Annotated in this window: 42 protein-coding genes (2 of these 42 cut by a window edge); 26 read left to right on the forward strand and 16 right to left on the reverse strand. The window is 64.9% G+C overall.

What is annotated here, in order from left to right:
- Nucleotides 1-483, reverse strand: partial view of a glutamate synthase large subunit gene (gene gltB, locus BMY31_RS04665; protein WP_091008790.1) — the 5' end (the start) only. 4,134 nt of this gene lie to the left of the window's left edge; the window shows 483 of its 4,617 coding nt (coding positions 1-483); the start codon lies at nt 481-483; its stop codon lies off the left edge, out of view.
- A 410-nt stretch (nt 484-893) separates the two neighbouring features.
- Between gltB and BMY31_RS04670 the strand changes: the two genes are divergently transcribed.
- The gene (locus tag BMY31_RS04670; protein ID WP_091008794.1) at nt 894-2,984 is read left to right on the forward strand and encodes a glutamine synthetase III family protein; all 2,091 of its coding nucleotides are present in this window, start codon (nt 894-896) and stop codon (nt 2,982-2,984) included.
- Between the two features lie 155 nt (nt 2,985-3,139).
- On the forward strand, nt 3,140-4,171 hold the full coding sequence (locus BMY31_RS04675) for a dipeptidase (RefSeq protein ID WP_091008797.1): 1,032 nt from the start codon (nt 3,140-3,142) through the stop codon (nt 4,169-4,171).
- A 9-nt stretch (nt 4,172-4,180) separates the two neighbouring features.
- Here the strand turns inward: BMY31_RS04675 and BMY31_RS04680 are convergent, their stop codons facing one another.
- Nucleotides 4,181-4,717: an HdeD family acid-resistance protein gene (locus BMY31_RS04680; protein ID WP_159444016.1), complete on the reverse strand. Its 537-nt coding sequence runs from the start codon at nt 4,715-4,717 to the stop codon at nt 4,181-4,183.
- A 218-nt stretch (nt 4,718-4,935) separates the two neighbouring features.
- Between BMY31_RS04680 and BMY31_RS04685 the strand changes: the two genes are divergently transcribed.
- The 5 genes from BMY31_RS04685 to BMY31_RS04705 all read left to right on the forward strand — a co-directional run bounded on the left by BMY31_RS04685 (nt 4,936) and on the right by BMY31_RS04705 (nt 8,003).
- A complete protein-coding gene (locus tag BMY31_RS04685; protein WP_257612374.1) occupies nt 4,936-6,315 on the forward strand; it encodes an MATE family efflux transporter in 1,380 nt (459 codons plus the stop codon).
- Between the two features lie 26 nt (nt 6,316-6,341).
- Entirely contained in the window at nt 6,342-6,605 is a 264-nt protein-coding gene (locus BMY31_RS08865) for a DUF4417 domain-containing protein (protein WP_180371360.1), read from the forward strand.
- Nucleotides 6,606-6,664: 59 nt separating this feature from the next.
- A complete protein-coding gene (locus BMY31_RS04695; RefSeq protein WP_143802936.1) occupies nt 6,665-7,123 on the forward strand; it encodes a hypothetical protein in 459 nt (152 codons plus the stop codon).
- A gap of 223 nt (nt 7,124-7,346) precedes the next feature.
- Nucleotides 7,347-7,550 carry a hypothetical protein gene (locus BMY31_RS04700; RefSeq protein WP_091008808.1) on the forward strand — a complete coding sequence of 68 codons (204 nt, stop codon included), beginning with the start codon at nt 7,347-7,349 and terminating at the stop codon, nt 7,548-7,550.
- A 69-nt stretch (nt 7,551-7,619) separates the two neighbouring features.
- Nucleotides 7,620-8,003: a P27 family phage terminase small subunit gene (locus BMY31_RS04705; protein ID WP_091008810.1), complete on the forward strand. Its 384-nt coding sequence runs from the start codon at nt 7,620-7,622 to the stop codon at nt 8,001-8,003.
- 93 nt (nt 8,004-8,096) lie between these two features.
- On the opposite strand, the gene BMY31_RS04710 is transcribed toward BMY31_RS04705, so the two are convergent.
- Complete coding sequence (locus BMY31_RS04710) at nt 8,097-8,660, reverse strand: manganese efflux pump MntP (protein ID WP_091008812.1); 564 nt, start codon at nt 8,658-8,660, stop codon at nt 8,097-8,099.
- A gap of 204 nt (nt 8,661-8,864) precedes the next feature.
- Between BMY31_RS04710 and BMY31_RS04715 the strand changes: the two genes are divergently transcribed.
- Nucleotides 8,865-9,794, forward strand: a complete 930-nt coding sequence (locus BMY31_RS04715; protein WP_091008815.1) for a zinc dependent phospholipase C family protein — start codon at nt 8,865-8,867, stop codon at nt 9,792-9,794.
- Here BMY31_RS04715 and BMY31_RS04720 read toward each other — a convergent pair.
- A complete protein-coding gene (locus BMY31_RS04720) occupies nt 9,791-11,305 on the reverse strand; it encodes a cation:proton antiporter (RefSeq protein WP_091008818.1) in 1,515 nt (504 codons plus the stop codon). The two genes, BMY31_RS04715 and BMY31_RS04720, sit on opposite strands and share 4 nt — an antisense overlap.
- A gap of 128 nt (nt 11,306-11,433) precedes the next feature.
- Between BMY31_RS04720 and BMY31_RS04725 the strand changes: the two genes are divergently transcribed.
- Both BMY31_RS04725 and BMY31_RS04730 read left to right on the forward strand, forming a co-directional pair.
- Nucleotides 11,434-11,979 (forward strand): ribonuclease domain-containing protein, encoded by a 546-nt coding sequence (locus BMY31_RS04725; protein WP_219334856.1) that lies wholly within the window; start codon nt 11,434-11,436, stop codon nt 11,977-11,979.
- A gap of 9 nt (nt 11,980-11,988) precedes the next feature.
- Nucleotides 11,989-12,261 carry a barstar family protein gene (locus BMY31_RS04730; protein ID WP_078687565.1) on the forward strand — a complete coding sequence of 91 codons (273 nt, stop codon included), beginning with the start codon at nt 11,989-11,991 and terminating at the stop codon, nt 12,259-12,261.
- A gap of 80 nt (nt 12,262-12,341) precedes the next feature.
- Here the strand turns inward: BMY31_RS04730 and asnS are convergent, their stop codons facing one another.
- Nucleotides 12,342-13,745, reverse strand: coding sequence for an asparagine--tRNA ligase (gene asnS, locus BMY31_RS04735; protein WP_078687564.1), 1,404 nt, complete (start codon nt 13,743-13,745; stop codon nt 12,342-12,344).
- Between the two features lie 275 nt (nt 13,746-14,020).
- On the opposite strand from asnS, the gene BMY31_RS04740 reads away from it, so the two are divergent.
- The gene (locus BMY31_RS04740; protein ID WP_234970750.1) at nt 14,021-14,524 is read left to right on the forward strand and encodes a GAF domain-containing protein; all 504 of its coding nucleotides are present in this window, start codon (nt 14,021-14,023) and stop codon (nt 14,522-14,524) included.
- A gap of 58 nt (nt 14,525-14,582) precedes the next feature.
- Here the strand turns inward: BMY31_RS04740 and BMY31_RS04745 are convergent, their stop codons facing one another.
- Nucleotides 14,583-16,943: a bifunctional diguanylate cyclase/phosphodiesterase gene (locus tag BMY31_RS04745; RefSeq protein WP_078687563.1), complete on the reverse strand. Its 2,361-nt coding sequence runs from the start codon at nt 16,941-16,943 to the stop codon at nt 14,583-14,585.
- A gap of 227 nt (nt 16,944-17,170) precedes the next feature.
- On the reverse strand, nt 17,171-17,893 hold the full coding sequence (locus tag BMY31_RS04750; RefSeq protein ID WP_078687562.1) for a B3/B4 domain-containing protein: 723 nt from the start codon (nt 17,891-17,893) through the stop codon (nt 17,171-17,173).
- A gap of 246 nt (nt 17,894-18,139) precedes the next feature.
- On the opposite strand from BMY31_RS04750, the gene BMY31_RS04755 reads away from it, so the two are divergent.
- The 5 genes from BMY31_RS04755 to BMY31_RS04775 all read left to right on the forward strand — a co-directional run bounded on the left by BMY31_RS04755 (nt 18,140) and on the right by BMY31_RS04775 (nt 23,901).
- The gene (locus BMY31_RS04755) at nt 18,140-19,156 is read left to right on the forward strand and encodes an alpha/beta hydrolase fold domain-containing protein (RefSeq protein WP_078687561.1); all 1,017 of its coding nucleotides are present in this window, start codon (nt 18,140-18,142) and stop codon (nt 19,154-19,156) included.
- 7 nt (nt 19,157-19,163) lie between these two features.
- Nucleotides 19,164-20,549, forward strand: a complete 1,386-nt coding sequence (gene fumC, locus BMY31_RS04760) for a class II fumarate hydratase (protein ID WP_078687560.1) — start codon at nt 19,164-19,166, stop codon at nt 20,547-20,549.
- A gap of 3 nt (nt 20,550-20,552) precedes the next feature.
- Nucleotides 20,553-21,707 (forward strand): NAD(P)-dependent malic enzyme, encoded by a 1,155-nt coding sequence (locus tag BMY31_RS04765; protein WP_091008821.1) that lies wholly within the window; start codon nt 20,553-20,555, stop codon nt 21,705-21,707.
- Nucleotides 21,704-22,993 (forward strand): glycoside hydrolase family 25 protein, encoded by a 1,290-nt coding sequence (locus tag BMY31_RS04770; protein ID WP_091008824.1) that lies wholly within the window; start codon nt 21,704-21,706, stop codon nt 22,991-22,993. Before BMY31_RS04765 ends, BMY31_RS04770 begins: the two co-directional genes overlap by 4 nt.
- Before the next feature lie 272 nt (nt 22,994-23,265).
- Nucleotides 23,266-23,901 (forward strand): TetR/AcrR family transcriptional regulator, encoded by a 636-nt coding sequence (locus tag BMY31_RS04775; RefSeq protein WP_091008827.1) that lies wholly within the window; start codon nt 23,266-23,268, stop codon nt 23,899-23,901.
- Between the two features lie 127 nt (nt 23,902-24,028).
- Here BMY31_RS04775 and BMY31_RS04780 read toward each other — a convergent pair whose 3' ends face one another.
- Entirely contained in the window at nt 24,029-25,645 is a 1,617-nt protein-coding gene (locus tag BMY31_RS04780) for a DUF438 domain-containing protein (protein ID WP_091008831.1), read from the reverse strand.
- Nucleotides 25,646-25,969: 324 nt separating this feature from the next.
- Between BMY31_RS04780 and BMY31_RS04785 the strand changes: the two genes are divergently transcribed.
- Nucleotides 25,970-27,970: a heavy metal translocating P-type ATPase gene (locus tag BMY31_RS04785; RefSeq protein WP_078687555.1), complete on the forward strand. Its 2,001-nt coding sequence runs from the start codon at nt 25,970-25,972 to the stop codon at nt 27,968-27,970.
- A 486-nt stretch (nt 27,971-28,456) separates the two neighbouring features.
- Nucleotides 28,457-30,448 carry an HAD-IC family P-type ATPase gene (locus tag BMY31_RS04790; RefSeq protein WP_091008833.1) on the forward strand — a complete coding sequence of 664 codons (1,992 nt, stop codon included), beginning with the start codon at nt 28,457-28,459 and terminating at the stop codon, nt 30,446-30,448.
- Here the strand turns inward: BMY31_RS04790 and ettA are convergent.
- The gene (gene ettA, locus BMY31_RS04795) at nt 30,445-32,124 is read right to left on the reverse strand and encodes an energy-dependent translational throttle protein EttA (protein ID WP_078687554.1); all 1,680 of its coding nucleotides are present in this window, start codon (nt 32,122-32,124) and stop codon (nt 30,445-30,447) included. The two genes, BMY31_RS04790 and ettA, sit on opposite strands and share 4 nt — an antisense overlap.
- 281 nt (nt 32,125-32,405) lie before the next feature.
- On the opposite strand from ettA, the gene BMY31_RS04800 reads away from it, so the two are divergent.
- The 8 genes from BMY31_RS04800 (at nt 32,406) to BMY31_RS04835 (ending at nt 46,594) form a co-directional block, all read left to right on the forward strand.
- The gene (locus tag BMY31_RS04800; protein WP_091009010.1) at nt 32,406-33,419 is read left to right on the forward strand and encodes an asparaginase; all 1,014 of its coding nucleotides are present in this window, start codon (nt 32,406-32,408) and stop codon (nt 33,417-33,419) included.
- 263 nt (nt 33,420-33,682) lie between these two features.
- A complete protein-coding gene (locus BMY31_RS04805) occupies nt 33,683-35,344 on the forward strand; it encodes a putative manganese-dependent inorganic diphosphatase (protein ID WP_091008835.1) in 1,662 nt (553 codons plus the stop codon).
- A 166-nt stretch (nt 35,345-35,510) separates the two neighbouring features.
- A complete protein-coding gene (locus BMY31_RS04810) occupies nt 35,511-36,608 on the forward strand; it encodes a GGDEF domain-containing protein (protein ID WP_143802938.1) in 1,098 nt (365 codons plus the stop codon).
- A gap of 11 nt (nt 36,609-36,619) precedes the next feature.
- Nucleotides 36,620-41,659: an EAL domain-containing protein gene (locus BMY31_RS04815; RefSeq protein ID WP_091008839.1), complete on the forward strand. Its 5,040-nt coding sequence runs from the start codon at nt 36,620-36,622 to the stop codon at nt 41,657-41,659.
- A gap of 2 nt (nt 41,660-41,661) precedes the next feature.
- On the forward strand, nt 41,662-42,261 hold the full coding sequence (yfbR, locus tag BMY31_RS04820) for a 5'-deoxynucleotidase (RefSeq protein WP_091008842.1): 600 nt from the start codon (nt 41,662-41,664) through the stop codon (nt 42,259-42,261).
- Between the two features lie 157 nt (nt 42,262-42,418).
- Nucleotides 42,419-43,264: a tRNA (guanine(46)-N(7))-methyltransferase TrmB gene (trmB, locus tag BMY31_RS04825; protein ID WP_078687549.1), complete on the forward strand. Its 846-nt coding sequence runs from the start codon at nt 42,419-42,421 to the stop codon at nt 43,262-43,264.
- Between the two features lie 117 nt (nt 43,265-43,381).
- Complete coding sequence (locus tag BMY31_RS04830) at nt 43,382-44,383, forward strand: alpha/beta hydrolase fold domain-containing protein (protein WP_078687548.1); 1,002 nt, start codon at nt 43,382-43,384, stop codon at nt 44,381-44,383.
- A 165-nt stretch (nt 44,384-44,548) separates the two neighbouring features.
- The gene (locus BMY31_RS04835; protein WP_091008844.1) at nt 44,549-46,594 is read left to right on the forward strand and encodes a DUF3825 domain-containing protein; all 2,046 of its coding nucleotides are present in this window, start codon (nt 44,549-44,551) and stop codon (nt 46,592-46,594) included.
- Nucleotides 46,595-46,700: 106 nt separating this feature from the next.
- Here BMY31_RS04835 and deoC read toward each other — a convergent pair whose 3' ends face one another.
- From deoC to BMY31_RS04870, 7 genes are all read right to left on the reverse strand, one after another.
- Complete coding sequence (gene deoC / locus BMY31_RS04840) at nt 46,701-47,339, reverse strand: deoxyribose-phosphate aldolase (protein WP_078687546.1); 639 nt, start codon at nt 47,337-47,339, stop codon at nt 46,701-46,703.
- Nucleotides 47,340-47,447: 108 nt separating this feature from the next.
- Nucleotides 47,448-48,149, reverse strand: coding sequence for a DUF6580 family putative transport protein (locus BMY31_RS04845; RefSeq protein ID WP_091009013.1), 702 nt, complete (start codon nt 48,147-48,149; stop codon nt 47,448-47,450).
- Nucleotides 48,146-49,582, reverse strand: a complete 1,437-nt coding sequence (locus BMY31_RS04850) for an ABC transporter ATP-binding protein (protein ID WP_091008846.1) — start codon at nt 49,580-49,582, stop codon at nt 48,146-48,148. The genes BMY31_RS04845 and BMY31_RS04850 overlap by 4 nt, the downstream gene beginning before the upstream one ends.
- A 32-nt stretch (nt 49,583-49,614) precedes the next feature.
- A complete protein-coding gene (locus BMY31_RS04855; RefSeq protein ID WP_143802939.1) occupies nt 49,615-50,511 on the reverse strand; it encodes an energy-coupling factor transporter transmembrane component T in 897 nt (298 codons plus the stop codon).
- Between the two features lie 13 nt (nt 50,512-50,524).
- A complete protein-coding gene (locus BMY31_RS04860; RefSeq protein ID WP_091008851.1) occupies nt 50,525-51,682 on the reverse strand; it encodes a DUF4430 domain-containing protein in 1,158 nt (385 codons plus the stop codon).
- Between the two features lie 2 nt (nt 51,683-51,684).
- A complete protein-coding gene (locus tag BMY31_RS04865) occupies nt 51,685-56,631 on the reverse strand; it encodes a DUF4430 domain-containing protein (protein ID WP_180371361.1) in 4,947 nt (1,648 codons plus the stop codon).
- Between the two features lie 242 nt (nt 56,632-56,873).
- On the reverse strand, nt 56,874-57,671 hold the 3' portion of the coding sequence (locus BMY31_RS04870; RefSeq protein WP_091008856.1) for a LacI family DNA-binding transcriptional regulator. Its footprint extends 240 nt past the window's final position; only the last 798 of its 1,038 coding nucleotides appear in the window; its start codon lies beyond the right edge, outside the window; its stop codon occupies nt 56,874-56,876.

Consider the following 57,671-nt stretch of genomic DNA (forward strand, 5'->3'; position numbering starts at 1 on the left):
GGGGCGCGCGATGAAGGCCTGAACAATGGTCGGCATGCAGGCACGAGCGGTCTCGCCCAGGTCGTGCGCGTCGGTGGGAACGTCACGCCAGAACAGGAGCTTGAGGCCCTCGGCCATACAGCCGTCCTCGAACACGCGCTTGGCGGCCTGGATGCCGTCCTCGTCGCGCGGCAGGAACAGCATGGCCACGGCGTAGTCGCCCTCGTCGGGCAGGATCTGACCATAGCGCTGCGAGACCTTGCGGAAGAAGCGGTGCGGCAGCTGGAAGAGGATGCCGGCGCCATCGCCGGTGTTGCTCTCGAGGCCCTTGCCACCACGGTGCTCAAGGTTGACCAGGATGGACAGGGCGTCGTCGACCGTCTGGTGCGAGCGAATGCCATGAAGGTGGGCGATGGCTCCGATGCCGCAGGCATCGTGGTCGAACGACGGGTCGTACAGACCGTTGCTCCACCTGCCCAGATTGTCTGTGTTCTCGTGTTCCATAATTATGTGCTTCCCCTTCCCCTCTCGCCCGCGAGCGCGACGGCTTGCGTTTCTCGCTGCCCCATGCCGCGCAATTCTCTTCGCGCGAATGGCTTCCGTGAGTCACGTTGCGTGTAGCGAATCTTTCTAAGAATCGCCTGTGCGCACTCTAATGCAACCGGACGAAATTCAGACGTTGCAGCTAGTTAACAAACTTGTGCGTGTTGTTGGCGTGGTTGTTGAGAAATGCCCAGTTGGATGACGTATCATGGCCCAGGTAATTCATTTCATCGCTATTTTGTGTATCAACAGAATCGCTCAAAATGCGTCACATGCGCGAAACGCTACGCGAGTAGGCTCAGTCGCGTATTGAATTGGACCTGTGCGCCCCACGGCACAGGACATCACCGATCCCCCAAGGAGGGACGTTCATGGCAAGTGATAAGGTCTCAGAGGAGTACGGCAGTCTTGTCTTCACCGACGCTGACATGCGTCAGCGCCTACCCAAGCCGACGTACAAGGAACTCCGACGCGTTATCGACGAGGGCAAGGACATCAACCTCAACATCGCCAACGAGGTTGCCCACGCAATGAAGGAGTGGGCTCTCGAGAAGGGTGCCACGCACTTCACGCACTGGTTCCAGCCCCTCACCGGCATCACCTCGGAGAAGCACGACAGCTTCATAAATCCCAATGGCGACGGCACGGTCCTGATGGCGTTCTCCGGCAAGGAACTCGTCCAGGGCGAGCCGGACGCCTCGTCCTTCCCCAGCGGCGGCCTGCGCGCGACCTTCGAGGCCCGCGGCTACACCGTGTGGGACCCCATGAGCCCCGTCTTCATCAAGGACGAGGTCCTCTGTATCCCCACCGCCTTCATCAGCTACACCGGCGAGGCCCTCGACAAGAAGACCCCGCTCCTTCGCTCCGAGGCGGCTGTCGAGCGCGAGGCCAAGCGCGTCCTCGCCCTCTTCGGCAAGCAGCCCAAGCGCGTCTTCACCACCTGTGGTCCCGAGCAGGAGTACTTCCTGATCCAGGAGGACGACTACAAGGCCCGCCCGGACCTCATCCTCACCGGCCGCACCCTCTTTGGCTGCGAGCCCGCCAAGGGCCAGGAGCTCGAGGAGCACTACTTTGGCGCCATCCGTCCCTCCGTCAACGCCTTCATGAAGGAGGTTGACGACGAGCTCTGGAAGCTGGGCATCCCCGCTCGCACCAAGCACAACGAGGTCGCCCCCTGCCAGCACGAGCTCGCCCCCATCTTCGAGCAGGGCTCCGTTGCCATCGACAACAACCTGCTGACCATGGAGAAGCTCAAGCTCATGGCCACCCACTACGGCCTCGCCTGCCTCGAGCACGAGAAGCCCTTCGAGTACGTGAACGGCTCCGGCAAGCACGACAACTGGTCGCTCTCCGCTGACTCCGAGAACCTCCTCGAGCCTGGCGACAACCCCGAGGACAACCTGCAGTTCCTGGTCTTCCTCGCCTGCCTGGTCGCAGCCGTCGACGAGCACGCCGACCTGCTGCGCGCAGCCGTCGCCTCCGCCGGCAACGATCACCGTCTGGGCGCCAACGAGGCTCCTCCCGCGATTGTCTCCATCTTCCTGGGCGACGCCCTCACCCCAGTCGTCGACGCCCTCATCAAGAAGGAGCACGCCGAGTCCCACGGCCGTGAGCGCGTTGACCTGGGCGTCCCCGCTCTGCCCAACATCCTGCGCGACAATACCGACCGCAACCGCACCAGCCCGTTCGCCTTCACGGGCAACAAGTTCGAGTTCCGCATGTGCGGCAGCCAGCAGAACCTCTCCGACTGCAACGTCGCGCTCAACGCCGCCGTCGCCGAGCAGTGCGAGCGCTTCTGCGACTACATCGCAGCCCACGAGGACCTGGACTTCATGGCCGCGGCCATGCGCTTCGTCCGCCACACCTTCCGTGACCACCAGCGCATCCTGTTCGACGGCAACGGCTACTCCGAGGACTGGGAGAAGGAGGCCGAGAAGCGCGGCCTGCTGAACAACAAGACCACGCCCGACGCCCTCCCCTGCCTGGTCGAGCAGAAGAACATCGAGTTCTTCGAGAAGTTCAACGTCCTCTCCGAGGCCGAGTCTCGCGCCCGCTACGTCGCCGCGGCCGAGCAGTACAGCAAGCTGCTCAACATCGAGGCCAACACCATGGTCACCATGGCCCGCAACCTCTACATGCCCGCAATCTCGCAGTACTCCGGCGACCTGGCCTCCAGCGTCGCGACGAAGGCCGAGATCGGCGTCGCAAGCAAGACCGAGAAGGACCTCGTCGCGACGCTGACCCAGGGCCTCGAGGACATCCGCGTCGCAGCCGACGAGCTCGAGGAGAAGAACGTCGCCGCCCGCTCCGCAGAGGACGTCCAGAAGCAGGACGACGCCTACCGCGACGACGTCGTTCCCGCGATGGCCAAGCTCCGCGCGGCCGTCGACGGCATGGAGAAGATCTGCGCCAAGGACTACTGGCCGGTTCCCTCCTACAATGACATGCTGTTCTACGTCTAAGGACGGGGCACGGAGTCACACATAGGCTCAGGTCAAGGGACCTCCGGCACGCGTCGGAGGTCCCTTTTCGTTCCTATGCGCACCATCCCGCGCCCACGGGCTATCATGTGAGCCAAGAAGGCGTCAGCACGCCTCGCCATCGAACGGGAGGACACATGAGCGAGATCGCGACCAAGCCCCTCAGAATATTCGACCTGCACTGCGACACGCTCGATGCGCTCTGCATGAACGACGCGAGTGCGTTCGTCTCGCTCCCATCGATCCCAGCTGGCTCAGACATGGTCGGCAATCCCCTGCAGCTGGCAGCCGAGCGTATGGCCACCGCGGGACAGTGGTGCCAGTGCTACGCCATCTGGGTCCCCGACGACCTCGCGGGCACGGGACTGACGGCGCACGAGTTCTACGACAGGGTGGCCGCCTACTATCATGGCCAGCTGGCCGCACACCCCTCAGAGCTCCATGGCATCCGCGACGGCCGCACCATCGAAGGGGCGCTCGCACAGGGCGGAGTCGGCTGCATGCTCACCGTCGAGAACGGATCTCCCCTGGAAGACGGCATGGAGGTTCTGGACCAGATGCACGCCGACGGCGTCAAGATGATGACCCTGGTCTGGAACGGTCAAAACCGCATTGCCTCGGGCAACGACACCCAGGACGGCATGTCCGCCTTCGGGCGCTCGGTTGTGCGCCACATGGAGAGGCTCAAGATGGTCGTCGACGTTTCGCACCTGAACGATGCCGGCTTCAAGGACCTCCTGGCCTGCTCCGAGCGTCCCTTCGTGGCAACCCACTCCAACAGCAGGGCCATCTGCGCACACCCGCGCAACCTGACCGACTACCAGTTCAGGGCGATTGCGGACCGCGGTGGCCTGGTGGGGATCAACTACTACCGCGCCTTCGTGAGCGAGCGCTTCGACCTCGACCACAGCGAGCCCGGGCCCGGCCGGCCAGAGGTGAGCTTCGACGACCTGTCATACCACATCGACCATATGCTCGAACTCGACGGTCAGGGCACCATCGCACTGGGCAGCGACTTCGACGGCAGCGAGACGCCCTCGTGGCTCTCGGGCGCACAGGACCTGCCCCGTTTCTACGAGCTGATCGCAGGGCGCTTTGGCGCAGACGTGGCCGACGACATGTTCTTCAACAACGCGGCGCGCTTCTTCGCACGCAACGAGGAGCTGTAGCCCAATAGGCTACGCTTGCTCGTGACCGCGGCCGAAGCCCTCGGATATCTTGGTAATGCCACCAAACACCAGGGCGCCTCCAGCGAGCACTACGGCAAAGTCGGCAACCATGAAGGGCGCCGCCGCGACGATAAGCCCCAACAGAATGACGATGCTGCTGGCGATCACGCGCGGCGTGAAGATGGGCATGCCGGTTCCCGCGCGCAGCAGGGACGCGACCTGAAGCGACGTGATGCCCGAAAGCACGATGCCGAAGCCCAGAATCACAAAGAGCCACACCACAAACATGCCGGGCATGCTGATGAGCAGAAGGCCGAACAGGAACTCAATCACGCCGACGTAGAAGTCCGCCTGCGCGAAGAGCGCGCTAAATCGCCGGAATGAGCTCAGCAACGTCAGGACGCCCATGATCACCACGACCCAGCCGATGACGCCGATTGCGAAAGTCGTGACGCCGGCGGGATTCATGAGCATATAGAGTCCCAGGATAACCGCCGCGAAGCCCTCGATAAGCATGCCGGCCCTGGAGCGCTCGTACGTGTTCATGTTGACCTCCCCACAGAAGCGCCCGGCCTGGCACCCCGGAGCGCGTTGCATTTGTCATCACAAAACCATCATAAAACTACGGCACGCCCCGACAGGTATGAATATCTCTCGAGTGCCTCTTTTTCTGGCCAAACGCGCACCACACGCGCGTAGACTATGCAACTTGCAAAGCCCCGCATCCAATGGAGCAACCCCCGAACCAAGAAGTGGAGAAGAGCGTGGCAAAGGCAGCTTCAAGGTCTCTCGACGTCACCCAGGGTGTCATCTGGAAGCAGCTGCTCAAGCTGTGTCTGCCCGTGTTCTTCTCGTCCTTCTTCCAGCAGGCATACTCGCTGATCAACGTGTTCGTGGTGGGGCACTCCTCCGGCAGCACCACCGCCGTCGCCGCGGTCCAGGCAACCTCGGCTCTCACCGACCTCGTGGTGGGATTCTCGGTGGGAATGGGCGTGGGCTTCAGCATCGTCGTCGCGCAGTACTTCGGTGCCCACGAGCAGCACAAGCTCTCGGTGGGCATGCACACGGCCATGGGCATCGCGCTTGCGTTCGGGGCCCTCTGCTCGGTCGCGGGCGTGCTGCTGTGCGGCAGCATCCTCTCGTGGATGGGGACGCCCCAGGACATCTTTGCCGAAGCCCAGGACTTCGCCCGCGTCTACCTGGGCGCCATGATCTTCTCGGTCACCTTCAACACGGGCTCTGCCCTGCAGCGCGCCGTAGGAGACACCCGCACGCCGGCCATCATCGTCGCCTCGTCGTGCGTGGTGAACGTGCTGATGGACCTGCTGTTCGTCCTCTACCTGGACCTGGGCGCACGCGGATGCGGCATCGCGACCGCCTGCTCGCTGGCCTTTGGCTCCCTGGCGACCCTCTGGCAGCTCACGCACGTCGAAGGCGCCTGGCGCATCCGCCTGCGCGACCTTCGCATCGACCCCAAGATGGCCCGTGTCATGGTCAAGACCGGACTGCCCCTTGCCCTGCAGTCGTCGGCCTACACCGTCTCGAACATCATCGTGCAGTCCGCCATCAACAGCTTCGGAACCAGCCACATCGCGGCTTGGGGCCTCTCCGGCAGGCTCGACTCGCCCGTCTGGACCGTGTCTGAGGCGCTGGGCTCCTCGGTCACCACGTTCTCGGCGCAGAACTTCGGCGCCCGCAACCACGAGCGCATGCGCAAGGGGCTGCATACCTCGCTGCTCATGACCGTCGTCGTCATCGGTGGTCTGGCAAGCACCGTCATGGCGCTCGCGCACCCGCTTTCGATTTTCTTCCTGCAGGACGAGCGGGTCGCCAACCTAACGACGCAAGTCATCATGACCCTGGGGCCGTTCTACCTGTGCTACTCCGTGATGGCGAACTTCGCTGGCACCATCCGCGGCTCGGGCGAGAGCCTGCGTCCCATGCTGCTGACGCTCTTCGGCACCTGCCTGCTGCGCGTCGTCTGGCTGCTGGTGTTCATCCCACGGCACCACGACTTCACACTGGTGCTCATGAGCTACCCCGCAACCTGGATCATCACCGCGGTCCTGTTCGCGCTGTACTACCGCTACGGGCACTGGATGCGCCACGCCGCCGACCACGAGGCCGAGCGCATGGCGCTCTAGGGGAGCAAGAAGTCCAACGTGCTTGTTTGGTCACGCTCACATGGGCGGGGCCTTCGAGCTATTCGTTCTGCTTCGACGGCATCCCGCGGGGAGGCACCGTCGCGACCTCCACGGTTGGCGTGCTGAACGACAAGGACGCCAGCGATTGGTGGCGCGAGGGCATGTTCGAGGCGCTGCAAGAGGTCAGGCCTTCGCGACTGCTTCTCTACGGCGGCGGCATGGAGGATTTCGATTTTGGCGGCTGCGCGGTCGTGAGGTACAAGACACGTAAGTTCGAGAGGGGCAAGTGATGGGCGGACGAGGAACGTGGTCCATGACTTGCGGAGCGCATGAGGGCGAGAAGGTCCGTATGATGGGTAGAAGCTCCGACGTCCACGCGAGGAACGTCGGAGGCGCACCTGACTCGCGCGACGGGGTGGCTACACTGATGAGCCAGGTCGGGTTCACGGGGGTCAACGGCACGGACGCGATCGGCACGCAATCCATGAGCGCCTACGCTCAACAGCTCAACAAGCTAGAGCGAGAGTTTGGCGCCATCAATGCCGTGCCAACAGTACTGGTTGGTGCTGATGGCAGCGGCTTCTATGCTGCTGCTGGTGGTATAGCGAACGGTGCCGTCCTCATGCTGAATCGTCAGTCCGCGGGGAACGCGGCGAGGATGGCGAAAGCCCATGCAGCAGAGGAGCGGAGCGGCTTCAAGATGCCGACCAACGGAAGGCTGACCAGCCAGGCGGGGTACACCGTCACGCACGAGTACGGTCACCTGCTGCAGAACGCACTCTATCAGCGCGCTAAGGCGAACGGGTAGAATGGAACCGAAGAGCAGTTTAGGGCTGGTGCGAAGCGTGCAATTACCCGCAAGGCCGTCAGTACATATGGCGGCAAAGACAGCCAGCTCTCAAGGTACGGACACTACAACACCGCTGAGTTCTTCGCCGAGACATTCGCAAGCTCACGGTTGGGAAGGCCGAACGCCCACGGCAAGGCTCTGAAAGCGTGGATGAAGGAAAAACGGCCTCTAAGGAGGAAACATGTTCACTGAGAGCGGTTTCGCTGAGTACGAGAAGTACCAGAAGTGGATTAGCGACGAGGATTACATGCTCAGCCCGAATTTCGTCCCCACGGACGAGACGCCACAGGCGGCAGTCGATTACTACAAGCGTTTTGAGTCGTATGTGGTCGATTTTGACGCGCCAGACTTCAAGTGGCCTACGGGCGTTGGCATGAACCTCTAAACGACGAAATAAGCACCTTCCAAGCCGTCCTGCGGGGCGGCTTTTTTCATGCCGATAGGAGGCGACGCAATGGCGAAGCTGCGCAAGCCCGCGAGCGTCGCGACGGACCCGTTCCGCTCCGCGAAGTGGGACGAAATCTGCGACGGCCGCGACTTCAAGCCCAGCGACGCCCCGACAATCGCGCTGCTGGTGCAGTGGTACCAGGTCATAGAGCGCTGCATGGACGACATAGCGACCGGAGATGGCGTGCAGGTCGCCTACCAGAACGACGTGGGCGACATCAAGGCGCTCCCGCAGCTTGCGACCATGAAGCAGGCAAGCGCGGAGATTCGCGCGATTAACAAGCAGCTCGGCATCAACGACGAGTCGAGAAAGACGAGCGAGATCACGCAGAAGGCCTCCGTCCTCTCTCTGGTCATAGGGGATCGCCAGAGGAAGGCCGGGCGGGCATAGGAACCGAACGGGGGCGCTCATTGGAGGCAAGGCAGCTGTACGTGCCGAACGAGATTGTACCAACTGGGGAATTGGAACCACGCGAGCAACACCCTACCCCATCAGGGCCTTGATGCCTATACCAATCAGTACGAAGCCACCCACGACCTCTGCCCTGTCGCCCAGAAGATGACCGAGCCTGCGGCCAACAAAAAGCGCCGCTACGCAGCAGGCGGCCGTGGTAAGGCCGATGGCCGTCACCGCGAAGATGAGGTCGACGGACTGCGCGCGAAGGCTCACTCCGACGGCAAACGCGTCGATGGCAGTGGCGACGGCCTGGAAGACCAGAGTCGCAATGGTAAGACGCCCGGTGGAGACCTCCTCGTCGTCCTCGGGGTGAAGCAGGGCGCTGACGCCCTCACGCACCATGTTCCCGCCGATGATGCCCAGGATCACCAGGGTGACGATGCCGGAGTATGCCTCGATCAGCTGGGCCGCAAGTCCACCGAGGAAGTAGCCCAGAAGGGGCATCAGCGCCTGGAACGCGCCAAAGAAGACGGGCATCAGCAAGAGGCGCGATTTCTTCTCGTGAGAATAGACAAACGAGTTGGAAATGGTGACGGCAAACGCGTCGGCAGAAAGGGCGAGGCCCAAAAGCAGGATTTCAAGAGCGCCCATGCGATCCTCCGGTCTTCGGCAATACGAAAATGCTGGCCGAGGCCACCGAAGGTCGGCAGCGGCTGTCGCGACGCAACCGCTTGATTGTATTCCTGCAAGCACAGCCCAGAGTGAAATTAACAAACATCCCAAGTTGAAATGGTCTAACCTAGTGTCTGCACGCTTTCGCGCATCGCGAAAGAACACGAACACACCGGAGCGCACATGCCAGCCGTTATCACGCACCACCTCTTTGGTGAAGAGGCGGTTTCGCTTCTGCCCGAGGGCATCATCCAGAACCAGGAGGAGCTCCTGGCCTTCCTGCTGGGAAACCAGGGTCCTGACCCCCTGTTCAGCCGTGCCCTCACCATTCCCGAAGCCGCACACAACTGCCACGTCCTCGCCCGCAAGATGCACGACGGCAAGGTTCTCGAGGCGTTCATGGCGCTGCACCAGGGCGTGTCGCACCTGCCCGAGCAGGACAAGACCCTCGGCCGCGCCTTCGTCCTGGGCCTGTTGGGACACTATCTGCTGGACAGCCGCGCCCACGCCTTCGTCTACGCGCAGCAGGACGACCTGACCCAGGCCAACCCGGAGCTGGAGGACGCGCAGCACGAGCTTCATGCCATCATCGAGAGCGACATAGACACCTGGATGCTCTGGTCCATGCGCCACCTCACGGTGCTGGAGTCGCCCGCCGCAGACTACCTGGCACGCACCGAGCGCGTTGACCGCGTCGCGGGAGCGCTCGTCTCGGCCATGGCGCAGTCCGTCTTCGGGCTCAGCATCAACCCCGAGGAGTACGGCGGCGCCGTGAGCAACTACGAGACGATCTTCCGCCTGATCGACCCCCTCGAGTCTCTCAAGGTCCAGGCAATCGCAAGGGTCGAGATGCTCCTGCGCAGCCACTCGATGGCACGCGCCCTGGCTCACTCCGCCAAGGGAAGCGACGAGTGCCCGGCCGCCAACCTGGAGCACCGCCGTTGGAAGAACCCCTACACCGACGAGCCCTCCAGCAAGAGCTTTGCCGACCTGTTCTTCGAGGCGCTCGAGATCTGGGAGGAGCTCTCCGAGGCCTACGTCAAGGCAGACGAGAAGACCCTTGCTCCCCTGATGGGCAAGCTCAACTACGACGGGAAGCCCGTCGAGCGCTAGCCACGCGCACTAACGTCGCCAGCAGGACCGCTGCCGGCACCATCGACCGCGCTATCGCCAGAGGGGATGACATCAGCGTCGCCTCCGGCGCTGTCATCGTAGCCGGCATCGTCATAACCCGAGTCATCCAGCATCATGAGGTCAAGCGCACCCTCTGGCATTGCGAGGTAGACCGCCGACGAGAGCTGCTGGCCCTTCTCGCGCGCGGCGTGAAGCCTCTCGTGGTAGGCGGCCTCGCGACGGTGGAAGTTCTCGACGCTCTCGTGCAGGGCCTCTCTCAGGCCGTGCTCGTCGTGAAGGATGCCATGGAACGCCTCGGAGGGGCCAAACTCGTCGACCACGCGCGCAAGCGCGGTGACGACGGGAACCACGACGACGGTGACGGCGGCCGCTATGATCAGCACCGAGGCCTCTGTCGCGCTCATGACCTCGCTCGCAACAGCGATGTTCGAGACTGCAACGACCAGGGGAAGCGCCATCGTGCAGTATGTCGCGCTGACCAGAGACTCCTTCCAGGAAAGCCTGCGGGTCTCGGGGTCGATCCTCAGGGTAACGCCCACCACGACCCCGCGCACGACCGCGAGCGACGCGATGAACGCAAGCAACATCGGCAGGTTCTGGGTAGCGGCGGAAAGGTCGAGGGCTGCTCCCGAGACCACGAAGAAGATGGGCTGGAAGAAGCCGTTCGAGATGACGCCAATCTTGCCCTCGAGCTCGGGATTCCCTTCCGGGAAGAGCGCCCTGAGGATGAAGCCCGCCGCAAACGCGCCCAGAACGCCGTCGAACCTGAAGATTGCCGTGGCAAGAAGCAGAAAGACCAGAAGCAGCGACACGACGCGCATCATGGGCTGGCTGAGCGCATCCGTCGACTCCTGGAGGAAGCGCCAGAACCTCGTACCGGCGCGCTTGGCGGCGCGCGAGAACGCAAGCACCAGGAAGCACACGAGCGCAAATACCAGAAGGGCCGCGACGGTGCGGCCCGTGGCGCGCGTGGAGAGCAAGAACGACATCGCTACGATGGGCAGGAGCTCTCCCAGAGAGCCGTAGATGGTGACGACCCTGCCCACGCTCGTCTGCTGGAGCCCGCGCTCCTCCATGATGGGCGCAAGCGTGCCATAGCCTGTCGTGGTCATGATGATGGCCAGGGCCGGCCACGACGAGGAGTCGCTAAACCCCAGCCCAGCGAATACGGTCATCGTCACCAGAAAGCCCAGCCCGAGCGACACGAGCCACGACGCCGACGCGACGCGTCCCATGTGCCCCACCAAGTCGCGCGGGTCTATCTCGTAGCCAGCCTTGAGAAAGAGAAACCCCATGCCAAGGTCAGATATTGCCTCGACGGGCGCAAGCTGCGGATTGATCAGCCTGAGGCCATGGCTTCCCAAGATGGCGCCGCCAAAGACCAGAAACACGACCTCGGGCACGGCACGGCCGCGCACCAGGCTCGCCATGAACGGCGCCACCAAGGCCATCGCGAGGCAGGTGACGAGCGAAACGTAGACCTGGGTCAAGGAAACTCCTAACGACTCCCAGCGCCATCGGCCCAAGCCGAGAAGGGCTGGCTCCCAAAGTTGACTAGACTTATACCCACCCAGAGGCGCGCTCAAAGCGCGGAGGCAGCGAAACACCGGGAGAGCCCATGCACGTCACGACAAGAGCGCTCACTCGGCGGCAGGATGACGCGGGAGCTCCCCGGCGCCTTCGGCTCCGCGCGTGGACGCAGGCCCTTCTGGCAGTTGCCTCATGCCTGCTGCTCTGCATGGTCTTGGGAGCCTGCGCGGGCAAGAGCGGGCAGGCGGGCACACCAGACCAGACGCCGGCTCAAGCCCAGGGCGCCACGAGCGTCAGCGAGGACGGAACCTACAGCTCAAAGAACGAGGTCGCCCTCTACCTGCACCAGTTTGGGCATCTGCCCTCGAACTACATCTCGAAGACCAAGGCGCGCAAGGCCGGGTGGAAGCCCTCGAAGGGGAACCTCGACGAGGTGTGCCCGGGCAAGAGCATAGGCGGCGGGCCGTTTTACAACGACGACGGAAGGCTGCCCGACGCCCTGGGCCGAAGCTGGAAGGAGTGCGACGTGAACTATGTGGCAGGCTTCAGGGGACCCGAGCGCCTGGTGTACTCGAACGACGGGCTGGTTTACTACACGCCAGACCACTACCAGAGCTTCGAGCGGCTGTACTAGGAGGAGACCATGCGCGAGCTGAGACTCTACGAGACGGACTTTCCCGACGCGCGCTCGGTGCACGACTACCTGGCCGAGCATCTAGGCTTTCCCTCCTACTACGGGGCGAACCTGGCGGCCCTACAGGACTGCCTGGAAGACCTCGAGGACCCGGTTAGCATCGTGGTGGAGCGCGTCGACGACGACCATTGGGACGAGCGTCCCTGGTTCGGAAGGATCTGCGACGTGCTGATACGCGCGGCCCGAGAGGGCGACGTCCTGCACCTGAGCATCAGACGCTAGCGGCAGCAAAAGGCCTCCGACACGCAGGGTGCCGGAGGCCGGTCTTTCGCAATCGGGAAGCCTTGCGCGGCCTAGTCCAATTAGAAGTCGGCGTTGCCCACGGTACGCGGGTGCGGCAGGACGTCGCGGATGTTGTCCATGCCCGTGAGGTACATGACCAGGCGCTCGAAACCCAGGCCGAAGCCGGCGTGGTGGCAGGTGCCGTAACGACGCAAGTCAAGGTAGTACTTGTACTGCTCGGCATCCATGCCCAGGTCCTCGATGCGCTTCTGGAGCACGTCCAGACGCTCTTCTCGCTGGGAGCCACCGATAATCTCGCCGATGCCGGGAACCAGGCAGTCGGCGGCGGCAACGGTCTTGCCGTCGTCGTTCATGCGCATGTAGAACGCCTTGATGGCCGCAGGGTAATCCGTCACGAAGGTCGGCTTCTTGAAGTGCTCCTCGGTCAGGAAGCGCTCGTGCTCGGTCTGCAGGTCTACGCCCCACTCGACGGGGTACTCGAACACGTGGCCGGCAGCCTGGGCGTCCTGCAGGATCTTGATGGCGTCGGTGTAGCTGACGCGCGCAAAGTCGCTCGTGGCGACGTGCTGCAGGCGCTCCCTCAGGCCCTTGTCCACGAAGCTGTTGAACATGTCGATCTCGTCGGGACAGCGCTCCATGACGCGAGAGATGACGAACTTGAGCATGTCCTCAGAGACGTTCATCTCACCCTCGAGGTCGCAGAAGGCCATCTCGGGCTCAACCATCCAGAACTCGGCGGCGTGACGGCGGGTGTTGGAGTCCTCGGCACGGAACGTGGGGCCGAAGGTGTAGATGTCGCCGAAGCTCATGGCGAAGTTCTCGCCCTGGAGCTGGCCCGAGACGGTGAGGTTGGTCGCCTTGCCGAAGAAGTCCTTGCTGTAGTCGACCTTGCCGTCCTCGGTCAGGGGTGGGTTGGCGGGGTCGATGGTGGTGACGCGGAACATCTCGCCGGCGCCCTCGGCGTCAGAGGCAGTGATGATCGGCGTGTTGACGTAGACGTAGCCGCGCTCCTGGAAGAACTGGTGGATGGCGAAGGCCGCCACGGAGCGGACGCGGAAGACCGCGCGGAACAGGTTGGTGCGGCTGCGCAGGTGCTGCTGGGTGCGCAGGAACTCGCGGCTCTGACGCTTCTTCTGCATGGGGTAGTCCGGCTGCGCGGCACCCTCGATCACGATGGTCTCGGCCTGGAGCTCGAAGGGCTGCGGGCGGTCGGGCGTGAGCGCGAGCCTGCCGGTGATGACGAGCGCGGAGCCAACGGTGAGGGCGGCGACGTCCTCGTAGTTATTGAGGGACTCACGATTCATGACGACCTGGAGGTCCTTGAAGCAGCTGCCGTCATTCAGCATGACGAAGCCGAAGTTCTTCATGTCACGAATGGAACGGACCCAGCCGGCGACGGTAACCGTTGCGTCACCATACTGGTCCATCTGCGCATACAGCTGCGCAATCTTGGTGAGGTCCATCTAATGGCTCCTTTTGCCGAGCGCGCGACTTCCGCCAAAGCCCTGCCGCCAGGGAGGGCAGGAAGGCGCACTTCCCTACTACAGTCCTGTAACCATATCTCAAATGGGGCTCTTCCGACCACGTCAGAGCACATGCAAACCCAACGTCCATCTGCGGGAGGAGAACATGGACGCATGATGGCACGCCCTTCTCGCCCACGCGGATGGGAGGAGAGTGGCATATAGTACGAGAATCAAACGAGAAGGGCATGCGCCCACAACACGAGGAGGCAGCCTTGGCCTGCAACGCAACGACGGAGACTCCGGTTCTGGACATGAGCGACTACAAGATCCTTGCGGCCCAGGTCCGCGCACTCGCCGAGGAGGACGCCCACTGGGCACCCGTGCTCTCCAACGCCTCGGCGCTCGTGATGGAGACGCTTCCCCGGCTCAACTGGGCCGGATTCTACCTGGTGCGAGACGGCCAGCTGGTGCTCGGGCCCTTCCAGGGCAAAGTCGCCTGCGTCCATATCGCGCGCGGCCGCGGCGTCTGCGGCACCGCATGGGAGCAGGACCGCGCCCAGCACGTCCACGACGTGCACGAGTTCCCGGGTCACATCGCCTGTGACAGTGCCTCGAACTCCGAGGTCGTCGTCCCCCTGCACGCAAGCGGAGAGGTCGTGGGCGTGCTCGACGTGGACTCTCCCCTCGTCGGCCGCTTCAGCGACGTCGACGCAGAGGGCCTGGCCCTGGTCGCCCAGGCGGTCGAGGAGGTCGCGGACTTCTCGGACCTGCGATAAGGCTCAGGCCCGCAACGGCAAGGAGACTCGCGCGGCTACCGGACGTGCGGCCCGAAGCCTACGCCCTGCGCTCGCTCAGCTCCCTGATGACCTCGTCGGCGGGACGGGGCTCCGAAAAGTAGTAGCCCTGCACCAGGTCGCAGCCGGCCTTGCCCACGAAGTCGAGCTGGCCCATGGTCTCGACGCCCTCGATGAGGGCCGCGGCGCCCAGCTTCTTCGAGAGGTCGGCGATCGACGAGATGATCAGCGCGCTGTCAGGGTTCTTGTCGAGCGTGCGCAGGAAGTTCATGTCGATCTTGATGACGTCGAAGTGCGTGCTCTGCAGCATGTTGAGCGACGAGTACTCGCTGCCGAAGTCGTCCAGCCAGACCCGATACCCCAGCGAGCGCAGGCGCTCGATCTTGCCGATGATCTCGTCGGGCTTGTCGCTCAGGGCGCGCTCCGTAACCTCGATGTCGATGAACGAGCGCGGGGTCTCGCAGCTGGACAGGACCTCCTCGACCTGCGCGACGATGTCGCCCAGCATGAAGTCCACGCGGCTGAGGTTGACCGAGACCGACCTCACGCCAAGCATGCTGAGCATCCCGTAGCTCTCGCAGGCCTTGCGCAGCATGTAGAGGTCGAGCTTGGTGATGAGGCTCATGCCCTCCAGCGCCTCGACGAACTCGCTCGGGTGGAGCATGCCGTAGCGCGGGTCCTCCCAACGCGCGAGCACCTCGAACGAGACGAGCTTGTCCACATGCAGGTCCATGATGGGCTGCAGGTACACCTTGATGCGCTCGTTCTGGAGCGCCTCGTCGATGTGGTTGACGATGTACTGGGCGCGCTTGCCGCGCTCCTCGAAACCGCTGTCGTACAGGCAGAGGTAGCGGTGGTAGTCACCCGTGATGCTGTCGCAGGCCATCTTGGCGCGGTCGCAGGCGACGCCCACGTCGTCACCATCCTGGTAGACGTAGACGCCCGCATTGAGCGCCGTGCCCTTCAAGTGATGGAACGCGTAAACGCGTTCGTAGATGGCGTCCACCTTCTTCTGGGCCTCATCCAGGTATGCCAGAACCACAAAATGGTCCGCGTTGAAGCGCGAGACCAGGCGATCGTCAAACACCTGCGAGAGCTGCTGGGCGACATACTTGATCAGCTTGTCGCCGCGTTCGAATCCGTAGCGCTCGTTGTAGCTCTTGAGGTTGGTTATGTTGAAGTAGATGATGACCGGCTTGCGCGTGCTGTCGACGGTCGACTCGAGCATGTCGTGGGCCTGCGTGCGGAAGAACTGCATGCCGGGAAGCCCCGTCAGGCTGTCAAGCAGACGCGGCTGGAGGTTCATGCCGAGCTCGCACATGATGTCCTCGCTGCGGGCGTCGCTGGAATCGAACTCGCCGCCGCTGATCTGCCCCCTGCCGTTCCGGCGCGCCTCGTAGGTCCGGATGTCCGCGTGCCTGACCATCTCCTGCAGCTCCGCGACGTCGGTAGGCGTGCCGAAGACGTAGCCGCAGCTTGCGGAGGGGCGCAGGTGACGCTCCTTCACCACGATGTCACGCAGGTCGTGCTGGCAGGCGCGGGCAAGCACGAGGTTGGTCTCGAGCTTCGTGTCACGGCAGGCCACCAGGAACTGGTCGCTCTTGTAGCGATAGACGTGGTCCCTCCCGAAGCGGCTCACCAGGATGCGCGAGAACGCCACGATGATGTCGTCGCCCACGCCGTGACCGTACATGTCATTGAAGAACTTGAAGTCGTCGATGTCGAAGAAGAGGAGGAGAAGCTCGTGGCCCACCAGGCCGGGGGCGTCCCCCTTGAGCCCCAGGACGTTCTTGGCGTCAGTCACCACGTCGTGGGTCGAGGCCCACTTGATCTCGCGCAGGTTGTGCATGCTCTCGAAGCGGTCGGCAAGGGCCAGGGCCGTGATGACAAGGCTGGCCACGTAGAACTCGATGCCGTTAAGGAGGTCGACGCGGAAGATCGAGGCGGGCTTGACCATGAAGCTCGTGACCTCGAAGGCAACGGTCCAGAAGGTCGTGTGCAAGAAGACGCGCCAGGGCCGGTCCACGATGAACGGCGGAAGCATTACCAATAGCAGCAGGAAGGTGACGGCAATGTGATTGGGGTCGTTGACGGTGTTGTACAGGAGGGACATCAAAAGTGGCGCCGACTCGCACAGGTAGATGAGGACGGTGCCGTGCTTGCCCTTCGCGGGAATGACCAGCGCAAGAATGAGAATGGTCAGAAGGTGGAGCGAGGTGACCACGACCGAGTCAAGGCCACCGCCCATCACGATGCACTCTCTCACGAAGATGTTGAGCACGCCTATGGGCATGCTTGCGACGATTAGATACTTCAGGGAGTCGTGGTTGCGCTGCGATATCTCATCCGCGACCGACTCATAGTCGTCATATCCAATGGCTTTAATCAGCCTTCTGAACACTGTGCTTCCCGTCTTTGTCGTATTGCGTTTATGGTTCGTTCTAATCTGCGTATGGCGTGGGAACACCCGCTCCTTGCGTCACAAAGAGCGCGCTAAGAATGTAACCCAAACGAGGATGGTTGTGGAACAACGTTACCCATCGTTTCGGACATTTCCTTTTTGATTACGGGAATCGCCGGCACCGCACGGCGTGCGGCGGGGAGGCAGCTGCGGCGGCCACGGCCAAACTAGGCCAGCTCGACCCTAGGATGATCCCTGGCCGCGTAATCCTTATTGGTGACGGTGGCCCCCAGCAGACGCTCGCACGTCTCGGCCAGCTCGTCGATGGCCGCATGGAGGTCGCCCGAGCGCTCGGGCATGACGTTCTCCATGATGAACATGCAGTGCGAGGTCTCGTCGGAGACCTCGGTGCGACGCCCGTCTCGCCAGTTCCAGCACCGGCAGACCGCACCGGCGTCGTCCAGGTAGGCCACCTCTCCGGGAAGCGTGGGGTCGCTCTCGTCCTCGCCGATGGGCAAAAAGACGTCGCCCCCCTCAGTCACCGCAAGGCGGAAGGTACCCTCGATAGCGTCGATGTTCTCGGCGCCAATGGGCAGAGCGTACTTGAGCGAGATCGCGTTGGAGACATCCACCGAGGGGACAATGTGACCCACCGGATTGCTCTTGAGCACACGCTTAAGGAGGTTCTCAACCGAGCAGCGTGCACCCTTCTTGGTCTTGAAGCGCCTATAGGCGTCGCGCCAAACCGCGACGACCTCGTTCTCGCTGATGGTCTCGCTCGTCAGCCACTTTTTGGCGCCGGCGTTGGCCCTGTCGAGAAGTGCCGCGGCCTCGGCCGCCGACTCTTCGCTGATCTGGTCGGTGGGCAGGATGCCCTCAAGGCACAGGACGCCGATCTCGACGTCGGGAAAAAGGTCCCAAAACGAATCCTCAACGACAAACTGCTTCATAGCCGACTCCCCCACGACGCACTTCCCTTTGAGCCTTCGCAGGCAAGGCGCAGCTCGCCCGCCCCCTCATGATATCCAAGAGTCGCACCCGACAAAAACGCGCGTCCACGAGCGGCTTTGCATAAACGGTAGTCTGCCAAGCCCCTGCGTCACGAGGCGGCGACAACCTACTAGAATGAAGGACGTTGTCACAACTTTGCCGTCCATGGCCTGGGTTGTCCCGGGCAGTCGCAAGGGAGTCATCGCATGGCAGACAAGAAGAACCGTATCTTGGACACCACGGCCAAAAAGGCGCTCGCCGCGGCCATAGCCACACCTGCCGCGCTCTTTGGCGCCGTCACCGCCGTCAACCACCTGGCGTACCGCCGCTCCAACATCGCCGCGGCATCCGAGGTCTACAACCGCGTCACCGGCAACAAGAAGAAGATGGCCGACGCCGTCGAGTGGGACAACCTCATCCTCGACCGCAGCGAGGCCAACGAGCAGCGCCAGACCCTCCCCACCCTCCTGAGCTTCAAGGTGTCGGTCGAGGACACCGACTTCGACGGCATGCAGACCTTGGTCCTGAACCGCCGCAGCATCAACGACCGCGCCGTCATCTACGTGCACGGCAGGGTCCTGGTCGACCAGCCCAGCATCTACCAGTGGAAGTTCCTGGACACCATAGCCCGACGCACCCGCGCCGAGGTAATCGCGCCCATCTACCCCCTGGCCCCGGTCCACGGCTTCCGGGAGGCCTACGACAAGATCGAGGCCCTCTACCTCGAGACCGTCAAGAAGTACGGCGCCCAGAACGTCACGCTCATGGGCGACAGCGCGGGCGCAGGCATTGCCGCGGGCCTGTGCCAGTCCTTCTCCCCCAAGGGAATCGAGCAGCCGGGACACCTCATCCTGATCTCCCCGTGGGTCGACCTCACGCTGGGCAACCCCGACATCGCGCACTACGAGGCCCAGGACCCCATGCTCTCCGCGAGCGGCATGCGCAAGGTGGGCAAGGTCTGGGCGGACGGCACCGACCCGCGTGACCCGCGCCTCTCGCCCATCAACGGACCGGTGTCCGACCTGCGCAACGTGATGGTCTTCACGGGCACGCGCGAGATCTTGCATCCCGACGCGGTCCTGTTCCACCAGCGCGTGAGCGCCTACGGCAACCACTCCGAGCTCTTCGTGGGCACCGGACTGCACAACAACTTCCCGCTCTACCCCATCCCCGAGGCAAGCGGCACCATCAATTCCATCGTTACCGCGATAACAATGGACTAGGAGCAACATGGGCAACTGTCGCATAGAGCACGACTCGATGGGAGAGGTCAAGGTCCCCTCCGACGCACTGTGGGGCGCGCAGACCCAGCGCTCCTACCAGAACTTCAGAATCGGCACCGAGACCATGCCGCACGACATCGTGCGCGCGTTCGCCCTGCTCAAGAAGGCAGCCGCGCAGGCGAATGCCTCACTGGGCACCCTTCCCGAGGCAAGCGCGCAGGCCATCGAGCTCGCCTGCGACGAGATCCTCGCCGGAGAGCACGACGACTCGTTCCCGCTCAAGGTCTGGCAGACCGGCTCGGGCACGCAGTCGAACATGAACCTCAACGAGGTCATCGCCAACCGCGCCAATCAAATCGCCGCCAAGAAGGGCATCGCCCTTCCGACCCCGATCCACCCCAACGACGCGGTCAACCGCTCCCAGTCGAGCAACGACACCTTCCCCACCGCGTTGCACGTGGCGGCCACCCTCGCCGTGAGGCAGAAGCTCGTGCCCGCCGCGGAGCGCCTTGCGGAGACCTTCGAGCGCCTGGAGCGTGAGAACGCCGGCATCGTGAAGAGCGGGCGCACGCACCTTCAGGACGCTGTCCCCATCGCGTTCAGCCAGGAGATCTCGGGCTGGCGCGGCATGCTCCAGGCGAGCGTCGAGCAGCTCGAGGCGAGCCTGCCCATGCTGAGGCGCCTGGCCTTGGGCGGCACCGCCGTGGGAACCGGCCTGAACGCGCCCGAGGGCTTCGACGTCCTGGTCGCGAAGCGCCTGGCAGAGCTCACGGGCGAGCCGTTCGAGACCAACCCCAACAAGTTCCACGCGCTCACGAGCAAGGACGCCGTGGTCTTCTCGCACGGCGCCGTAAAGGGGCTCGCCGCGAACATGATGAAGATCGCGAACGACGTGCGCTGGCTCGCATCGGGCCCTCGCCTGGGCCTGGGCGAGATCACCATTCCCGCCAACGAGCCCGGAAGCTCCATCATGCCCGGCAAGGTCAACCCGACCCAGTGCGAGGCCGTCACGATGGTCGCAGTCCAGGTCATGGGCAACGACAGCACCATCGGGATCGCCGCCAGCCAGGGCAACTTCGAACTGAACGTGTTCATTCCCGTGATCGCCTACAACTACCTGCAAAGCGTCAACCTGCTCGCAGACGCCATCGACTCGTTCCGCGTACACTGCGCTGAGGGCATCAAGGCGAACCGCCAGAAGATGGCCGACAACATGCGCAACTCGCTCATGCTGGTCACCTGCCTTAACCCCTACATCGGCTACGAGAATGCCGCGAAGGTCGCGCACAAGGCCTTCGACGAGGGCACGAGCCTGCGCGAGGCCTGCTGTGGCCTGGGCTTTCTGACCGAAGAAAAGTTCGACGAGATATTCAGACCCGAGGAGATGGTCTAGCCAATGGACGACACCAGCAAGAGAAGCCTCGATCTGCACGAGCAGCTTCACGGAAAGATCGAGGTGGTCTCTCGCAAGCACGTCGAGACCCGCGACGACCTCTCGCTCATGTACACCCCCGGCGTGGCCGAACCCTGCCGACAGATTCAGGCCGACTACCAGAAGTCCTGGGAGCTCACGCGCCGCGGCAACATGGTGGCCGTCATCACCGACGGCACCGCCATCCTCGGACTGGGAGACATCGGCCCCGCGGCCGGCATGCCGGTGATGGAGGGCAAGTGCGCCCTGTTCAAGGAGTTCGGAGACGTCGACGCTTTCCCGCTGTGCGTGGACACGCACGACGTGGATGAGTTCGTGCGCTGCGTCCAGCTGATCAGCAAGTCCTTCGGCGGCATCAACCTCGAAGACATCGCCGCGCCCCGCTGCTTCGAGATCGAGGAGAAGCTCAAGCGCGCCTGCGACATCCCCGTCTTCCACGACGACCAGCACGGCACGGCCATCGTGGTCGCCGCCGCGCTAATCAACGCCCTCAAGGTCACGGGCAAGACCATGGGAGAAGTGCGCATCGTCATCAACGGCGCGGGCGCCGCGGGATGCGCCATCGGCACGCTCCTTTCCCACATGGGCTTTGGCAACGTGATCATGTGCGACATCAACGGCATCATCTGCGAGGGCGACGAGGGACTCAACCCCGGGCAGGAGGCCATCAGCCACATCACCAACGCCGACCACGAGCACGGCACGCTGGCCGACGCGCTCAGGGGCGCCGACGCCTTCGTGGGCGTCTCTCGTCCCAACCTGGTGAGCACCCAGATGGTCTCGACCATGAACGACGGCATCGTGTTCGCCATGGCCAATCCCACGCCCGAAATCATGCCCGACGAGGCCCTGCGCGGAGGAGCGGCCGTCGTGGGCACGGGACGCTCCGACTTCCCCAACCAGATCAACAACGTGCTGGTCTTCCCCGGCATCTTCAAAGGCGCGCTGGCTGCCCGCGCACGCGAGATCACCGAAGAGATGGAGGTCGCCGCAGCCTACGCCATCGCCTCCGTCATTCCCGACGACGAGCTCTCTCCCACTAACATCATCGCCTCGGCCCTCGACAAGACCGTCGCCGACGTCGTCGCAAAGGCCGTCGCGGACCATGCGAGCGCATGAGCCAGGACAGACAGAAGAAGCGCGCCACCAAGCGGACGGCGCCGCACGCGCGCATCAGCCGTCGCCCCAGCGGGACGCCTCACGACAGCACGCGCTATCGCGAGCGCCTGACGCACGAGAGCGGGCGTGACGCAAGGCGCCCCGCCCGCGTGGCGACGCCATCGCACAACGACATACAGAGGAGGCCCTACCGCGAGACCGCGAGCCACCAGGAGGTGCGCGGGACGCGCGTTGACCGCTCGCGCCAGGCGACCAGCCAGGCGAGGACCAGTCGCGGCCCGCGCGACCGCTCCGGACGCACCAACGCGCGCGCCCACAAGGTCGCCCAGCTTCGCGAGAGCCGCGAGCGGCGCGCCGACGAGGCGCGCGTGCGCAACGCCCGCCGCACCAGGCGCGAGAAGGCCCAGGTCCCCATCAAGATCGCGATAGCAACGGTCGCCCTTCTCCTCGTGGTAGCCATCCTGCAGCTGCCCGTCTTCTCCTCGCCATCGGCTGACGCGAGCCAGGACGCACAGGATACGCGCCAACCAAGCGCCAACCAGATATCCGCAAGCGTGAGCGACCCGAGCAAGGTATTTCGCTCGGCCTTCGACTGGTCGAACCTCAAGAGCGAGGGCGACCGCCTGAGCTACGTGGTCGACGGCAAGACGCTCTCCCGCTGCGGCATCGACGTCTCGGAGCACAGCGGCGACATCGACTGGAAGGCCGTTGCCGACGACGGGGTCGACTTCGCCTACATTCGTCTGGGTTACCGCGCCACGGCAGACGGAGCCATCCACCTAGACACGCATTACAAGAGGAACATCAAGCAGGCGCAGGCGGCGGGACTGGACGTCGGCGTGTACTTCTACTCGCAGGCCGCCAACGAGGACGAGGCCGTCGAAGAGGCCAACTACGTGTGTGACACGCTGGGCGACCTCGACCTGCGCTACCCCATCGCCTTCGACATGGAGCCCTCGGCCACAGGAACCGACCGCATCTCTGCGCTAAGCAACTCCGAGCGCAGCGCCGCGGCCCAGGCCTTCTGCAAGCAGGTCGCCTCGCGCGGCTACAGGGTGATCATCTATGGAAGCAGGTCCGACCTGGCCAGCTACAGCCTCAAGGACTTCGCCGACTACGGCTTCTGGTACGCAGAGTATGCCGACAAGCCCTCGCTCAGCCTCCAGATGGGCATCTGGCAGTACAGCGACAAGGCGACGGTAGACGGCATCGACGAGAAGGTCGACCTTGACCTTGACCTGACCGCCGTCCTGGCACGGGGTGACGAGAAGGACTTCGACCAGTAGCCTGCGCATGAAACTTCCCAATGGGACTACCGTTCGCCGAACGCGCAAATAGTGGTCTGTAACTGCTAAGAATCATAAATGGAATCGATTACGCAACCGCTTGTAGGTTTAATAATGACAATTCCATAAAGTGACCATTTTTAATAATTGTCACTTTTTGTGAAGACACAAAAAGTGAACATGTACAACACTCCCAAAAAATATTATTCCCAACGGAATGAGACAGGTTGCCTGCGAGCAACGGACGAAGTCTATCGTTTTGGGGAGTTACCTTGACCGTCAAAGTTATCACCAAGAACGCCCGCCGCGTCGGCTCTGCCTCGCGAAAACAGATGCGCTGTGAAAAGATCATCGAGACGGCCCGCGCCCTCTATACCGAGAAGGGCATCGAGCACACCAGCGTCAGCGACATCACGGAGGCACTGGGGATCACCCGCACCCTCTTCTATCACTACTTCTCGAACAAGGACGAGGTTACCAAGGCCATCCTGCAGGGATACGTGCGCGACGTCGTGGAGCGCACCGACCAGTGGCACAAGTCGCTCACCCCCGACATGACCATGGACGAGTACGTCGACAGTCTGGTCTCCCTGCTCCACACGCAGCTGAACGAGATGGAGGGCTTCAAGCAGGACCTCCTCAAGAAGCAGAACGCCGTTCTGTACCAGCACTACTTCCTTCAGGCCTGCTCGGCGGTCGCCCACTACTTCGTGGACATCAACTCCGAGCTGGGCAGCATCGCGACCTCGCGGGTGTACCAGCACCCCTACGAGACCTTCTACACCGTCCTGGTCGGCATGGTCGCGGTCATTCGCCACAACCCCAACATCCCCGACGAGACCCTGAGGGACATCATCATCACCACGCTTCACCTTCCCATGGATCAGAAGATTGGAGCGAGAATCTAGCCTCGCCAAGAAGGACGAGCGCACTACACGAGGCGCAGACGGAGCCGACAGACCCATTGGGTCGGCCGGCTCCCTCTTTTTGCCCCGATGACGTTGCAAGCGCCAGGAGCGTCCCGTGCCGCGGCGCCTATGAGCGCGGGGCCGCACGTCTCTCGTCCGCACCGCGCCGATTCTCTCCCCCGAGCCTCTGGATGGGCGCGATGTCCTGCGTCACCTCGAGTGCGCCCAGGTAGCTTCCCTCGCCATCGCGCACCGCAAAGTATCGGATGTAGAGGAAGTTGTCGCCGCGGTGGATCCAGAAGTCAAAGGAGTCTCGCTCGCCGCTCCTGAAGTCGTCGAGCACCCGATGGACCATGGCCTGGCTCTTGGGAGGGTGGCAGTCGTAGACGTCACGGCCCAGACAGCTCTTGGGACGTGGGAAGAACCTGCCGTCGCCGTGGCTGAAGAAGCACGTCTTGTCATCCTTGTCGACGAAGGTTATGTCCAGGGGAATAGCTGCGAAGACCGCCTCGAGCTCGTCGGGTGCGAACGAGCCCGTGGAGAGGTGGACGCGGCCGCCCGCAAATCGCCCGTTGGAGGCCTCGACGCCCTTCGCCGCACCGGCTTCCACAGAGGCACTCATGGCGCGCAGCTGGTCGTTGGCAAGATCAAGAGGATTCGCTTTCCAAGAGACGGGCTCGTCGATGAAGCAGTAGCCCTCCTCGCCCGACTCATCGGCAATCTGCGTCCACTCGGTGGCCGTCAGGGTCTCAAGCGCAATTGGCATCAGGACGTTTTCCTCCTTGGAGACCATGGCCTCCGCCTGGTCCGCCGCATCGGCAAGCTCGGTTGCCACGGCGCGCAGGTTGCGGGCGTTTGGCTCTCCCAGGGCAACCTCGACCAGCGAGCGGGCGACCGAAACGAAGTCGCGAACCTCGTCATCCTTCCCCCACATGACCTTGGACGGGCCGTCCACCCCATGCCGCTCAAGGTGAGGGAATATCAGCTCCTCCTTGCGCCTGTAGTGAGAGAAGACCTGGCCAAAGTCCCGCACGTCCTCGGAAAGCTCGCGGGCAAGAGAGGCATCGCTGCCCTGCGGGTCCGCCTCGAAGAGCGCCCGTACGGCCTGAGCGTGAGGCCTGACGCGCGCGTCTACAAAGGCCTGTATCCTCTCGTTCTCGTCGCGCAGGACGCGGACGGGGTGGCCGGGAGCGTCCTCGGGGTTGCCCTTGTGGCCGGCGCACGAGACGGCCCCCTCGAAGAGGGTCGCGTGCACGTCGCAGAGGCGCTGGACTTCCCTTACGGGGACGCCGCCACGGATGAGCGCCTGCTCGGCAGCCGCGATCTCCCCACCCGAGACGTCCTTGAAGTTCCGGCGGAAGTCCTCTTGCACGTCCTCGACGACCTCACCCGAGCCCAGGCGCTCGAGCAGATCCTGAAGCAGCCTCATTCGCTCCTCAGGGCTCTTGGCAACGGAACGCCCGCGAGGCTTTCCCTCGCATGCAGAGGCGACCACGCCGGCGCCGCGCACGCCCCTGCCCTCGACCTCGAATCCGGATTGCATAAGGGCATCCACCACCGCATCGAGCGTGATGCCCTTGTGGCGGCAGCCCTTGGCGAGAGTCATGAAGCGCCCAACAGTCGCAAGACGCCCCGGGCGTGTTATCTCGTTGAAGCCCAGTCCCGCCATGATGTCCACAACCTCGGGATGGGAAGTGCAGACGTCGAAGATAGACTCGTCCACGCTGATAGCCCTGTCGTTCATGCTCACTCCTTCTGTTCGGGGCACGCTTCGGCTGGGTGAAAGTATATGTCGGTAAACTACTAGGGTTTGTTGCCGAAGCAACACCATAATGACTCGACCAAGAAGGCCGGAAGCCTCACCCGCAGCGCAACGGTGCCCAGGGCGGCCACATGCGGAAGTCGAAGCCCGGTCAGGGACGATAAGTCACCCTTTCCCGATACCACATGTAATTATGAGTGAATGCTCATATCCTAATAATATCTGTTGACCACAGAGGTTTTATGGCGTAGCATACGGAGCCATAAGTATGAATGATTGCTCATATCTTCACGTTAGGAGGAGAAGATGGCCTGCAAGCACTGCCATGACCATGGGCACAGCCATTCCCACAGCCACCACGGGCACGACCAGGACGCAGACGAGAAGTGCTGCGGCTCTCGTCCGGAGGTCGACGAGGACGAGGACGACGAGGACCCGAGCGTCCTCAAGCGCAGGATTGCGCTTTCTGCCGTCCTTCTCGTCGTGGCGATCGCCGCGCAAAGGCTGATCGAGGTGCCGCTCTGGGCGCAGCTTGTCATCTTCCTGCCCAGCTACCTCGTCGTCGGGCGAGAGACGCTGGCGGAGGCCGTCGAAAACATCGCGGAAGGTCACCCCTTTGACGAGGACTTCCTCATGGCCCTGGCGACTGTGGGCGCCCTGCTGATCGGGTTCGTCCCCGGCGGCAAGCCGATGTTCGCCGAGGCCGTCTTCGTCATGCTGTTCTTCCAGGTGGGAGAGCTGTTCGAGGGCATCGCGGAGGACAGGAGCAGGAAGTCCATCGGCGAGCTTATGGACATCCGCCCCGACTCGGCGAACCTCGAGCGTGACGGCAAGGTCGTCAGCATGCATCCCGACGACGTGCATCCCGGCGACGTCATCGTCGTCCGCCCTGGCGAGCGCATCCCTCTGGATGGGCGCGTCATCGAGGGTCGCTCGAGCCTGAACACCGTCGAGCTCACGGGCGAGTCCGCCCCGCGTGACGTCAGCGTCGGCAGCGACGCCATCTCGGGCTGCATCAACCTCTCGGGCGTGCTTCGCATTCGCGTATCCAAGGAGTTCGGCGACTCCACGGCCTCGAAGATCCTCGACCTGGTCGAGAACGCCAGCGGCAGCAAGTCGAAGTCCGAGGCGTTCATCACGCGATTCGCGCGCGTCTACACCCCAATCGTCGTCTTCCTGGCCATTGCCGTCGCACTTCTCCCTCCCCTGGCAACCGGAGACTTCGGCGCCAACTTTGCCACCTGGCTGCTGCGCGCCCTCACCTTCCTGGTCGTCAGCTGCCCATGCGCGCTCGTGCTCTCGGTTCCCCTCACCTTCTTCGGCGGAATCGGCGGCGCCTCCCGCCACGGCATCCTAATCAAGGGCTCCAACTACATGGAGGCGCTCGCCAACGCGAGTACCGTCGTGTTCGACAAGACCGGCACACTCACCCAGGGCGTCTTCAAGGTCGCCGTCGTCCACAGCTCGGGCCTGACCGACGACGAACTGCTTCACCTAGCAGCCCACGTCGAGGCGAACTCCACGCACCCCATCGCGACCGCCCTGCGCGAGGCCCACGCCATCGACGACTGTGGCTGCAGCGTGTCTGACGTTCAGGAGATTGCAGGCGAGGGCGTCGTCGCCCGCGTCGGCGGAAGGAGCATCGCCGTCGGCAACGCCAGGCTCATGAAGCGCATGGGCACCACGCCCCAAGCCTGCCATGAGGCGGGTGGGACGATCATCCACGTGGCAATCGACGGCGCATATGCGGGCCACGTCCACATCGAGGACATCGTCAAGCCCGACTCACCCCAGGCCATCGAGGACCTGCACGCGACGGGCGTCCGCAAGACGGTCATGCTCACCGGCGATCGCGAGGACGTCGCCCGCCAGGTGGCATCCGAGCTCAAGATCGACGAGCACCACGCCAACCTGCTGCCCCAGGACAAGGTCGCAAGCGTCGAGGCACTGCTCGGCGCAAGGAGCAAGGGGGAAGCACTCGCCTTCGTGGGCGACGGCATCAACGACGCGCCCGTCCTCGCGCGCGCCGACATCGGCATCGCCATGGGCGCCATGGGTTCCGACGCCGCCATCGAGGCCGCGGACGTCGTGCTGATGGACGACAAGCCCTCCAAGATTGCCGTTGCCATCCGCATCGCGCGCCGGACCCTGGCCATCGCGCGCCAGAACATTGTGTTCGCCATCGGGGTGAAGGTTGCCATCCTGGCCCTTGCGGCCCTGGGGCTCGCGCCCATGTGGCTCGCGGTCTTCGGCGACGTGGGCGTCATGGTAATCTGTGTGCTCAACGCAACACGCGCGCTCAGGTAGCCAGGCGCGCACGACAGGCTCACACAAAAATGGGAGGCGGGTCGACCCAAGCGGTCGGCCCGCCTCCCTCGTTTCTCCCCACTATGCACACGAACCGACATGGTCCCCTTTTTAATATAGCGCCTGTTAAAATGGCGTCTTTTGCATTCACCTCGCACCCAGATGCCTTGTTTTGGCCCTTTGGGACGAGCGGCGTCGACAGTCTTTCCTCATTGTCATACCCTCGGTCAGTCATCACGCTCTCGCAGGAGAGCAGCCAGCATTTGCCCCAACCGAAGGAGGTGCCCCCATGCCAGACGGGCCGAGTCACAGTCACAGTCACAGTCGCAACTCATCACGTCAGAACTGCACATGGAGGGGCGCCGCCCATCGGGATGGAGGCGCCCGCCTCGCCTAGGCTGGCTCTCGCCGCCGTAGGCGCGGCCGCATGTAGTGCGCTCCGCTGGTGCCAACAGGCACTTCCCATCCCGGGAAAAGAGGAGGCGCATGACGCTTCGCACCCTCATCCAGAAGACCCCCGCAAGCGCGGGCAAGAACCGTCCGAACGCCCAGGACCAGTGGCTGCGTCATGCCGCGGTCTGCCCCATCGACGAGCTCTTCGTCGAGCTCAACAGCTCTGCCGAGGGCCTCGACTCATCTCAGGTCGACAGCGCCCGCGAGCTCTATGGCGGCAACGCCGTGTCGTCACCCGACAGCAAGCCCGCGTCGCTCAGACTCCTTGCCTCGTTCGCGGACCCCTTCACCTACATCCTCGTGTTCATTGCCGGCGTGTCCGTGCTGACCGACTGGGTGTTCGCCCAGCCGGGAGACGGGAGCGTCACCACCCCGGCCATCATCTCGTTCATGATTCTCGCGTCCGGTCTCCTCAGGTTCGCGCAATCCGAGCGCAGCACCGTTGCCGCAGCATCGCTCGCCAAGATGATCGAGCCGTGCGCAAACGTCGAGCGCGACGGGGACGGCGGCAACGAGACGGCCGTTGAGCAGATCGTGGTCGGCGATGTCATCCGCCTCTCCTCCGGATGCGTCGCCCACGCCGACATGCGCATCTTCTCGGCTCGCGACCTCTTCGTCAGCCAGGCGTCGCTCACCGGCGAGTCCGACTCCATCGAGAAGCTGCCCTTCCTTTCCGACGCGGGCGAGAAGTGCCCCGTCATCGGCCTTGACGACCTCGTGCTCGCCGGGTCGACCGTCATCTCGGGCCACGGCCGTGGCGTCGTGGTGGCAACGGGCGCCAACACCATAATCGGCGAGATTGCGGGCTCGCTCGCCAGCACGCCACGCAAGACCTCGTTCGGCGAGGGCATCTCCTCGGTGAGCAGGCTCCTTGTGAGGCTGATGGCGACCATGGTGCCCATCGTCTTCATCACGTCCGGCATCACCAAGGGGGAATGGGTGGACGCCCTTATCTACTCCCTCTCCGTCGCCGTCGGGCTCACCCCCGAGATGCTCCCGATGCTCGTCACCTGCTGCCTGGGCAAGGGCGCGGTCGACCTTTCGCGCGACCACGTCATCGTGAAGCGCCTCGACGCCATCCAGGACCTGGGCTCGATCAACGTGCTGTGCTGCGACAAGACGGGCACTCTGACCGAGGACCGCATTGTCCTGGAGCGCCATCTCAACGTCGACGGCGAGAAGGACCTTATGGTGCTCGAGCGCGGCATCGAGTGCGGACGCAGGACGTACGCGAACATGATCAAGTACGTGAAGCTGACCGTCAGCTCCAACTTCGGAAACATCCTCTCGATGCTCGTGGCCGCGGCGCTTCTCCCCTTCCTTCCCATGACCGCCGTGCAGGTGCTGCTGCTCAACCTCATCTACGGCCTCGGCTGCACGGCAATCCCCTGGGATCGCGTGGACGACGAGTCGATCCGCGCGCCGAGGCGCTGGGACGTGAAGTCCATCAAGTCGTTCATGCTGCTCTTTGGGCCCCAGAGCTCGGTCTTCGACATCGCGACCTTCGCGCTGCTGTTCTTCCTCATCCGCCCCGCAGTGGCAGGAGGGTCCTGGGGCACCCTCTCGGATGCTGGAAGGGCAGTGTTCGTCGGCACCTTCCAGGCAGGATGGTTCATCGAGAGCATGCTGACCCAGACGCTTCTGGTGCAGCTGCTGCGCACGGAGCGCAAGCCCCTCGTCGAGAGCCGGCCGGCCCTCCCCCTGGCCCTCATGCAGACGGCAGGCGCGCTCGTCGCGGTCACGCTCCCGTTCTCTCCCCTGGCCTCGTCGCTCGAGCTCCACGCGATTCCCGCGGGAGGCCTTGCGGTGCTTGCGGCCGTGGTCGCGGGCTTCGTCACGACCGTCCTTCTGGCACGGGTGGCCTACGTGAGAAAGCACGACAGAGAAAGCACGACAGCCTGCTGTAGGACAAAGGGCGCATCGCGGGACGCGCCCTCTCGCAGGGCGGCCGCACGCAAAAGGAGCCGGGGCACGCGCCCCGGCTCCTCCTTCATTTCGAGCGAGCTATCCCCCGAGCCGACCTAGTCGCGCGTCAGCTTGCGGTGGATGCGATGTGGACGGGCCGCGTCCGCACCCAGGCGGGCGACGCGGTCCTTCTGGTAGTCCTCGAAGTTGCCCTCGAACCACTTCCAGGCGCCGGGGTTCTCGTCGGTGCCCTCCCACGCGAGGATGTGGGTGCAGATGCGGTCCATGAACCAGCGATCATGGCTCGTGATGACGCAGCAGCCGGGAAACTCCAGGAGGGCCTCCTCCAGCGCCTCGAGGGTCTCGGTGTCGAGGTCGTTGGTGGGCTCGTCCAGAAGCAGCAGGTTGCCGCCCTGCTTAAGGGTGAGGGCCAGGTTCAGGCGGTTGCGCTCGCCGCCGGAAAGGACGCCGGCGCGCTTCTGCTGGTCGGTGCCCTTGAAGCCGAAGGCGCTCACGTAGGCGCGGCTGGGGATCTCCTGCTTGCCGACCATGATGTAGTCGTTGCCGTCCGAGACGACCTCCCAGACGTTCTTCTGGGCGTCGAGGCCCTCGCGGCCTTGGTCGACGTAGGAGAGCTTGACCGACTCGCCCAGCTCGATGGAGCCGGAGCTGACGGGCTCCTGCCCAACGATCATCTTGAACAGAGTCGACTTGCCCACGCCGTTGGGGCCGATGACGCCGACGATGCCGTTGCGCGGCAGGCTGAACGAGAGGTCGTCGATCAGGACGCGGTCGCCGAAGGCCTTGTGCAGGTGGTCGGCCTCGAGGACCTTGTTGCCCAGCCGCGGGCCCACGGGAATGTGGATGTCGGTGTAGTCGACCTTCTCCACACGAGAGGCCTGGGCCTCCATCTCCTCGTAGGCAGCAAGGCGGGCCTTGCTCTTCGCCTGGCGCGCCTTCTGAGAGCTGCGGACCCACTCGAGCTCGGACTTCATCTTCTTGGCGCGCTTGGCGTTCTGCTTGGACTCCATCTCGAGGCGCTTGGCCTTGGTCTCGAGGTAGGTCGAGTAGTTGCCCTCATACGGGTAGAGCGTGCCGCGGTCGACCTCGCAGATCCACTCGGCGACGTTGTCCAGGAAGTAGCGGTCGTGCGTGACCGCCAGAACGGCGCCCTGGTAGTTCTTGAGGAACTGCTCGAGCCACAGGACGGACTCCGCGTCCAGGTGGTTGGTGGGCTCGTCCAGGAGAAGAAGGTCGGGGGCCTCGAGCAGCAGCCTGCACAGGGCCACGCGACGGCGCTCGCCACCCGAGAGGTGGGTCACGTCCGCGTCGGGGTCGGGGCACTGGAGGGCGTCCATCGCCTGAGAGAGCTGGCTGTCCAGGTCCCAGCCGTTGGCCGCGTCGATCTCGTTCTGCAGCTCGCCCATCTCGGCCATGAGGGCATCGAAGTCCGCGCCGGGCTCGCCCATCTCCTCGCCGATTTTGTTGAAGCGCTCGATCTTGGCCAGAAGATCACCGAACGCCATCTCGATGTTCTCCTTGACCGTCTTCGTCTCGTCGAGAGGGGGCTCCTGCATGAGCATGCCCACGGAGTAGCCGGGGGCAAGGCGGGCCTCGCCGTTGGAGATGTCCTCAATTCCGGCCATGATCTTAAGCAGGGTGGACTTGCCCATGCCGTTAGGGCCGACGACGCCAATCTTGGCGCCGGGGTAGAATCCCATGGTCACGTCGTCCAGCACGACCTTGTCGCCGTGGGCCTTACGGACCTGGTACATCTGATAAATGAACTCAGCCATTAGTCGGAAGCTCCTTTTTTGCGTCGTTGTGGCGCTTACGTTTTCCCATTTTCGTGGGCGCCGACGTGCGGGGCAAGTGCTCCGCGATATAAGCACGAGTATCGCGCGCGACCGTCTGGCCAGCCCCGCGCAACACGGCACCGCCGCGTCGTGCGGCGAGGAAGCAAGAGGCCCTATAATCTCCAACGCACGAACACGAACGCCGCCTTTTTGCGGAATAGCAAGGAGCAACCGTGAGCAAGAACATCCTGCTGATAGCAACCGGAGGGACCATCGCCTCGATGCCCGAGGACTCTGGGCTCGCCCCCGCCCTCTCCGGCAAGGAGCTCGCTGCCTACGTGCCCGAGATCCGCGGCCTGTGCGACGTGAACGTAGTGCAGCCCATGAACATCGACAGCACCAACATGCGCCCCGCCGACTGGCTGCGCATCGCGGAAGAGGTGGAGCGCAGCTACGACGACTACGACGGGTTCGTGATCCTCCACGGTACCGACACCATGGCCTACACCGCCGCCGCGCTCTCCTACCTCATCCAGGGCAGCCGCAAGCCCATCGTGCTCACCGGCTCGCAGCAGCCCATGGCCGCGCCCTTCACCGACGCGCGCCTCAACCTGTACCAGTCTCTTCTCTACGCGACGGACCCTTTGAGCCACGACGTCTCCATCGTCTTCGGCGGCTGCGTCATCGTGGGAACGCGCGCCCACAAGCAGCGCACCATGAGCTTCAACGCCTTCACCAGCGTCAACTACCCGCTGCCCGCCGTCATCCGCAACGACCGCATCGTGCGCGACAGCGCCATGGGCATGTCGATCACGGGCATCCCCGTCGCCACCGCGGGACACGCCGACCTCGACGCGGGCGAGAAGGACCTGCCACGTCCCAAGACGTACTCGTCTCTCAACGAGCGCGTCATCGTGCTGAAGCTCACGCCCGGCCTCACGCCCGAGGTCTTCGCCCTTCTCAAGCCCCACTACGACGCGGTCATCCTCGAGACCTTCGGCATCGGAGGCGTCCCCGAGTACGAGGGGGCGTCCTTCGAGCGCGCCATCTTCGACTGGGTGGACTCGGGACGAAGCATCGTTATGACCACCCAGGTCTCAGAGGAGGGCCTCGACCTGGGTGTGTACGAGGTCGGCCGCGCCTACGCTCAGCACCGTGGCATCCTGAGGGGCGACGACATGACCACCGAGGCGCTGGTTGCCAAGACCATGTGGGTCCTGGGCCAGACGAGCGACCCCGACGAGCTGAGCGAGCTCTTCTACACGCCCATCAACCACGACAGGGCCCCTCGATAGCATCGCCTCGGGCGCCTTGTGCGCGCCACATATGTGGTGATGTTTTGTCAAGCAGCCCTAACATTACCCATGACGTGCTGAAACGCACTTCCCAATATGGCACGTGAGTGGTAAAGGCGCAGGTATTGTGCAAATATGGTCACACTTGGGACACTCGGTCGCCACGGCGTCTGGGGCCCAAGGACCGATGCTCACCGCGCGGTACGGAACACGCAAGCGCATCGCATACCTACCCGCACGAACGTCTACCAGAGGGAGTTCCCATGCCTGAGGCCATCCGCAAGGTTAATGTCATCGGCCACCTGCACCCTGACACGGACAGCATCTGCTCCGCAATCGCCTATGCGTATCTCAAGAACCAGATCAGCGACATCGAGTTCGAGCCGCGTCGCGCCGGCGCAATCAACCGCGAGACCGCCTTCGCGCTCAAGAGCTTCGGCTTCGACGAGCCCGAGCTGATCACGAGCGTCGCCCCGCAGATCAAGGACATCCAGATCTCGCGCCAGCAGGGCATCAGCCGTGAGACCAGCCTCATCACCGCATGGAACCTCATGCGCGACCTCAAGACGGGCACCCTCATCATCACCGACGAGGACAACGACCTCGAGGGCCTCATCACCGTGAGGGACATCGCCAACGCGAACATGGACATCTTCGACTCCGAGGTCCTCTCCAGCTCCCGCACGCACCTCTCCAACATCGTCTCAACCCTCCAGGGCGAGCTCGTCTCCGGAAACCCCGACGGCGTCGTCACCACGGGCAAGATCCGCGTGGGTACCACGCCCGAGATGATGGAGGGCTTCGTCGAGAAGGGCGACGTCGTCCTGGTCACCAATCGCTACGAGACCCAGCGCTTCGCGGTCGAGGCCGGCGCGAGCTGCCTGATCATCTGCAACGGTGCAGGCGTCTCGAGCATCGTCGTCGAGGCCGCCCGCGAGAAGGGCTGCACCGTCATCACCACCCCGTACGACACCTACGCCGCCGCTCGCCTCATCTCGATGGCGATTCCCGTGCGCGCCAAGATGCTCGGCAAGGAAAACGTCCTGCACTTCTCGGTCAACACCTCGGTCGACGACGCGCAGAAGGTCATGGCCTCCTCGCAGCACCGCTTCTTCCCCGTGATGGACGAGGACGGCAAGTACATCGGCGTCGTCAGCTCGCCCGACATGCTCAACGTCAACAAGAAGCACGTCATCCTGGTCGACCACAACGAGCGCAGCCAGGCGGTAGACGGCCTTGAGCGCGCCGAGATCATGGAGATCATCGACCACCACCGCATCGGCTCCATCGAGACCTCCGCCCCCGCGTACTTCCGCAACATGCCCGTGGGCTGCACGGCCACGATCATCTACGGCCTCTTCGAGGAGAACGGCGTCGATATTCCCAAGAACATCGCGGGCATCATGCTCTCCGCAATCCTCTCCGACACGCTGGCGTTCCGCTCCCCCACCTGCACTCCCAGGGACAAGATCGTGGGCGAGAAGCTGGCCGAGATCGCCGGCGTCAACGTCGACGAGTACGCCGATGCCATGTTTGACGCGGGCGCCGACCTCACCGGCCGCACCGCCGACGAGGTCTTCAACTCTGACTTCAAGGTCTTCTCGCGTGGCCACGCGCGCTTTGGCGTGGGCCAGGCAAGCTTCATGACCGAGAACAGCCGCAAGGCCGCCGAGGCTCTGGTCGGCCCCTACCTCAAGGACGCCGCCGCGGCCAACGACATCCCGATGGTCTTCTACATGTTCACTGACGTGAAGAGCCAGACCACCGAGATGATGTACTGGGGCGAGAACACCGAGCAGATTGTCTCGCGCACCTTCAACGTCACTCCCGAGAGCGACATCGCCACGCTGCCTGGCGTCGTCAGCCGCAAGAAACAGGTCATTCCGCCACTGATGGCGACTCTGCAGGACATGGACGAGGGCTAGTCTCCCCGCGTTCACGTTGAGATAGAGCACGTCCGACAGGGGCGAAGGCCGTTTGGTCTTCGCCCCTTCGCATATGTGAGTAGCGAGGGGGTAGAATGAACTCAAGCTCTCCGTATGTCACGCTCACGCGCACCACCTCGGCGCGCGCCAACGATTGAGGTGGGCCGTGCTCGATCTCCTTAAAGAAAAGCTCTCCTGGTGGTTGTGCCTAAGGCTCGAGCCTGAGGTGCACGCCGACATCAGCCGCATCAACGTACGGAACCTGAGGACCATGGCAGGCATCGTCCTGGCTATCGAGGTCGTCACCCTCGCGATTGCCCTCGGCATGAGGGACACGCTCAACGTAGCGCCCGCGGGGTTCTACAGCGTCGGCATCATGATCGTGATGAGCGCGATAGACCTCTTCGCCGCCGGAAGGGTCCTTCGTCCCAAGCGCATCAATGCCACGGCCGCGTCCGTCCTCTTGGTCGCCACCTTCCTTTTGGCAAGCGCTTGGGGCATCAACGTGTCGCTTCGCCACTACATGACGGGCGACCAGATGCTCACCTTCTACACCGTCCAGTTCTGCTTCGCCTGTTTCATCAGCTCCCCTCCGGTCATCTCACTTCTGCTTACCGGAGGCGCCTTCGCCTGCCTCTACCTGGTGCTGCTCGCAATCAACGGGGCAAGCGACATCAACTCCATCAATTACGCCATCTTTGCGACCATCGTCATCCTTGGGTCGATCGCGCGCTACCGCGCCCAGGCCAGCGAGTCGGAGCAGCGCCAAGAGATCGAGTCGCTCAACAAGTCGCTCTTCCACTCCTCCACGCACGACGAGCTCACGGAGACCCTGAACCGCGTCGCGCTACGCAACCACTTCCCCTCGTTCGTGGGTCGCGAGCTCTGCGTCATCATGGTCGACATCGACCACTTCAAGCACTACAACGACAGCTACGGTCACCGCAAGGGAGACGAGATCATCCGCGCCGTGGCCAAGGAACTCGCCGGCACCTTCGCCAACGGCATGACCTTCCGCTACGGCGGAGACGAGTTCCTGATCATCATCCCAATCGAGGGAGGCGACGTTTCCGACATCCGCGAACAGGTCCAGCACTGGGAGAAGAGCGTGACGGACCTCTCGATGAGTGGCGTGGACGAGAAGATCGTCTGCAGCCACGGGCTCGTCCACGGGACGCCCGACAACGCGAGCGACCTTCGCACGATGATCGACGGGGCCGACGCCCAGCTCTACCTTGCCAAGCGCAATCGCTCTGGCGACTAGGACGGTGGCGTATGAAGAAGAACACGCATCCGGACAAGACGGCCGCCTCGCCAAGCGATGGCGCCCCCTTCGTCGGTCCGGGCGAGGCCCGCCGCATCAATCCCGATCCCAACGGCATGCCCGGTGGCTTCTTCGTCTATCAGGCCGAAGGCGAAAAGAGGGTCGTCTACGCGAACGACTACGTCCTCAAGCTCTTCGGCTGCGAAGACGAGCGTGAGTTCGCGGGGCTGACGGGCAACACGTTTCCCGGCATGGTGCACGAGGACGACCTGGCAACGGTCGAGGGCGACATCGCCAACCAGATTCGAGCTGGCCAGGGCGGCTTCAACCACGTGACCTACCGAATCCGCACCAAGTCGGGCGAGGTCACCTACGTCGAGAACTTTGGAAGACTGGTCCACGACGCGGACGAGGGAGACCTCTTCTACGTGTTTTTGGCCGACTCCAAGATCAGGTTCCTGACCCACACGAAGGACCGTGTGACCAAGCTCCTTGGCATGCAGCGCTTCCTCGAGCTCGCCCACGACGCGCACGAGGCCACGCTTCTTGTCGGCCGACAGCAGGATTCCGACACCATGGCCCACTCAAAACCGCGAGCCATCAGGTCCCTGAGCGGGCCGACCCCCCAGTTCTTCGGGGGCCCGAAGCGCGACAGCCCCACCGGCGAGGCGATCGCCTTCTTCAACCTGGTCAACTTCAAGCTCTACAACTCGATCTACGGCATCAAGGCCGGAGACGAGTGCCTCTTCACCGTCGCGCAGACCCTCAGGGAGGAGTTTGCCGACGGCTCGTTGGTCTCGCGCTTCTCGGATGACCACTTTGCCGTCTACACCAAAGGCGATAGACTCCAGGTCGAGGCCGCGACCGAGCGCGTCCACAAGCGGGTCGCCTCGAGCTACAAGAGCTTCAGCCTCCAGGTCAAGGCAGGCATCTATCTGCTCACCAGCGACCGGAACGTCTCCATCAGCGAGGCAAGCGACCTGGCGCGCATGGCCTGCAACAGCATCAAGGCGGATCCCCTTCGCCACGTGCTGACCTACGGGCCCGAGCTCAAGCGCATCACCGAGCTGCGCAAGCACCTGGTCGAGAACCTCGAGTCCGCAATAGAGACGGGGCTGATAGAGGTCCACTACCAGCCCCAGATCCGCACGCTCTCGGGCAAGCTCTGCGGCGTCGAGGCCCTCACCCGCTGGCGAGACCCCGAGTTCGGGCTCATCACCCCGGACACCTTCGTGCCCGTGCTGGAGGAGGCGAACCTCTCGTACAAGCTCGACACATTCGTCATCCGTCACGTCTGCCAGTCGCTTCGCAGGCACCTGGACGAGGGGCGCGAGCCCGTCGCCGTCTCGTTCAACCTCAGCCGCGTCGACTTCATCTCGTGCGACCCCCTCGAGGTGCTCGAGGATGCCGTCAGGACCTACGGCGTCCCGCGCGACATGCTCCACGCCGAGGTGACCGAGTCCATCGCCATGCGCGACGAGACCCGCATCAAGGTGGCCATCGAGCGCTTCCACGAGATGGGCTACCAGATCTGGATGGACGACTTCGGCAGCGGGTACTCGTCGCTCAACGTCCTCAAGGACTACGACTTCGACGTCATAAAGATCGACATGGCCTTCCTCTCCAACCTGAGCGCCCGCGCGCGCCAGATCCTCACGTCCACGGTCGACATGGCAAAGCGCCTGGGCATCCAGACGCTCGCGGAAGGCGTCGAGACCGAGGAGCAGCTCGCCTTTCTCAGGAGCATCGGCTGCGAAAAGATCCAAGGCTACTTCTATGGAAGGCCGCTCCTTCCCGACAGGCTCGACCAGCACCTTCGAAACCTGGGCATGATCCACGAGACGGGCGCCGAGTCCCACTTCTGGGACAAGGTCGGGACCATAAACCAGATCACCGACCAGTCCCTGGCGATCGTCGACGACGACGGCAGGCACTTCAAGATCATCTTTGCGAACGAGGGGTTCCTCGAGGCGCTCCGGAGCAAGGGGACCGACAGCATCGCCAAGGCAAACGAGAACCTCTCGTCGCCCTACTACCTCAACCGGGTAAAGTTCCGCGAGTTCTCGCAGCGTCCCATCGCCACCCATCGGGAGGAGACGTTCAACTACGTCGACAATGGTAACTACCTGCGCCTGAACATCCGCGTAATCGCAACGCTGGGCGAGCGTCGCGTCTACCGCTGCTCGCTCTACAACATCACCTACGACACAAACCAGCGCGAGAGCTCGCGCATGGACCTGGCCATCCGCAACATCTCCTCGCTCTACGACAGCATCCTCGAGATCGACTTCGAGGCCGACTGCGTGACCACCATCGTCTCGAACCTCGCGAAGGACTCGCCCGGCGAGCGGCGCCACGGCATCATCCGCCTCGCGGAAGACTACTCGCACAGCTTCATCCACCCCGACGACCGCGAAGCCTACTGGAAGTTCATGGCCCCCGGAACCATGGCGGAGCGCGTCGCCTTCGCAAACGCGGGATTCACCTCGGCGGTCTTCCGCGTGCGCGGAACCGGCGGCAGCTGGCGCTGGAGGGAGTTCGTCCTCATCCCCCTTCCCAACACGGGAAACCTGCGTTACCTCTACGCCATCAGGCTGGCGGCGCTGGAGTTCCAGAGCCATCCCGGCGAGGCGCTCGAGCGCCTCTCGGCAGACTACTCCCCCACGTCCGGACTGAGCACCGACAGCATTAGGACCGAAAGCATCTGGGGCACGCTCATCGAGTCCTCGGGCCTCAAGTTCTTCTGGAAGGACGACAGGCGACGCTTCCAGGGCGCAAGCTGGTCGTTCCTTCACTACTTCGGGCTCAAGACCGTCAACGAGATCCTCAACAAGACAGACGAGGAGATGTTCTGGCACGTGGCGGACGCGCCCTTTCACTCCGACGAGGACGCCGTGCTCCTCAGGGGAGAGGTCGTGCGCGGCGCCCATGGCCAGTGCATCGCGCGCGGCGTGCTGCGCGACATCGTCGCATACAAGTACCCCATTCACGAGCGCGGCCGCATCGTCGGCCTCGTGGGCTTCTTCGTGGAGGCGGGGGAGCTCGCCGACAAGTCCCACGCCAAGAACCTGCTGATTGACAAGGTGACCGGCGGCATGAACGACAACGGCATCGCGACCACCATCGTTCGCATGGACGAGGAGTTCCACCGAGAAGGAATCGACTACTCGATCGTCGTGCTCGACGTCCCCGAATACAGCCGCATCTACCACACCTATGGCGAGAAGGTCGCCCAGACCCTGCTGCGGGAGGTCCACCACGCGATAGAGGGCTCTTCTCCCAGGAGCTCGACCATCGGTCGCCTCACGGGCGGCAAGTTCGTCGTGATGTTCAAGGGAACGGCGCGCGAGGCGGAGGACGGCGTGGTGGACGGCATGCTCGCGGCCGTGCACGCCATACACAGGGTGGACGGGTACCCCTGCACGGTTTTCGCGAACTACGCGCTCATCAAGGGGTCGGAGGCGCGCAGCCTCAAGGAGCTCGAGCACATAGCGGTCGACCGCCTCTCCCGCGCCAAGGATCTCGAGCTCGTACGCAGGTCCTTCACCGGCGACATCCTCACGGTCGAGATGAGCAAGCTCGACACGCTCGAGGCGGCCCTCTACATCTGCGACGCCAAGAGCTACGAGATCGTCTTCGCCAACGAGTTCGCCCGTCGCGAGTTCGGAATCGAAAGGAGCACGCCACTTCGCGGCCTCAAGTGCTACAAGGTGTTTGGCGGCTCCAAGGACATCTGTCACTTCTGCTCCTCCCCATCCCTCTCGCGCAAGCGCTTCCACCACTCGCACTTGCACAACCACCAGACCGGAAAGGACTACACCACCTTCGAGACGCTCATGCCCTGGAACGGCAAGCCCTACCGCGTCACCCTCGCCCTATGCACGTCCGACCTGGTCGCCGAGGCAGAGCGCAGGGCAAGCCTGCTGTACGTCGAGCATTCCATCAACGACATGCTCTCCGTCGCGCTCAGCGAGCCCGACCCCAACGACGGGCTCGACCGCATGCTCGAGATGCTCGGCGACCTGAGCGACGCGCGCCACGCCTTCATCTTCGAGGACGACGAGATGGGGCTGACGTCGAACACGTACGAGTGGTGCGCTGCGGGGCAGCCCTCAAGGATCTCCGAGTTCCAGCAGGTGCGCTTTGGGTTCTCGGACTCGTGGACGGCGCTGCTCTCCGACGGCGGGCTCATCGTGATCGAAGACCCCGCCCACGACGAGCGCCTGAGCGACAAGGCGCGAGAAGAGCTCGTCAGCCAGCGGGTCGACAACCTCGTGGCCGCACGGCTGTTCCAAGACGCGAGGCCCATAGGCTTCCTAGGCATCGAGGGCGTCGCGGCAGGAAAGATCGAAGTGACCGAGCTGTTCATGCGCATCGCAGCGGCCTTCACGTCAATCCTCCTCAGGAACCGCAACACCATGGAGCGGCTCAACTCGATCAGCACGCACGACCCCCTGACCGGAACGATGAACCGCCGCGCGTTCACCACCTTCATGCGTGGGCTGACGGTTGCGGGCGGGTTCGCGCTGGTATACGGAGACCTCAACGGCCTCAAGGAAACAAACGACGTCCTGGGGCACGACGCCGGAGACGCCCTGATCGAGCGCGCGGCGCGCGTGCTCGAGAAGCGCTTCGGGACCGAGTTCGTCTTTCGCATGGGTGGCGACGAGTTCGTCGCGTACGTCGAGATGTCCGGGCCCGACAAGGTCGACGCGCTTCTCGCCTCGCTGCGCCAGGAGTTCAGGGAGAGAGGCGTGAGCATCGCGCTCGGCTGCGTGTGGAAGGGGTCCTACGACGGTGACTACGAGGGGCTCATCAGCGAGGCCGACCGCCGCATGTACCTCGACAAGCGCTACATTCACGAGCACGAGCCGACGGGGATCCTGCCCATCCTCTCGCCCGAGGACGCCGACGCAAGGGCGGCGGGCAATGCGGCTACGATAGGGAAAGGCGTAACTACGAGCGGCTCCGACCTCCCCGGGGAACCGTGCGGGGAGGGGACGCCATCCGACGAGGGCCGCAACGACCAGGCGGCCGACAAAGGGGTGTAACCATGAGCGAGCAGTCGAGCTTTTTTGCCGTCGTGTCCAGAATGAAGTACATCGAGCGCTGGGCCTTGATGCGCAACGCCCGGCCCGAGAACCTGAGCGAGCACTCGCTCGAGGTCGCCGTGATCGCACACGCCCTCGCGACCATCGGAAACGTTCGCCACGGCAGAAAGCTGGATGCCGACAGGGCTGCGCTCATCGGGCTGTTCCACGACACGACCGAGATCGTGACCGGCGACATGCCCACGCCCGTCAAGTACGCGAACGGCACGATCCGCGACGCCTACAAGGACGTGGAGGACCAGGCCGCGCACCGGCTCCTGAGCGGCCTGCCCGAGGACCTTCGCCCCACCTACGAGGCAATCTACTTCGGCGCCGACGACGAGAACGACGCGTACCTGCGCAAGCTGGTCAAGGCGGCCGACAGGATATCGGCCCTCATCAAGTGCGTGGACGAGCGTCAGTCGGGCAACCGGGAGTTCTGGCGCGCCGAGCAGGGCTGCCGCAGCAAGGTAGAGCAGATGGCCGCGACCTGCCCCGAGGTGCGCGACTTCATGGACGAGTTCCTCCCCTCGTACGGGGAGACCCTCGACGAGCTGCTGTAGGCAGCGCGGCGCATCCGAACGGCAGGGCATCCGCCGTGCGAACGACCCGCTCCGCAGGTGAAGGTACAGGGTAGCTTTGATGCCAGGCGTCGTCCCGCAGCTGGGGCGACGCTATACTTTTGCGCGCATTCACGTCCGTCATCACGAAAGGCACCCCATGCATGCTCTTCACGCCCGCCTCCCCAAGCACTTTGTCCTGGAGGAGCGCCTCGAGCGCTATGCCGACGCCATCGAGGCTGCGCCCGCAAGCTACGCGGGAGTCTGGGCCGAGGCCTGCAGGCCCCTGGACGCAGAGGGGGCCGCGCGCTTCTCTGAGGTCCGCCTGGACATGGGCTGCGGCAAGGGGGCCTTCACCGTCGAGGCGGCCGCAAGGGAGAAGGACGTGCTCTTCGTCGGCATCGACTTCGAGCCCATCTGCATCGCCTACGCCGCCCAAAAGGCCGTCGAGTCCGGCCTAGACAACGTGGTGTTCTGCCCGGGCATCTCGGACAAGCTGGGAGACTACTTCGCCGCGGGAGAGGTCTCGCGCATATACCTGAACTTCCCCACCCCCTTCCCCCGCAAGAAGGAGGCAAGGCAGCGCCTGACCTACCTGGATAACCTGCTGCGCTACCGCCAGATTCTGGCACCCGGTGGCACCGTCCTATTGAAGACCGACAGCTACCCGCTCTGGCACTTCTCGCAGACGCAATTCGCCCTGGCGGGCTACGACGTGAGCTGGGAGTCGACCGACGCGCGTGCCGAGCGCCCCGACGACCCCATGAGCTGGTACGAGGAGCGCCTCTCCGCCGAGGGCGCGAAGGTCTTCGCGATCGAGGCGGCCGCCGGCGAGGAGCCCGCCAGAAACGAGGAGGGCGTCGTCGAGCAGACCGAACCCCTGAGCCTGATCGACTACCTCCCCGAGGACCTCTCGACGATGAAGTACGTCCCCCACGGCATGCAGGGAACCATCACCAACCTGCGCAACCTCGAGAAGAAGGGCAACTACAACCGTCACCTGTAGGGACGCCGACGGGGGCGGCGGCCAAGCCCCGCTTGTCCAATATGGCGCCGCGGGCGCAATTTTGACCCTCGCTTGGGTAGACTTCTACGTATCCGTCTCTGGAGATTGGAGCAGAACGTGAAGAAGTCCACGAAGGCGATCCTCGCAACCACCGGCGCAACGCTTGGCGCCGCAGTAGCTGGCGCCGGCTTCGAGCTTTGGTCGAGGACCAGGTTCGGCCGCTCCGGCATCGCAACCGCCGCAGAGGGCGTCTGGCGCCTCTCGGGCGTCCGTCGCAACACCCTGGGCCGCGACCTCGGTCGCTACGACGACTTTGTCGAGAAGAACCGCGCCGTGAACGAGCAGGAGTACCACCTGCCCGGCTGGATGGGCATGAAGTCGGTCGTCTTCGAGGAGACCCGTGACGGCATGAAGACCTTCCATGTGGGAACCACGGGCAAGAACAAGCACGCCATCCTCTACCTGCACGGCGGAGCCTACGTCCAGCAGATCTCGCCCTTCCACTGGCAGATGATCGACAAGCTCTGCGTCGAGACCGAGGCAGAGGTTGTCGTCCCCATCTACCCCCTCGCGCCCGCGCATGACTACGACGAGGCCTACTCCCTGCTAACCGACCTGTACGAGGGGATGTGCGACCGCTACGGCGCCGACGCCATCACCATCATGGGCGACTCGGCCGGCGCGGGACTCGCGGCCGGCATGGCGGAGACCTTCTCGCACTACAAGCTCGAGCAGCCGGCCCACCTGGTGCTCATCTCGCCCATCGTCGACCTCTCGATGCGCAACCCCGACATTCACGACTTCTTCGACCGCGACCCGATGCTCGCACCCTGGGGCCTGGCGCAGCTGGGTGACCTGTGGGCTGATGGCGACGACATCTGCGACCCACGCCTGTCGCCCATCTACGGAGACGTGAGCGATCTCAAGAACGTCACCATCTTCACCGGCACCCGGGAGATCTTCTACCCTGACGCCATCAAGTTCGCCGAGAAGCTCAAGGACGCGGGCGTTACCTGCGACCTCAGGGTCGGCCAGGGAATGAACCACGACTGGCCCCTCTACCCCATTCCCGAGGCGAAGGAAGCCATCAGCCAGATGGTTCAGGTCGTCGTGGCCTAGCAGTCAGACACCATCTCATACGTGCGAGCCCCCTGCGGGGCCCGCGGCCGCAGGGGGGGCGCATGGCTGGCGCCCCCTTCGCATCGCGCGGTCGCACGCCGGCCCGCACAAAGCACTCGCCCCCCCGCGCCCCGTACGCATCGCTCATAGAAAGGTCGTCCACCCATGCCCAAGATTACGCCCGGCAACCGTCTGTACTTCTACCAGCTCTTCCAGAGGGAGATCGGCACGGGCAAGCAAGAGCGCGTCGCACGCTTTGAGGAGGTTCTCGAGGCGGACGGGGTGAGCGCGCAAGACTGCGACTGCGAGGACACCTCGCAGCTGCTGGAAAACCTGGGCGAGTTCGTCAAGCTGACCGTCTTCAAGAAGGGTCGCGTGTTCGCCACGCTCATGGCAAACGCCGACCTCGACGCCGCGCTGGCCAAGGCAGCGCAGCCAAAGGGCGACTCCAGCGCGAAGTCGGGCAAGTCGTGGAAGAAAAAGAAGTCCGGCAAGGTTCCCAAGCCGGCAAAGCCGCATCACAAGGAAGGGCGCAAGGCGCGCCGCGACGACGAGGCACAAGGGAGCGCCTCCCCCAAGACCGAGACACAGCCGGGACCCGCAAAGGACATGCCGGTGCCCCAGGGGAAGAGCATGGCCCGCGATCCCGCACGCGAGCCTGCCACTGCAGCGCCCGAGCCTGCCGCGACGGCCGAGGAGCCCGCGACCCGCGCCGAGGAGGTTCGTCCCCACGCGCAGGAGAAGTGCGTCGAGGCACCCATGGCCGGCATCAAGCTCACCATCACCTACGACCCGCGCGGCATGGAGCCCGAGGCTCCCAGGGAGGGGCTCGCACCCGCGGCGTCTGACGCAACCGTTGCCGACAAGGCCCCCGCTCCCGCACAGGAAGCTGACGGGCAGACAGGGCCGAGCCCTTCTGGCCCTGCTGCGGCCGCACCCCAGGATCTCACGGCAAAGGAGGCCGTCGCCTCCGGCGCAAGCGCGCCCGAACCCACAGAAAACCGCTTTGAGCCGATCGCAGGCCTCGGGACCGTCCCTCCCATCGAGGAGCCCATCGCGAACCAGGCGGGCTTCCCCCAGAGCATCGAGCGCGACGTCCACTGCAAGGACGCCGTGCTGGGGCTCCTCTACCAGATGCTGCCACTGGATGCCGACCCCATCAAGACGATGGACGAAGACTGGCTGGTCGCACGCTCGACCACGAAGCTCAGGGGCAGCCGCTCGGAGGTCACCTTCCCCCTGCACTTTCTTCACGCGCAGGACGGCTCGCCCATCGAGGTCACCATCGCCCACGCGGCGCGTTCCGCGTCGGGAAAGCGCTGGGAGCTGACGCAGGTGGACGGCCACGACGGCAGCGACGCGCCCCAGCCGCCCGCACGCGAACCGATCCGCGAGGCCGCATGGCCGTGGCGCGACCTGTTCGGCAGGGGGTGCGGCCAGGAGGTCGACCCCGAGCGCAAGCTCCAGAGCATGCTTCAGGTCGGCCCGTGGGAGAAGTGCCTGAAGGCGCTCGCCGAGGTTTGCGCCCCCGAGCGCTGGGACATTCAGGAGGGTGACCGCGCCATCCTGAGATCCCACCTCGTCACCAACGCGCTTCTGGCCTTTGCCCAGGACAAGCTTGTCGCGAGCGCGGACGAAACGTTCGCGAGCTTTGACACCGGGCTCGTCTCGCCTTTGGGAATGCCCGTGTATGCCCTCCTAACCCGGCGCCCGGTCAAGCCGTTCTGGCGCCTGGAGAGCTTTGGCACGACGGACACGGCAAGTGTCTCCCAAAGGCTGAGCGCGCTGGAAGCGCTTCCCCAGCACGCCAGCTACCCGCAGCGACTCGAGGACCTCGTTCTGCGCGCGGACGCGAGCGTGGACTACAACGCCGGCAAGCTGCTGGAGGCGGCGCTGCGCGTCGACGCGAGTCTCGCCGAGCGCGGCCTGGACGAGGCGGCCCTCTCCGCAGCCGTTGAAGCGAGTCTTGCGCGGGTGCGCTCGAGCTGGCGCCTTGCCGCCGCGACTCGAAACCCCGCAGGAGACCAGAGCGCCTTCCTTCTGCCGCTGTGCCCCTTCGGCGGCACGAGGACGGAGCTGGCGCTGGTGGTCGCGCCAAAGGGCGGGGACTATGTCGCAGGAGGCGTAGTGAGCCTGGCGGCGGCCCGTGCGGCCGCGCGACCGTACTGCGCCGACCTGCCCGGCTGGCTTGAGGCGACGCCCACTCGGTAGGACCCGGCATCCCGAGCACACCCGATGGCAAAGGGGTCGTCCCGCTTCGCGCGCGACGACCCCTTTGCCTTTTTTCCTTACGGCACCCGGACGCCCAGCAACCAACCTATGCGCAGATTGCAATCGACGCAGAGGCACCAATGCGGTCGGCTCCCGCCTCGATCATGGCAAGGGCCTCCTCCTTGGTGTGAATGCCACCCGCGGCCTTGATCTTTAGGCGACCGCCCACGGTCTTCTTCATGAGCTCGACGTCGTGGATGGTCGCGCCACCCGTGCTGAAGCCGGTTGAGGTCTTCACGAACGCGGCGCCCGCGGCCTCGGCACACTTGCAGGCACGCACGATCTGGTCATCGTCGAGCAGGCAGCACTCGAGAATGACCTTGACGGGGCGTCCCTGGGCGGCCTCGACCACGGCCTTGATGTCGCGCGTGCAGTAGTCGTCGTCACCGGAGAGAAGCTTGCCCACGTTGAGGACCATATCGATCTCGGTCGTGCCATCGGCGACGGCCTGCTTGGCCTCGGCGACCTTGCCCGCGGTGGAGCAGGCGCCCAGCGGGAAGCTGATGCAGGTGGTGATGCCAACGCCCGACCCTTCGAGAACCTCGGCGGCAATCTTGGTCCAGCAGCCGTTGATGCTGACCGTCTTGAAGCCGTGCTCGCGGGCCTCGTCGCAGAGCGCGCGCATCTGGTCCTCCGTGGCGTTCTGCTTGAGGAGGGTGTGGTCCATGTACTGGTTCAAGTCCATCGTGCGATTCCTTCTCTCTGGTCAAAAGGTGGGTAATCGTTTACTCTTAACACGCAGCTCAGTCTAGACGCATCGCCCCATTGCGTCAAGCGATCCGATGGCGCACGGCTAGCCAAGGCCGTACTTCGCAACCACGCGTCGAATCGACCTTCCCCACGGCAGCCAGATGGCCAGCAGAAAGCCCACCGTGGAGACGCCATGCAGCACGTCGAGCGGAAGGCCGGCGGCAAACGCCGCGAGCACGGGCGCCCACTCGAGCGGACGGACGAAGCCCAGAACGTGCCAGCCGTTGAGGATGAGGCCATAAAGCAGCGCCGAGCAGAAGCCGTACGCGCAGAGGGCCGGTCGGCTGTCGAGGGCATGGTGGTCGGAGAGCACGCCGGCCAGGTAGCCAACCAGGCCCCATGCGTACATCTGCAGCGGCGTCCAGGCCCCCTGCCCAAAGAAGAAGTTCGAGACCAGAGCGGCAAGTGCGCCGACCATGAAGCCGCAGCGGCGTCCCAGGGTCGCGCCGGCGACGATGGCAATGGCCGAGACGGGCTTCACGTCGGGAAGCGGTGCGAAGGCCACGCGTCCGGCCGCGGCGACGGCCGCCAGTGTCGCAGTGGGCATGACCTGGCGAAGCGTGGGACGGCTCCTCTCGAACGAGCGGAAGAACAGCCCCAGGCAGAACAGGACGACAAGCAGCACCAGACCCGCGGTCGCCTCGACTTGAAGGTACGCGCAGCAGAGCATCGCCACGAGGGGGACCAGAAGCAGAAGCGGCCCGAGGCGGTCGAGCGCAGAGGGATTCGCGCGTGGCTCGCTCATGCGCCCCACACCCAAGACTCGTCGAAGAAGCTCCGGGCATCCTGGGTCAGGGATACCTGACCGTCGAACAGCAGCGAGCAGCTGGTGGCGACCACCCTCGCGAAGGCGACGTCGTGGGTCGCGACGAGCACCGCACAACCGGAGCGCGCGGCATCGCGAACGCGGGTCGCGACAAGGACGCGCGCGGCATCGTCCAGCCCCTTGGTCGGCTCGTCGAGCAGCAGAAGCCGAGGGCGCGTGAGCAGGACCTTCGCAAAGGCCAGAAGCTGCTGCTGGCCACCTGAGAGGTCGTAGGGATGGCGACCGAGCGCCGACGCGAGGCCGAGCGCCGAGGCCAGGGCGAGCGCCTCGTCGCGCCCGTAGCCGGAGGCCGACCACTCCATCAGCTCCGCCTCGACGGTCTCGCGCGACAGCAGGGCCTTGGGAGACTGCGGCAGGTAGGCCTGCGAGCGAGAGAGGGCGTTGCTCAGACGCCCGCGCTGCAGCCGCGCGATTCCGGCAACGGCCATGAGCAGCGTCGACTTGCCCGAGCCGTTCCCGCCCACGAGGGCGCGCACTTCTCCCGCGCGCAGCGACAGATCTGCCGAGCGCAGCACCCAGCGGCCATCGCGCTCGTAGCGGTACCACGCGTCGCCCAGGCTGACCCTAAGCTCACCGGAAGGCTCCGCCAGCCCATCGTCGCCAATGCGGCCGAGAAGGCCATGCCCCCCGCGCAGGGAGCCGAGCTCCACCTGGCGGGGCGCCCCGCCCTCCATGCGGAAGGCGGTCGTGGCGTAGTCGACCATCGCCTGGGGGGCGTGCGTGGCCACGACCACGGTCACGCCCAGCTCGCGATTGACCCTGAACAGCAGGGAGAGGAAGCTCTTCTCGGCAACGGGGTCGAGCATCGAGGTCGGCTCGTCCAGAAGCAGGAGGCGCGGGCGCATCACGAGCGCCGAGGCGAGGGCGAGCAGCTGGCGCTGGCCGCCGGACAGCTCGGCACAGCGTGCGTGGAACCACGGCTCGATGCCAAAGAAGTAGCAGGTCTCGGCTATTCGCCGGCGCATCTGGTCCTGGGGGACGCCGAGGTTCTCGAGGCCGAAGGCAAGCTCGTGACACACGCTGTCACACACGATCTGGTTGTCGGGACTCTGGAACACGTAGCCGACCGAGCGCGCGGAGGCCATGGGGTCGAGCTCGTGCACGTCGCGCCCCAGCACGCGGACGGTGCCGCGCATGCTTCCCTCGGGGGCGATCTCGGGCTTGCACAGGCGCATGAGCGTGGTCTTGCCCGAGCCCGTGTCGCCCACCAGCAGCACGAACGCGCCTTGCGGGACGGTCAGGCTCGCGGAGCAGATGACGGGCTCCGGCGACGGTGCGACCTCGGCTGCGGCATAGGAGAAGCCCAAGCCGTCCAACTGGAGCGCGGGGACTTCCCCGCGAGACGATGCCACGTTTTCCTCTGTTGTCAAGCAAGACCCCACGGCTACCCCAATCTGTTCCAGCGAAGGCGCTCCGCCAGCGCAAGGACGCTCGGCAGAGCCATCAGCACGGCGTAGGGCGCATAGCCCCACCACGGCTCGAGCGTGGGAAGCTGAGGGTAGAACCGCCACTCCCCCACGGCGACGATGGCCAGCACGACGTTTGCGCCGACCATCGCGGCGAGCGCCGATGCATACAAAACGTCACGCGAGCGCAGGAGCTCCGTCCGGTAGTGGCTCCGCGCGGACGTTGCACCCCAACCCCGGGCGCGCATCGCATCTGAGCGCTCAAGTGAGTCCTCCATCGCCCATGACATGAGCATGGTCGAGCTGCGCACGTACGAGCCCAGTCGCGCACGGCCGGACGCGGACGGCTGGCCGCCGCCTCCGGAGGCGGTGCAGGCGTCGAGCGCAGACGCGACCAGCGCGTGGCGCCTCAGCAGCTGCGGAAGCAGCTGGACCGCCATCGAGACCATGGTCCCCACCACAGGAAGGCGCCGCCCCGCCATGCCCATGACGCGATCCTGGGTCAGCACGCAGGTCGCGTTCGAAACCCACTGCAGCATCGAAACGAGCATGCCGCCCATGCACGCCCCGAACGCAAGCGGCTCGAGCTTGAGGGGCAGGGGCCCCAGCCACGCGAGGGTCGTCGCGCCAGAGCGCGAAAAGAGCGGGTTGACCAGGCAGACGAGCATCACCAGCGGGGCCTGCCAGGCAAGGCTGCGCCCGACGGCCCGCCACCCGCGGCAGCAGCCCCCGAACAGGAGCGCCCCGACCACGGACAGCAGGACGTAGACGGGCTGCAGCACGAAGATGCCCAGGCCAATGGTGCCGACAAAGTAGACGGCCGGAACCACAAGGTGGACGCCTTCGAAAGCCGTCTGTCCAGAGCGTCTGCCCAACGCAGCCTCCCGCCTACACGTAGTTCCACGCGACGGAGTCGCCGTCGTGAAGCACGTACTCGTCGCTCATCACGCTCGGAAGCGTGCCGCTGACAGTGTAGGTCCACCCGTGCGCGCTGTCCTGCCCGAGCCCGTTGATGGCCGTGACCCAGGTCCCGCTGCCCGTGCGGTTGGCACCGCCCTCCACGGTGGCACCGGTAGCGAGCAGCGCCGCGTAGGCGCTGGCCCCCTTGGGAACGCTCACGCGATGCGAGGCTCCGTTGATGCTGACGGAGACCGTCATGTTGCCCCGCTCAGCAGCCGCCGCGGGCCCGTCGGCGCCGGACGTGGAGGAAACGCCCGCGGAAGCCGCACCAGAACCCGACGCGACGGCCTGCGCAGAGCCGCCCTCGGAGCCGGCCGAGACCGACGACGCGCGACCGACCGCGACCTCGTCTCCGGAAGGCAGCCGGGGCGCGTCGCCCTTGGCGGCCGAGAAGGACACGTCGCCCAAGGCCGCGAAGCACTCGGAATCGATGGCATAGCCGCTCGCCGCCGCCATGACGTCGGCCGTCGTCGCGTCGGACGCAAGGGCGGCCGCACTCGAGGAGTCAAACGACATGACGACCCGCACGACGCCGGACTCGTCCTCCGAGATCCAGGTGACGGGTGCCGCGATCCCGCGCCCGTCAATCCAGCGGGCCAGCGCCGCGGTGCGCCTGGCCGTCGCGTCCACGCGCGCAACAGGCTCGCTGCCGTCTCGCTGCTCGACCCAAACGCCAGCAGAGTTCACGACGACCTGGACGTCCTGGGAGAGCGAGACGTCCTCCCCGTCGCAGCTCAGGTCGCCAAGCGCCGCAAGAACGTCGTCGCGGCCAATGGCGCACCGCGAGCCATCGTCATCCGCGCTGGGAGCCGCGTCCACCGCGGCCTGGGTCGAGGCGGAACCCGAAAGCGGGGCCAGGGGATCCTTCCCCTGCGCATACTGGCTCATCGACCAGGCGCTCAGGGCAATCAGGACGGCGGCAAGGCAAAGCGTCGCCATGCGCGCAGCGCCCAGGCCGCACCTTCCCCCGGGATCTCGGCTGGGGCCGCCCCCAGCCGAGATCCCCTTTGAGGGGTCACGGCCCTCCGCCAAGGTCCCCCTGTCGCGAGCGGCGGTGTTCGCCGCCTTGAAGTCCGGCTCTGCCATCGCTAGTCCTCCTTACCCTTGCCGAATCCGAGCAGAGAGAACGCCACGGCCGCAACGCCCACGCACACGCCGGCAAGCGGCCAGGCGGGAAGCTTTGCCAAGCCGGCAAGGGGGGTCGCGTCGTCGGCACTGCCCTGGTCGTCGTCCGCACTGGACTCGCTCGTCAGAAGTCCCTCGCCAAGCTGGCCACCCAGGAGGCCGGACTCGCTTGCGTCCAGCAGTCCGCCACCCAACAGGGCGCCCCGCCCCGAGGCAGGCGCGTCCGACGCGAGCGAGAGCTCGCCGCGGGCCGCATGCAGGGGCCCGACGGCGCCATTCGTCACTCCATGCGGGGACTCCGTCGCGCCGCCCCGTTCGGCGCCGCCCGCAGCCCCGTCAGTCGTGCCGGCACCATTGCCCGGCTCGACAGACGGCCCGGGCAGTTCGCTGCCGGCGACAACCTTGAAGAGGCTTCCGGAGTCGTTCACGTAGTACAGGCTGCCGTCGGCCGCCGCAACGACGCTCGACATCGCGTAGTTCTGGCGCGTGGTCTCCGGCCTGAACAGGAGGGTGGCGCACTTCTCCCCCAGCTTGTAGACGTAGATGCCGCCGGGACGGGCGTTGCTCGTGAAGTAGACGTAGGTGCCCGCGCCCCGCCTGGCCACCAGCGGAGCGCTCTTTACGTCGCCCGCGATGGCGCCGTCGGCCGTCGCGGTCACGCTCTGCTCGACCGACAGCGTCTTGGCGTCGATGACGTAGAGGCCACCCGTGCCGCCCACGCGGCTGGAACCCCCGCCCACGTAGACCTTGCCATCCGAGAGCGTCGGGGTGGAGGTGCTCGCCTGGGCGAACCTGACCGAGCCCACGGGCGCGAGCGTGCCATCGACGGCGACGCTCACCTTGTGGAGCACGCCGTCGGTGGTGACCACATAGGCCTCGGAGCCATCGGCGCTCGTCACGACACCCGAGCGAGAGGGGCTTCCCAGCACGAGCTTCGAGACGATCTTCCCGGTCGAGGCGTCGCGCAGCGCAAGCGCCCCCGTATCGTCCGCCACGAGGATGCCGGCCCGCACGCTCGCCGCGCCGGACCAGTAGTAGCCCGACCCCTCGGACTCCACGCTCCAGCGCACGGAGCCCGTGGCGAGGTTAATGCTCATGAGGTAGCCACCGAGCGAGGAACCCGTAAACGACGCGGCGGTCGTGCCGAGGTAGTAGTACCCGTCACGCACGAGCGGCGTGGAGATGGACTGCTGGGAAACGCCGCCCGACTGCGGAAGGGCATCGGTCAGCCAAACCGTCACGAGCTTGTCGGCGGTCAGGGCCTGAACGCGGCCGTCATGGAGCGGCACGATCACCAGGCCGTCGGCGTACGCCAGGCGGCAGGTGGACTCGACGCGCTCCGCCAGGTCGGCCTGACTCTTGATGGCACCGGTCGCGGCATCGCGTATCTGCAGCTTGCTGCCGGCAGCAACGTAGACGTCGCCGTTGACGACGATGGGGTCGCTCATCCAGGTGGCCATGCCCGACGCAACGAGGTCCCGTGCCCAGGCGAGGCCGGAGCCCGTGGTGGGCGTGTCGGCCGCACTGGTTCCGGATCCGTCGCTTCCCTTGTAGGCACCCCACTCGGCCTGGTAGTCGGGACGGGGGGCCGAGGGGTCAACCGTTACGTCGCCCTGGGGAAGGCCGGAGCCATAGGCCCCGTAGCACCACTCGATGCGATCACCCGGCTTGACCACGTAGCTGGAGGCGTACTCACTGGAGAGCTCACCGTTGATGTAAAACTGCCACCACGACCAGTTTCCGTCGGCAGCCTGCGTGGCACCCAGCGATTGGGTCCCGTTGGGAAGGGTCTGGCCAGCTTCCCGCGAGCTGATGGTGTACATGCCCTCATCGCAGGTCATGCCGTTACGCTCGAGCGCGATCTTGGTAAGCTCGGCCGCGGTCGTCCCCTCAGGAACGCTGACCTCGCTCTGCCCCACCCAGGAGGTGTCCGAGCCCGAGGCGTTGGGTCCGACGACCTTGACCGAGGCTGTGACCTTGTTCTGGTCGGATGGCTGCTCGCCGTAGGCGGAGTACACCCAGCTGACGCTCATGCCATCGGTCAGCTTCACGGCGTCGGCACCTAGGTCGGAGGCCTTGCCGTTCACGAAGAGCTGCCAGTACTTGCCCGTCGTCGCGTCGTAGCCGTAGGTCTTGCCCGTGGTGAGCGACGTGACCGAGTCGAGGTAGAAGCCGTAGGCCGTATCGTAGCTCACGTAGCTGAGCCCGGCCTTCTCGAGCATCGCCTTGGTGAGGTCGGCAACGGTCGAGCCGGCCGGCAGGCTGTAATCCTCTGCGGATGCCCAGACCTCGGGCGCGCCGAAGGAGTCGATGCCCACGACGGAGGCCGTGGCGGCGACGTCGGGCGATTCCTTCTCCGTAGTCCCCAAGACGGTAAGAACCGTCTTGACCTCTCGCCCTGCCAGGGTCTTCAGCTTTGCCTTCAGGGCATCGGAGAGCTGGGGGTCATCCTTGTAGCGATCGTAATACGCACCGTAGCGCTTGCTCCTGAGGTTGGAACGCACCGTGACGCTGGTGTTGTAGGCGGGACGCGTGACGCGCAACGTCTCGTTGCTCACGACGGAGGAGTTGCTCGAGGCGAACGTGCGGCCCTGGTCGCTGGAACCCATGGGGTCGTAGTCGGCGAGGTCGTAGGCGACTATGCCGCTGACCCCGTCGGCTGCAGACCTGGACGAGGCCCATCCGACCCGTCCCAAACCGTCAAGGTAGCCCTCCATGAAGGGATGCAGGTCCGAGGTGACCGCCGCGGGGTCCTGCCCGCCCAAGAGGCGCTCGGGATAGGCGGCGGCGACCTCGTCCATAAGAGAGAGCTCGTCGTCAAGCGCTCCCAGAGAAAGCGGGCGCAGGGTGAGCGAAAGCGTCTTGGAGACGCTGCTCGAGGGGTCGTCCCTAAGCGCAACCGTGCAGGTGATGTCCACCGTCTGGTCGCTTGCCCCAGCAAGGGGGCGCCACACGTTGGCGCGGTATCCACTGATGGTCACGGCCTGGTTGGAGGCCTGGTAGCTCACCTTGACGTCGAAGTCGAGAGAGCGCGTGCCCAGAGTTCGGGTGGTCGGCAGCTGGATGTCGCCCGCCACCGACTGCGGGTCGAACGCCCCGTCGGAAGAGTTGGAATACGAGAGCGACGCGTAGGCGTAGTTCTGGTCGAGCAGCTGCTGGACCTCGGCAAGGCGATGCTGGCTCAGCTGCGGGTCGCCCTTCACAGTCAGCTGGAAGTCCCTCGTGACGCTGACGTCAGGCATGCCGTAGCGAGAATAGCTGACGATTGCGGTCAGCGTGACGGGCCTGTCCTCGGAGCTCGCCCTGGGCGTCGCCTTGGTCTCGTCGTCCCAGGAGTAGCCGCTGAGCGCCAGGGCGTCCTTGTCGGAGCTACTCCACTCGACCTTCACGCCATCCGCAAGCTTGTTGGGAAGCGAGAACCCCTGCGTCACCGCGGCAGCAGAGTCGCCCTGCGCAAGGGAGAGCCCCATGCCGTCCGCGGCCTCGGAGAGCTCCTGCGACATTGCCTCCTTGTCCCAGTCGAGCTGGACCCACCTGCCCGGCGTATACCAGGCGGTCGCCGTGCCGTAGCCCAGCCTGAAGGTGGGCTTGATCTGGCGCAGGGCCGAGTAGTCGGTCGACACCGTCTTGTCCGACGGGCTCAGCGAGAAGAACGTGACGTCTCCGTTGTGCTCGGAGCCCGTGTCGATGCCGCCCCGCTGCTTGGGATCGGGGTCCGCCGTGTGCGCCACGGACTCCGTGACGACCGTGACGCCCGCGAAGCGCCCGTCCAGGGAGGCGAGCTCCGCGGAGACCATGTCATTCGCGTTGGAGTCGGCGCCATAGGCGGGGCTGGGGCAATAACCGCTGTAGCCGACGCCCTGAAGTGCGGACACGGCATCGGCAAGAAGGGCCTCGTCCTCCTCGCTGCCACGCGCCGCGACCGGGCCCAGCGTCGCAGACTCTACGACGTTGCGCGACTCGGCACTCACCCTGAGGTACTTGCCGACCAGGTCGCTACCGATGGTAAGGGTTCGCCCAGTCGCCCCCGCAATGGGCAGGTAGTTGCCATCCGCAAGGCCTGCAGCCAGCCACTGGTAGCCAACGGAGGCATCGGAGCCGACGCTCTTGGTTCCGCCCCAGCTCGTCGCGACGAACGCGTCCGCGCTGACGGTCTCACCGACCTTGGCAGTTCCGGCGGCGCTCACGCCCGAGAGCTCGGCCTTGCCGTCGGTCACCTGGCCGGTCGCGTACGTGCTCCAGACCTCCTTCGAGGAGCCGCCCGTTCCCGCGAACGTGACCTTGCATGCCAGGTAGAAGCCCGCGTCGGCATCCGTCGCCGCATACGTGCGCGCCGTCGCGCCGTCGATGGGCACATAGCTGTCGTAGCTTCCGCCATACATGGTTTTGCGCACGGTGCCTCGGTACCACTGGAAGGCGTAGTCCGCATACGCGCTCTCGGGCGCGGCCTCCTCCTCGTCGAGGCCCCACTCGTCCTCTTCCAGGCTGTAGACGTTCGCCCTAAGGTTCGCGCCCACCGCTATGCCGGACGAGATGGCGGTCTCGGAGCCCTGCTCGTCAGCAATCTTCAGCGTGCTGGGCTCGACCGCAGCTGACGCAACGGCCAGGGCGCCACTTGCGGGCGACGCGGCCGGGACGGCCGGCGCGGCGCCCTGCGCAGGGGTGGCAGCAGTGACAGGCGCCTCGCCCTTCTTGCCTGCGATGCCTTCTGGCGACTCCGCGACAGCGCCCTCGCCGCCCTGTGCGTTCGCGTCCTGCGACGACTCGACCTGCTCGACAGCCGGCTCGCCTGGCGTTGCCTGGGCCGCCTCGGCCCAGGCGGTGCAGGGAAACTGCCCCGCGACCAAGGCAAAGCTCAGCGCCGCAGCTGCGGCGCCACGCGCGACGGAATGCGTTTTTTGGGATGACATGACCGACCCTTCTTGTTCCGACTCTTCCAGAACAGAGGGCAGGCAGGATTGGAAGCCAGGAAGGCAACCACTCTGGCCAGCGCCGCGGCGAGGCGAGCGGACGGCGCAACCGCATCGCCAGCTCCGCATGGGGCCGACCACCTTTTGAGCACAGTACACGCTGATCCGGAGTCGAACCGGAATCCTTTTACCTAGGCCTACGAGCTTTGGACCATGCCCTCATTATTTAAACTGGCATGATTCTAACAGCACGAACGGCGAGATGAGGCGCGCGGCACAAGTTCTACGGGCACGGTCTCGCACGATCCGCACGCTCCCTCCTCCCCCGCGATCATCGCGAGCATGAGAGAGGCGGCGCGCTCCCCCATGAGCAGGGGGTTCTGGCGCACCGTTGTCAGCGGAGGCCTGCCGAAGCGGGCAATAAGGATGTCGTCGTGCCCGACCACCGCAACGTCCTCCGGAACGTGCAGCCCATGGTCGCGCAGGGCTTCGAGGGCGCCCATGGCCAGGCGGTCCGTCTGGCAGAACATGCCGTCGAACGGAACGTCGCCGGCAAGCAGGCGCTCCGTCGCCGCATACCCCTCGTCGAAGCCCGTGGCCTTGGGGCAGATGACCAGCCTTGGGTCGAGCGCGAGACCGCGCCGCCCAAGCTCCGTCTCGAAGCTCTCCGTGCGACGAGTCCCCACCGGGTCGTGGCGGGTGGCCGAGACGAGCGCGAGGGACCTGCAGCCGCCCGAGACCAGCTCGTCTGCGGCAAGGCGTCCGCTCTCCCGGTTGTCGGAGCACACGAACGCGCAGACAGAGCCGCGCTCGAGCGCGGCCCTCTGGCTTTCGGGCGCCGCATCGATCAGCACCACGGGAACGGACGAGTCGAGGGCGCCACGCACGTCCACGGTCGGATTGGAGCAGACCACCCCCGAGACGCGCTGGGCCGCAAGCTGCGCGTGGCTCGCACGCTCCATCTGGGCGCAGTGGTTGGTGTTGTAGATGCTCAGCGAGTAGCCCGCCTCGAAGAAGCGCTCCTGAAGGGACAGGATGAG

Source organism: Parafannyhessea umbonata (genome assembly GCF_900111255.1).
Classification (GTDB): domain Bacteria; phylum Actinomycetota; class Coriobacteriia; order Coriobacteriales; family Atopobiaceae; genus Olsenella_J; species Olsenella_J umbonata_A.

What these genes read in the sequence shown, in the direction of transcription:
- BMY31_RS04670 (WP_091008794.1), top strand. Translation starts at nt 894, where the DNA reads ATGGCAAGTGATAAGGTCTCAGAGGAGTACGGCAGTCTTGTCTTCACC.
- BMY31_RS04675 (WP_091008797.1), top strand. Translation starts at nt 3,140, where the DNA reads ATGAGCGAGATCGCGACCAAGCCCCTCAGAATATTCGACCTGCACTGC.
- BMY31_RS04680 (WP_159444016.1), bottom strand. Translation starts at nt 4,717, where the DNA reads ATGAACACGTACGAGCGCTCCAGGGCCGGCATGCTTATCGAGGGCTTC.
- BMY31_RS04695 (WP_143802936.1), top strand. Translation starts at nt 6,665, where the DNA reads ATGATGGGTAGAAGCTCCGACGTCCACGCGAGGAACGTCGGAGGCGCA.
- BMY31_RS04700 (WP_091008808.1), top strand. Translation starts at nt 7,347, where the DNA reads ATGTTCACTGAGAGCGGTTTCGCTGAGTACGAGAAGTACCAGAAGTGG.
- BMY31_RS04705 (WP_091008810.1), top strand. Translation starts at nt 7,620, where the DNA reads ATGGCGAAGCTGCGCAAGCCCGCGAGCGTCGCGACGGACCCGTTCCGC.
- BMY31_RS04710 (WP_091008812.1), bottom strand. Translation starts at nt 8,660, where the DNA reads ATGGGCGCTCTTGAAATCCTGCTTTTGGGCCTCGCCCTTTCTGCCGAC.
- BMY31_RS04715 (WP_091008815.1), top strand. Translation starts at nt 8,865, where the DNA reads ATGCCAGCCGTTATCACGCACCACCTCTTTGGTGAAGAGGCGGTTTCG.
- BMY31_RS04725 (WP_219334856.1), top strand. Translation starts at nt 11,434, where the DNA reads ATGCACGTCACGACAAGAGCGCTCACTCGGCGGCAGGATGACGCGGGA.
- BMY31_RS04730 (WP_078687565.1), top strand. Translation starts at nt 11,989, where the DNA reads ATGCGCGAGCTGAGACTCTACGAGACGGACTTTCCCGACGCGCGCTCG.
- asnS (WP_078687564.1), bottom strand. Translation starts at nt 13,745, where the DNA reads ATGGACCTCACCAAGATTGCGCAGCTGTATGCGCAGATGGACCAGTAT.
- BMY31_RS04750 (WP_078687562.1), bottom strand. Translation starts at nt 17,893, where the DNA reads ATGAAGCAGTTTGTCGTTGAGGATTCGTTTTGGGACCTTTTTCCCGAC.
- BMY31_RS04755 (WP_078687561.1), top strand. Translation starts at nt 18,140, where the DNA reads ATGGCAGACAAGAAGAACCGTATCTTGGACACCACGGCCAAAAAGGCG.
- fumC (WP_078687560.1), top strand. Translation starts at nt 19,164, where the DNA reads ATGGGCAACTGTCGCATAGAGCACGACTCGATGGGAGAGGTCAAGGTC.
- BMY31_RS04765 (WP_091008821.1), top strand. Translation starts at nt 20,553, where the DNA reads ATGGACGACACCAGCAAGAGAAGCCTCGATCTGCACGAGCAGCTTCAC.
- BMY31_RS04770 (WP_091008824.1), top strand. Translation starts at nt 21,704, where the DNA reads ATGAGCCAGGACAGACAGAAGAAGCGCGCCACCAAGCGGACGGCGCCG.
- BMY31_RS04780 (WP_091008831.1), bottom strand. Translation starts at nt 25,645, where the DNA reads ATGAACGACAGGGCTATCAGCGTGGACGAGTCTATCTTCGACGTCTGC.
- BMY31_RS04785 (WP_078687555.1), top strand. Translation starts at nt 25,970, where the DNA reads ATGGCCTGCAAGCACTGCCATGACCATGGGCACAGCCATTCCCACAGC.
- BMY31_RS04790 (WP_091008833.1), top strand. Translation starts at nt 28,457, where the DNA reads ATGACGCTTCGCACCCTCATCCAGAAGACCCCCGCAAGCGCGGGCAAG.
- ettA (WP_078687554.1), bottom strand. Translation starts at nt 32,124, where the DNA reads ATGGCTGAGTTCATTTATCAGATGTACCAGGTCCGTAAGGCCCACGGC.
- BMY31_RS04800 (WP_091009010.1), top strand. Translation starts at nt 32,406, where the DNA reads ATGCCCGAGGACTCTGGGCTCGCCCCCGCCCTCTCCGGCAAGGAGCTC.
- BMY31_RS04805 (WP_091008835.1), top strand. Translation starts at nt 33,683, where the DNA reads ATGCCTGAGGCCATCCGCAAGGTTAATGTCATCGGCCACCTGCACCCT.
- BMY31_RS04815 (WP_091008839.1), top strand. Translation starts at nt 36,620, where the DNA reads ATGAAGAAGAACACGCATCCGGACAAGACGGCCGCCTCGCCAAGCGAT.
- yfbR (WP_091008842.1), top strand. Translation starts at nt 41,662, where the DNA reads ATGAGCGAGCAGTCGAGCTTTTTTGCCGTCGTGTCCAGAATGAAGTAC.
- trmB (WP_078687549.1), top strand. Translation starts at nt 42,419, where the DNA reads ATGCATGCTCTTCACGCCCGCCTCCCCAAGCACTTTGTCCTGGAGGAG.
- BMY31_RS04835 (WP_091008844.1), top strand. Translation starts at nt 44,549, where the DNA reads ATGCCCAAGATTACGCCCGGCAACCGTCTGTACTTCTACCAGCTCTTC.
- deoC (WP_078687546.1), bottom strand. Translation starts at nt 47,339, where the DNA reads ATGGACTTGAACCAGTACATGGACCACACCCTCCTCAAGCAGAACGCC.
- BMY31_RS04845 (WP_091009013.1), bottom strand. Translation starts at nt 48,149, where the DNA reads ATGAGCGAGCCACGCGCGAATCCCTCTGCGCTCGACCGCCTCGGGCCG.
- BMY31_RS04860 (WP_091008851.1), bottom strand. Translation starts at nt 51,682, where the DNA reads ATGGCAGAGCCGGACTTCAAGGCGGCGAACACCGCCGCTCGCGACAGG.
- BMY31_RS04865 (WP_180371361.1), bottom strand. Translation starts at nt 56,631, where the DNA reads ATGTCATCCCAAAAAACGCATTCCGTCGCGCGTGGCGCCGCAGCTGCG.